Here is a 57,671-nt window from a genome sequence, read left to right on the forward strand (position 1 = left end):
CGATCAATTGTCGTGCAAGCGCCGATTTCAACGCGATCTCCGATGATCACTGTACCTAACTGCGGAATTTTAACCCAATTTCCACGATCATTAGCATAGCCAAAACCATCAGAACCGATGACAGCTCCCGACTGGATCAAACACGACTCACCAATTTCAACATTATGGTATATCGATACATTGGCCCAAAGACGGGTTCCTGCGCCAATCCGCGCATTTTTTCCAATAAAACAACCTGCACCAACGATAACATTATCACCAAGCATAACGCCGGATTCGATAACCGCATTTGCACCAACCGCCACATTTTTACCCAGTACCGCCTCAGAGGAGATAGCGGCTGATGAGTGGATATCCTGTGCAGGTTTCGGTGTCGTATCCATAATTTGCGCCATGCGTGCATAGGCAAGGTAAGGATCATTAACCACCAACGCGGCAACCTTACAGTGAGGGAGGTCTGCTTCACGTAGCACAACAGCCGCAGCCTGACAGGTAACAAGTTTGTCAGTATAACGACTGTCGGATAAAAATGTAATTTGCTCGTTATTTGCTGAATACATCGGCGCAATACCGGTGATGACGATGTCGCCATCACCGTGCAATTGCGCATTCAACTGCTGAGCAAGATCAGCCAATCGAATTGAAACCATCTACTTACTTAACCTGTTTCAGTACTTCTGCAGTGATATCTTTACCAGAGGTAGAATACACCACGGTATTCGCATCCAGAACCAGATCATAACCTTCTTTGCCTGCAACCACTTTAACTGCATCTTGAATACGGTTCAGAATCTTACCGCGTTCTTCCATATTACGACGGCGGTTGTCGTTTTCAAAACTTTGCGCTTTCTGAGCAAAGTCATCACGTTTCGCCATCACTTCTTTTTCTAATTTTTCGCGTTCACTGGCCTTCATGGTTGAGCCATCACGCTGTAATTTTTGGATTTTAGTTTGCAGCTCAGATTCCATATTCTGTAATTCGGTGGCTCGGCCTTTAAATTCGTTTTCCAGCTGTTTTGCCACCGCTTCACGGGCAGGTAGCTGTTGAAAAACTTCAGCAATGTTCACTAAAGCAATTTTATCTGCCGCCTGCGCACCCGCAGAAAACGCTAATGCGATCCCCAAGCCTGCTGCACACAATATTTTCTTCACTATAAACTCCTTTGACCTACGCTATTTTCTACCTATTAATAATAGGGCGATTTTTACCAAAAATAATTAATAATTACCAAACCCCGCCAATATCGAACTGGAACTGTTCTGCTCTATCACCTGCGTACTTCTTAATTGGCTGCGCATAAGAGAAGCTCAATGGCCCTAATGGTGACATCCATTGCAGAGCAATACCGGCTGAAACGCGGATATTATTTGGCTTGCTGTAGTCTGGCATCCCAGCGTAAGTCTTATCCCAGTTGGTATCCCACACCGTTCCCGCATCTACAAATAGCGACGTTCGCAGAGAGTTGGCATATTTCGCATCCAGGAACGGTGTCGGGGTAATTAGTTCGAAACTCGCAACCGCAGTCGCATTACCACCCACCGCATCGCGGGATGGGCTATTTTTCTCTGGAGTAGGATTACCTGCTTTATCCGTCGTCAAATAAATCGCTTTCGGACCAACAGTATTCGAGCGGAAACCACGAACATTTTTGGAACCACCGGCATAGAAGTTTTCATAGAATGGCATTTCCTTGCCACCAAAACCGCCGCCATATCCCAGACGTGTACGTCCCATCAGTACCCATGAACGATCATCATCCAGAGGGTAATAACCCGATAAGTTCCAAGTGACTTTATAGAACTGGTTATCTGAGCCAGGAGTTGTCACTTTCGTATCCAGAGAGGATTTCAAGCCAGATGTTGGGAAGAAACCACGGTCAAGGTTGTTGTAAACCCATCCTATGGTGACGGTAAAGTCATTGGAATCAAACTTCGCCTTATCTTCAAAATTTGGATGTTTACCCATTTTATTCCAATAACGCCACATCGCGCTCTGTGGTCGCATATTAGACAGAGAGTTATGGATATAACCCAGTCTAAACGACAAGCCATTATTTTCATTCAATGGGAAGCCGAGCGTTCCCTCAGTACCGTATGCTTTATTGGTATAATTTGACAGATCAGCATCATCGGCGCGGAAATCGTTATAGAACACACGCCCACCCAAACTGACACCATCGACAGTGAAATAAGGGTTAGTCATCGATAAATCGGCGGATGTTGAATAGTCATTTTTACTGGCGTTGATGCTCACGGAGTTCCCTGTTCCCAGCCAGTTGGCCTGTTGAAGACCAACCTGGAAACCCATGCCACTTTCTGTGCCGAAACTCACACCAAAGTTCATAGAACCTGTATTGCGCTCTTTGACTTTGTAAACCACATCAACCTGATCTGGACTACCTGGTACACGTTCCGTTTCTACATCAACAGAGTCAAAATAGCCTAATCGATTGAGGCGTTCTTTCCCCTGCTCAACCAAATCACTCCCCAACCAAGCGCCTTCCATCTGACGCATTTCACGACGTAATACAGAATCTTTACTCACGTCGTTGCCTGAAAAATAGATTTTACGCACGTAGAAGCGATTGCCAGCATCAACATTCACATGCAGTTTAACCGTCTTATCGGCGTCGTTGATTTCAGGTTGTGTCATGACGCGAGGATAAGCATAACCGTGACGACCAAGCAGATTTTTGATGGCGGTTTCCATCTTGGTCACTTCCGCACCGTTATACAGCGAGCCGGGTTCGATTTTGGTCAATTCTTCGATTTGGGACTGGTAACCCGCTAAATTACCATTCAAATCAACACCTGAGATTTTATACTGATCGCCTTCGGTGATATTGACAGTGACATAAATACCTTTCTTATCTGGCGTCAGGTTAACTTGAGTCGAGTCAATATTGAAACGCGCATAGCCTCGATCAAGATAGAAACTGCGCAAGGTTTCAAGGTCACCTGCCAATTTTTGTTTCTGGTATTTCTGGTCAGCCGTCAAGTTCCACCAGGGAACATCATCCCTCAGTTGGAACTGATTAAGCAGCTCATTGGTTGAGAAGGCTTTATTACCAACAATATTAATTTGTTGGATCTTGGCAGAAACCCCTTCAGAGAAAACGAGCTTCAAATCAACACGGTTGCGGGGCAGGGGCGTGACAACGGCTTTTACTGTCGCGTTGTATTTACCCACACTGTAATAGAAATCTTCCAGCCCCTTCTCAATATTGGACAGCATAGTGCGGTCAAGGGCTTCACCAACACGAACGCGAGATGCCTCCAGGTTTTGCCTGAGCATGTCATCCTTCACCGATTTATTACCGGTGAAAGTAATGCTAGCGATGGTTGGCCGTTCTTTTACCTGAACAACAAGTGAATTGCCATCACGTAAGACACGAACATCTTCAAAGTTTCCAGTTGCGAACAATGAATGAATTGTGCGGCTAATATCCTCATCACTAACCGTATCACCCACTCGAACTGGCATGTTCAGTAATGCTGCACCAACGGTGACGCGTTGAAGACCCTCAAAGTGAATGTCCCGAACCACGAATCCGTCTGAACTGTATGCAGTGGCGCTGCCGAACAGCAGCGACGCTATGAGCAACTTTTTCATCGCCATCGTTGTTATGCGTTTTCCTAACCGGTCTCCCACCTTAAAAGCGGGAGAAATCATTGAAAAGTGCAAGCCCCATTAATAACACCAGTAATATAGCACCAATGCGATAACTGAAGTCTTGTACACGCTCGGAGACTGGCCCCCCCTTGATCTTTTCGATAACAAGGAAAAGCAAGTGTCCACCATCTAGTACAGGTAATGGGAACAAATTAATGATCCCAAGATTGACGCTAATCAGCGCCAAAAACATTAAATAATACACCAAGCCAGAATCAGCCGATACTCCGGCACCTTTGGCAATGGAAATCGGGCCACTCAGGTTATTCAATTTCAAGTCACCCACAATCAATTTGCCGATCATATTGACGGTCAGCTTCATTAATTGCCAAGTCTTGTCTCCTGCCTCATAAATGGCAGAAAAAGGTCCATATTGCTGAATAACCTTGTATTCATCCGCCAATGGAATAATTTTCAGTTCGGTGCCAGCGAAGCCCTCCTCACGGCCGTTGGATAATTTTCTGACTTCAGGAGTCAAGGACAAGGAGATCATTCTCCCTGCTCTCGCAACGTCCAATTTTAGAGGAACATTAGGATTCTTCCTGACAAAAGATGAAAAAGTGTGCCATACATCGACATCTTGATCGTTGACTTTAACGATCCTGTCCCCACTTTGTAAACCCGCTTTTTCAGCGGCTGAAGCAGGATAAACTTTTTCTACTTGCGAACTCACCCGCGGTACAACAGGCATAATTCCCAAAGACAGCAAAACATCCTGTCTGGACGGCTCAAAGGTCCATTTACTCAAATCCAGTGTTTTTTGCACATTATCAAGCGCATTCAGAGGCAAAACATCCATCGTGACCGATGTCGCCCCCACGTTACCTATCATGGCAAGACGCACTGAATTCCAGTCAGGAGTTTCGATACCATTAACGGCTTTTAGTTCCATTCCAGGCAAAATATTTGCCTGTGCCGCTATCGAGTTTGGCTTAACATCCAACACTACCGGACGAACAGATGGCACGCCAATCACAAAAACCAACCAATAAGCGATCACCGCCAGAATGAAGTTTGCAATTGGCCCAGCGCTGACGACTGCCGCGCGCTGGCCAATAGTTTTATTATTGAATGCCATATGACGACGTTCAGGAGCAACTTCTCCTACCCGCTCGTCGAGCATTTTGACATATCCACCAAGGGGGATAAGAGCGATAACGTATTCGGTTCCCTGTTTATCTGTACGACGCCAAAGCACCTTGCCAAATCCGATGGAAAAGCGTTCAACATAGATACCGCATCGTCTGGCAACCCAAAAATGACCAAACTCATGCACTGTGATGAGAACACCCAAAGCAACAATAAATGCAGCCAGATTCCAGAGAATATCCATTACGTACCTTCAGAGAGTAAATCCAGAAGAAATCAACATAACCAGTCCAGCAAACACTGGAACTGCCGCAGTTAGACTATCGATCCTATCCATGACACCGCCATGCCCCGGAATCAATTGACTACTGTCTTTGATCCCAGACTCCCGCTTGAACATACTTTCAGTTAAATCACCAAAGACCGAGGCAATTACCACTACCGCAGAAATCAGCAACAAATGTTCTGGCATCGCGGGGACAGGGGCAAATTTACCGAACAACCACGAAATCAGTGCAGCCGTTAATAACCCACCAACCAACCCCTCAAGTGTTTTGCCTGGGGATACTTTTGGGGCCATTTTATGTTTACCCATTGTACGGCCAAAAATATAAGCGCCTGAATCGGCAGCCCATACCAACAGCATGACGTACAGCAACCACCATGCGCCATCATAGGGACTATTTTCATAGCTCTGGGTACGCAATACCATCATCCCACAATAAAATGGCACGATAGTCATAACTCCGAATAGCAGACGCAAGGCAACCGACGATTTCCAGATGGCAGCAGAAGCCGGATAAGTCACCACCAATAAAATGGCAGCCACCCACCAAAGCATGCCAGCCCACAACAGGTATACAATTTGTGGTTTCTCAATGAGGTGAGAAAAATCTGACAAAGAACACTGCAAGACCAATAGCCCTACCGCAAATAACACAGCCAGCGTAATACGTTTAACTTGAGTGAAAAGACCTGCAAATTGCCCCCACTCCCATGCAGCAAGTGCTGAAACAGCAATGACAACCAACCCAAACCCTGCCGGAGGGAGGAAAAACAGCGCTACAATAACAAGTGGAATCAATATCAACGTAGTTAAAAGACGGTACTTCAGCAAGTTATCCTCCTATGATCCCACTTCGGCATCGTCTGGTGTTCCGCCAAATCGGCGTTCTCGTTTGGCAAAGGCATTAATCGCACCTTCAAAAACAGTTTCATCAAAATCAGGCCAAAGTATATCGGTAAAATACAATTCTGCATAAGCGATCTGCCATAGCAGGAAATTACTGATTCGATGTTCACCTCCAGTTCTAATCACCAGATCCACTTCAGGCTGCTGACTTAAATTGATGAAGTCATTAACTGTAGCTTCGGTAATCTCTTCGGGAGATAATTCATTGGCTTTAATCTTTTCAGCAATTTGTTTAAAACTCTGAACCAGATCCCAACGACCGCCATAGTTAGCAGCAATATTAAGCTGCAATCCGGTATTACCTGCTGTTAGTTCAACAGAACGGCGGATACGCTCCTGCAACCGTGAGCTAAAACGACTGATATCACCAATCACAGACAATTTCACATTGTGTTTATGCAGGTTCTTTACTTCATTATCGAGAGCAAAAACAAACAACTCCATCAATGAACTGACTTCCTGCTGTGGGCGATTCCAGTTTTCGCTGCTAAAAGCATATAGCGTCAGTGAATTAATATTATGTTTCACTGAAAAACTCACGGCACTTCGTACGGCTTTAATTCCTGCACGGTGGCCAAAGACTCTTAATTTGCCCCGTTTTTTTGCCCAGCGACCGTTACCATCCATAATGATGGCGACATGTCTGGGTAACGTTGGCAATGAGTCATTATCACTGGGAGATATCACTCAAAATAATCCTTAAATAACTAAGCTGACTTTTTGGTAAATTCAATCACTTCCAAACATGAAAAAGCCGTGTTACGTGTCAACAATTAGCACGGATAGCACGGCTATTTCAGGCACGACTGAATGAAGCCTTTAACCTGCGCTTATCTATGATTAGAATGCAAGCATCAGATAATTGAAATGGCTATTATAGCAACTGTAATTTACCCGCGAACTATATCATTTGCCAAAACGCAAACCTATACTTATTAATAAAACTTGCTATTTGGCAAAAGTGCTTATGGCTTCTTTCGCTAAGGTCCTGGCTATGTTATCGATTTCTAAGACCTCTTCGATACTTTGAGGTTCAGATAAATTTACTTTTTCAACGACCAACCGGTTGATTGTCGCAATATCTGTGAAACGGATTCCACCTTGCAAAAAAACATCTACGGTTTCTTCATTTGCAGCATTCAATGCCGTTGTTGCCGCCTGCCCCTGGTGACAAGCTTCAATCGCCAGTTTCAAACAAGGATAACGCTGATAATCCAGGGATTCAAAAGTGAGCATGTTCAATTCGGTAAAATCCAATGGCTTTGCCCCAGATGGAATACGATTAGGATAAGCCATCGCATAAGCAATTGGGGTACACATGTCCTGTGTTCCTAATTGTGCGATGATGCTGCCATCCTGATAACGAACCATCGAATGAATGACCGATTGGGGATGCAATAATACTTCCATTTCATCTGCGGACGCATTGAACAGGTAACGCGCTTCGATATATTCCAAGCCTTTGTTCATCATGGTAGCAGAATCCACCGAAATTTTACGTCCCATTGACCAGATAGGATGAGCACACGCTTCATCAGGAGTCACGTTAGGCAAATTCTCCAAAGGCGTCTTACGGAACGGCCCGCCCGATCCTGTGAGGATAATGCTGGAAATACCGTACTCTTTTAGATTTGCCTTGCCAAGATTATGCTGAACCCCTTCCGGCAGACTTTGGAAAATAGCATTATGTTCGCTATCAATTGGCAGCAATTGCGCTTTGTATTGGACAACCGCATCCATAAACAGACGGCCACTGGTAATCAAAGATTCTTTGTTAGCCAGCAGAACTTGTTTTCCCTGGCGGATAGCGGCCAAAGTCGGCAATAAACCTGCGACGCCAACAATAGCTGACATGACTTGATCGACGTCTTCCAATGCCGCTAAATCACAAATCGCGTCTTTACCAAACAGCACTTCGGTTTGGCTTCCCTGTACTTGTAATAACTGACGCAGAGCTTTTGCTGACGGCTCATCTGCCATTGCTGCATATTGAGGGCGGAATTCCAGACATTGCTGTGCCATGACTTCAATATTTTTCCCGGCAACCAGTGCAATGACACTGAATTTATCCGGGTTATTGCGGACAACAGAAAGCGTACTTTTCCCAATCGAACCCGTTGAGCCAAGAATAGTTAACCGTTTCATTTTAATACTCTAAGTATGCTACTGATATAAAATTGCAATGGAAAATCGCAACAGAAAATTGTCATAGTTTGAGCGGTGCAGATCGCTATGTCCATCGCTTGAGAAAGAAATGTGATACGAAGTGTAATATCCAGGATAAGAACAACGCCGCAAGAGCTGCGGCGTTGTATGCATGAAACGGCAATTAGAAATCCATCAACTCAGTTTCTTTATTTGCCAGCGCTTCATCAATTTTCTTAATGAAGCTGTCAGTCAGTTTCTGAATTTCATCTTGTGAACGACGTTCTTCATCTTCACTAATTTCTTTGTCTTTCAGCAGTGTTTTGACCTTATCGTTCGCATCACGGCGAATGTTACGAATGGAGACACGGCCCTGTTCCGCTTCTCCACGAACAACTTTAATGAGATCCTTACGACGCTCTTCTGTCAGTGGTGGCAATGGAACACGAATAATGGTTCCGGCAGAAGAGGGGTTCAGTCCCAGATCAGAAGCCATAATGGCTTTTTCAACTGCCGCGGTCATAGAGCGATCAAATACCGTGATCGCCAAAGTGCGGGCATCTTCTGCAACAACGTTTGCAATCTGACGCAGTGGAGTCGCAGCGCCATAATATTCAACGCTGATGCCATCCAACAGGCTAGGAGAAGCACGGCCAGTACGAACCTTGCTAATTTGATTTTTCAGTGCTTCGACGCTTTTTTCCATGCGGTCTTGTGCGTCTTTCTTGATTTCATTAATCACGTTACAAACCCTTGGGAGATGGTTATTTTTTAGGCTACATTGCGTAAATCATAGATAAGTGAACCGAATACGCTACGACATATGTAGCCCTGTGTCATTAAATTTGGCGCATCAGGATGCTGATCATACCGTCAAATTTCACCAATGTCTCTGAGCACGAACTGTGAAAAATCAGCCGTGAGAAATCAACGTACCTTCACTTTCTCCCATCACAACACGACGAAGTGCGCCTGGTTTGTTCATATTAAAGACACGAATTGGCAGGTTATGGTCACGAGCCAGCGTAAAGGCCGCCAGATCCATCACTTTCAATTCACGCTCCAATACTTCCTGATAAGTGAGCTTATTGTAGAGAACGGCTTCAGGATCTTTTGCAGGATCAGCAGAATAAACGCCATCAACTTTGGTTGCTTTTAACACAACATCCGCTTCGATTTCAATACCACGCAGACATGCAGCGGAATCGGTTGTAAAGAACGGATTGCCAGTACCCGCAGAGAAAATAACAACACGACCGTGGCGCAGTAAGCTTATCGCTTCAGCCCAGCTATAATTATCACACACGCCATTCAGTGGGATGGCCGACATCAAACGAGCGTTCACATAGGCGCGGTGCAAGGCATCACGCATTGCCAGACCATTCATCACAGTCGCCAACATGCCCATGTGGTCACCGACTACACGGTTCATTCCTGCCTCTGCCAAACCGGCACCACGAAACAGGTTACCGCCTCCAATAACGACACCGACCTGAATACCCAGCTCAACCAGTTCTTTGATTTCCTGAGCCATACGGTCTAAGACACTGGCGTCGATACCAAAACCTTCTGCACCTTGCAGGGCTTCTCCACTGAGCTTAAGCAGGATTTTCTGATATACGGGTTTTGCATTGGTTGCCATGGTGTTCAGTCCTAAGCAGATAAGGATATTGGGGATCTATTAAGATTTACTCAACTACTACACATCCACGCGATAACGCCCAGATGTAAAAATTCATCATAAGATAAAACAGAACCGCCAATCGGCGGCTCCGTTCAAGAAAATTAAGACTGTTTGCTCATTGCAGCAACTTCTGCTGCGAAATCAGCTTCAACTTTCTCAATACCTTCACCAACTTCGAAGCGGATGAAGTTGATAACCTTAGCATTGTTTTCTTTCAGCAGATCGCCAACAGATTTGCTTGGGTCCATCACGAAGTTCTGACCAGTCAGAGAGATTTCGCCGGTGAATTTGTTCATACGGCCAGAAACCATTTTCTCTGCGATTTCGCGAGGCTTACCAGACTGCATTGCGATTTCCAACTGGATCTGGTGCTCACGCTCAACAACATCAGCAGGAACGTCAGTTGGGTTCACGTATTCTGGCTTGCTTGCCGCAACGTGCATTGCGATGTGTTTGATAAGCTCTTCGTTGGCGCCTTCCGCAGCCACCAGAACACCGATACGGGAACCGTGCAGGTAAGAACCCACCGCTTCACCTTCCAGAATAGCAACGCGACGAATGTTGATGTTTTCACCAATTTTCGCAACCAGGCCAGTACGCTGTTCTTCGAACTTCGCTTTCAGTGCATCGATGTCAGCGTTTTTGTCTGCCATAACAGAAGTGATAACTTCTTTGCCGAAAGCCAGGAAGCCAGAGTCTTTAGCAACGAAGTCAGTTTCACAGTTCAGTTCAACGATAGCTGCGAATTTAGCATCAGCCGCAACTTCAACCAGAATAACACCTTCAGCAGCAACACGGCCTGCTTTTTTAGCCGCTTTTGCCTGACCTGATTTACGCATGTTATCGATCGCCAGTTCGATATCACCATTTGCTTCAACCAGTGCTTTTTTACATTCCATCATGCCTGCGCCAGTACGCTCACGCAGTTCTTTTACCAGAGCAGCGGTAATGTCAGCCATTTGTTTTATTCCTCGATGTGTCTCGCGGGAAGATAATATTCCGCGTGGAAAGTTCTATATCAGATAATAGTTCTATATCAGATAGGTAAAGGGGGCCATAACAGGCCCCCTAACCAATATATTTCAATACCTGGTCAATAAGGGCTCAAACAAAATGAGCAGGCCTTATTATTCAGCGTCTACAAGACCTTCTTCAGCCTGAACAGCCAGATCTTGAGAACGACCTTCACGAACAGCGGTAGCAGCCGCAGTCAGGTACAGTTTAACTGCACGGATTGCGTCGTCGTTACCAGGGATGATGAAGTCAACGCCATCTGGATCAGAGTTGGTATCAACGATAGCGAATACAGGGATACCCAGGTTGTTTGCTTCTTTGATAGCAATGTGTTCGTGTTCAGCGTCGATAACAAACAGCGCATCAGGCAGGCCGCCCATGTCTTTGATACCGCCCAGGCTGTTTTCCAGTTTGCCAAGCTCACGAGAACGCATCAGCGCTTCTTTTTTAGTCAGCTTGTCAAAAGTACCGTCCTGAGACTGAACTTCCAGATCTTTCAAACGCTTGATTGACTGACGAACAGTTTTCCAGTTAGTCAGCATACCACCCAACCAGCGGTGGTTAACGAAGTATTGGTCACAGCTCAATGCTGCTTCTTTTACTGCTTCGCTGGCAGCACGCTTGGTGCCAACAAACAGAATTTTACCTTTACGGGAAGCGATTTTGTTCAGCTCTGCCAAAGCATTGTTGAACATTGGAACAGTTTTTTCCAGGTTGATGATATGAACTTTGTTACGAGCACCAAAGATGAAAGGTTTCATTTTTGGGTTCCAGTAACGAGTCTGGTGACCGAAGTGAACGCCCGCTTGCAGCATATCGCGCATGGAAACAGTTGCCATTTTAGACCTCTATAAAGTTAATTGGGGTTATGCCTCCACAGATCCCATGACACCGACTCCTTGACTGCGGGTGATTCATATCAATGAGTTAACCGCATAAGAGCACCCCGGTGTATGTGCCGATCCGTGTGTGTTATTTACACATAATGAGTTTATTTAGTATCCTCAGCAAATTGCATCACATCAGAAACAATTACACAGAATACCGGCGCGCTTTATACCATAAACCACCACCAGACTCCAACATTTGTTACAGATACGTTTGTTACAGCTATGTTTATTACGGCGACTAATGCGGGTTATATTGGCATCCATTCGGTGGGCTGATACCATTACCGACAATACTTTCCTTAATTAATATCAAGTAGTCGGTAATTTTCCGACTTAAATGGACCCATTACATGGCTATTTCTATCAAAACAGAAGAAGACATTCAGAAAATGCGGGTTGCCGGACGTCTGGCTGCCGAAGTTCTGGAAATGATTGAGCCTTATGTCAAGGCTGGCGTCACTACAGGTGAACTTGATCGTATCTGCCACCAGCACATTACCGAAAAACAACAGGCCATCTCGGCTTGTCTGGGTTACCACGGCTTTCCTAAATCCGTGTGCATCTCCGTCAATGACGTGGTTTGCCACGGCATTCCAAGCGATGATAAGACACTGAAAGAAGGTGATATCGTCAATATTGACGTGACAGTCATCAAAGATGAGTTCCACGGTGATACGTCTAAAATGTTTATTGTCGGCAAGCCCACCATTCAAGGTGAGCGCCTGTGTCGTGTAACGCAGGAAAGCTTGTACCTTGCCCTGAAAATGGTTAAACCCGGCATCCGTCTGCGTACCATCGGCAAGGCAATTCAGCAGTTTGTCGAAAGTCACGATTATTCTGTTGTCCGCGAATACTGCGGTCACGGTATCGGCAGAGGCTTCCACGAAGAACCGCATGTTCTGCATTATGATGCTGATGATGGCGGCGTGGTATTGCAAAAAGGCATGGCATTCACCATTGAGCCAATGGTCAACGCGGGTGATTTTCGTATTCGCTCCATGAAAGATGGCTGGACAGTTAAAACCAAAGATCGCGGTTGGTCTGCACAGTACGAACATACTATTGTCGTTACCGATAATGGTTGTGAAATCATGACATGGCGCCAAGAAGAAGAAGCGCATATCTCAGCGGTATTAGTGAACGCATAATTGCCAGCTAACGCAATTTATTAAACTTAATCAACAAGCTCCCTGCTAGCTTCAACTGCCGGGGAGCTTTTATCGCGGTGAATAACCCCTGTTCATCCTATTATTTTCTCAGTAATCTGGTCATCATGAGTTTTCTCACGATAGGTTTCTGCATATGCCGGTTGATATCTCTTTAGCGCAAGCCCCCGTTCCGCCTCTTTCTCCTGTGGAGTTTTCCCACGATGATCTGCAATTCCCCGCCCTTAAACAGAATATTGATGAATTCCAGCTCTGGCTTGAACACGCATTCAAGGCAGGGATCTCAGCGGATGCTCTGATTTACACCCGCAGTGACTATATTGATCAACTTTTAAAACGATTATGGCAGGAACAGGGATTTGATCAGATCGATTCTTTTTCCCTGATTGCGGTTGGTGGTTATGGCCGCCGCGAATTACATCCTCTCTCTGACATTGACCTATTGATTTTGAGCGAATCGCCATTGACTGAAGTGCAATCAACTCGCCTTGGACAGTTAATTGCCCTGCTGTGGGATATTCGTCTTGAAGTCGGCCACAGTGTCAGGACATTCGAGGAGTGCCAGCAAAAAGGGCTTTCCGATCCCACTATCGCGACTAACCTCATTGAATCCCGCTTAATTTGTGGAGATTTATCTCTCTTTCTGCGCATGCAGAAATATATTTTCAGTGATGATTTCTGGCCATCCACTCAATTTTTCGCAGCTAAAATTGCTGAACAAAAAGAACGCCACCGACGCTATCACAGCACCAGTTACAATCTGGAGCCTGACATTAAAAGCAGCCCAGGTGGCCTACGCGATATTCACACGTTACTTTGGGTCGCTCATCGCCATTTTGGTGCCACCTCCTTAGATGAAATGGTCAATTTTGGTTTCCTGACCCAAGAGGAACGCAATGAATTGAACGAATGTCAGAATTTTCTCTGGCGTATCCGTTTTGCGCTTCATTTGGTTGTTACCCGTTACGATAACCGGTTGCTGTTCGAATACCAATTTAGTGTCGCCCAGCTGCTCGGCTATGAAGGGGAAAGAAATCAGCCGGTCGAGCAAATGATGAAAGATTTCTATCGCATGACTCGCCGTGTCAGTGAGCTAAATAACATGCTGCTGCAACTGTTTAACGAAGCCATTTTGACCTTGCTGCCCAATGAAAAACCGCGCTTCCTGAACACTGAGTTTCAATTACGGGGAAACCTTATCGATCTCATTGATGAAACGCTATTTAGCCGTGATCCTACTTCAATATTGAGAATGTTTTATCACATGGCTGAACATCGTAAAATTGAGGGGATCTATTCCACAACATTGCGCCAACTGCGTTATGCCCGTAGAAATCTGACCGCTCCGTTGTGTGAACATCCCAAAGCACGAAAAATTTTCATGGATATTCTGCGCCATCCCCACGCAGTTACAGGTGCATTACTCCCAATGCACCTTCATAGCGTCTTAGGGGCTTATATGCCTTTTTGGAGCAATATTGTCGGCCAGATGCAATTTGACCTTTTTCATGCTTATACCGTTGACGAACACACCATCCGCGTACTGCAAAAACTGGAAAGTTTTGCTGATGAAAATAACCGTGTGATCCACCCTCTGTGTGTTGAACTTTACCCGCATATTCCTCAACCAGAGCTATTACGGCTGGCCGCTTTTTTCCATGATATTGCCAAAGGGCGCAATGGCGATCATTCTGAACTTGGTGCTAAAGATGCCTTCACATTCGCACGACAGCATGGTTTGACAAACCACGAAGCTGGATTAGTGGAATGGCTGGTTCGCGATCATCTGCTGATGTCAGTGACTGCACAACGTCGGGATATTCAAGATCCAGAAGTCATCCAGCAATTTGCCAGCCAGGTTAAAAACCAAAACCGTCTTAATTACTTAGTCTGCCTGACCGTTGCTGATATTTGTGCTACCAACGCTAAACTCTGGAACAGCTGGAAACAGAGCCTGATACGTGAACTTTATTTCGCCACTGAAACCCAATTGCGCCAGGGGATTCAAAATACCCCTGATTTACGGGAACGTATCCGTCACAATCGCTTACAAGCATTAGCCCTTCTGCGCCAGGAAAATATCGACGAACAGCGCTTACACAATATCTGGAGCCGTTGCCATGCGGATTATTTCCTGCGCCATACTCCCGACCAATTAGCGTGGCATGCCAGCCATTTAATCCATCACTCCCCTCTGGAACCCATGGTTTTGATCAGCACCGCCTTTTCTCACGGTGGTACAGAAATTTTTATTTGGTGCCAAGACCGGCCTTCGCTTTTTGCGGCTGTTGTTGGGGAATTGGACAAACGTAATTTAAGTGTCCATGATGCTCAAATCTTCACTAATCGTGATGAAATGGCGATGGATACCTTTGTTGTTTTAGATCCTAATGGTCATCCACTGGCGTTTGATCGTCACGAACCTATCCGCCGTGCCTTATTGAAAGTCATGAACGATCCACATCCTAAAGTCCCAAAGGCACGCAATTTGCCTGCCAAGTTACGCCATTTTAATGTCCCAACCAAAGTTAACTTTTTACCGACAAAAAATGCTCGCCGTACTTATATGGAATTAGTTGCATTGGATCAGCCTGGATTATTGGCACGGGTAGGCAATATTTTCGCCGAATTGGGTGTTTCCTTACATGGCGCTCGCATTACGACTATTGGCGAACGTGTGGAAGACTTTTTTGTATTAGCAGATAAAGATCAAAACGCATTACATAAAAAAATCAGGGATGAACTATCAGAAAGGTTGACAGAGGCTCTCAACACACGAGATAAACTATAACAAGATTCTCTTAACAAAAATTAGGAACCGCATACTTATGCAGCAATTACAAACGATTATCGAAAATGCATTTGAAGATCGCGTTAATATCACCCCAACTACCGTTGATGGCACAACCCGCGATGCCATTAATCAGGTTATTCAAATGCTGGACAGTGGCAAACTGCGTGTCGCTGAAAAAATCGACGGCGAGTGGGTCACTCATCAATGGCTGAAAAAAGCGGTATTGCTTTCCTTCCGCATTAATGACAATCAGGTGATGGAAGGTGCTGAAAGTCGCTATTTCGACAAAGTGCCGATGAAATTCGCTGACTATGATCAGGCTCGTTTCGAAAAAGAAGGATTCCGTGTCGTACCCCCTGCGGCTGTCCGTCAAGGGGCTTATATTGCTCGCAATACCGTACTGATGCCATCTTACGTCAACCTCGGTGCTTACGTGGATGAAGGCACAATGGTCGATACCTGGGCGACAGTCGGCTCCTGTGCACAGATCGGTAAAAATGTTCACTTATCCGGCGGAGTGGGCATTGGCGGTGTTCTGGAGCCATTACAGGCCAACCCAACCATCATTGAAGACAACTGCTTTATCGGTGCACGTTCTGAGATTGTAGAAGGCGTTATCGTAGAAGAAGGCTCCGTGATCTCAATGGGTGTTTACATCGGCCAAAGCACCAAAATCTATGATCGCGAAACCGGCGAAATCCATTATGGCCGCGTACCAGCGGGTTCTGTCGTTGTCTCCGGTAATCTTCCGTCAAAAGATGGCAGCTACAGCCTGTATTGTGCTGTTATTGTGAAAAAGGTTGATGCCAAAACCCGTGGCAAAGTGGGTATTAATGAACTGCTGAGAAATATTGACTAACGGTATAAACTTTCTATTTCATAAACAGTTAATAAGTTCACAGAATTACCGAGCGGCTATATATTATATAAATATATAGCCGCTTCACTATCGATCCGGAGAAAACAATTTTTCGTCTATAGAAGATAACTTATTGAAACAATTCTATTGAATAGGTAACTCGTTTTTAGAAATGATTGCCAATCTATTTTGGTAGTGTTCAGGATCTCCCCATAACCAAATTTCTTGACTGCTAACATCATTTTGGGTCAGAATTTTGTGCAACTCACCAGAAATCATGTCATAAACAACTTCTTTAGAGACATCATTAATTAAGGCTAGCTCAAAATGAGACTGACTAATCCACTCCCCCAATCGGCCGTCGACACGAACCATACGATAGCCAGGAGAAAATACTAACCCTCTTATCTGATTTGTAATATCTGTTCCGCCCATTAATGAAATATAGAGGGCATGATTATCTGAGCCTTCGTTCAAATGAGCAAAGACTGCATTAATCTTTTCAGGATCCACCAATTTTTTTGGCATGTCTTCCTCTCAGCTCTACTCATCTAAATGGACAATATATACCAATCTAACTTCAAGATGCGTGTGATTTCATATCATGTTGTAAATTGCAACTTGAAGTTTAATGCGTATAGTTACCAAATTGATAAATATCTCTTGACATGATATTAGTTTGATTAAATCTTAAGCTCAATAAGAAAACATGTTACTTTATTGTCCTCTTGTTGTTCTACTTTTCTACTGAAAACTAACCTGTTTCGATTAGTATTTCCTCAATCCCCATTAACCATTTGACTTTTAACGATTACGAAATGGATAATAAATCCACTATTTTTAGCCTTTCCATTTCATTTAGATGACTAGGTGGCGCGTTATGTACGATAACTTGAAAAGTTTGGGGATCACACATCCTGAAGATATTGATCGCTATAGCCTCCGTCAGGAAGCGAATAACGACATTCTGAAGATTTATTTCCGCAAGGACAAAGGCGAATTTTTCGCCAAAAGCGTTAAATTTAAGTATCCACGCCAGTTAAAGACCATCTCTGACGCCCACTCTAGCCAGGGTTACAAAGAAGTCAAAGAGATCAACACCAACCTACGTTATGTCATTGAAGAATTAGATCAGATCTGCAAACGTGATCAGATAGAAGTGGATTTGCAACGCAAAATCCTCGACGACTTACGCCATCTCGAACATGTCGTTGCGAATAAGATTGCAGAAATTGAAGCAGATTTGGAAAAGCTGGCCCGTAAGTAATTATGTCAGTTTGTCATACACCGCTTATCCTCCCCAATTTTCGAACCCGATAAAGGTATATACCAATCTAACTTCAATATCGTGTGATTTCTCCCCGTGAAGCAGGGGAGAAATCAGGTTTCATATCGTGTTGTCAATTGCAACTTGAAGTTTAATGCGTATAAGCGGTGTAATAGACCATTTCCTACAACAAAGTCCCCCACTCCTCAATCCAATCTTGGGCAAAGACTTCAGGTTCAACAACCTCAATTGCATCAATCAACAGTACCTCGCCGATTCGTTTGGCTTCCTGTTCCTGTAACAGTTCATCAAAAGTACGGCCACCACCACAGAAAGAGTCATAACTGCTGTCACCTAACGCAATCACGCCGTAACTCAAATCGGGCTGATAGCCCAACTTATCATTTAATTCTGTATAGAGTGGCTGGATATTGTCAGGCAGATCACCTTGCCCTGTTGTCGAAGTGACCACTAAAACAACCTGTTGCAAATACTCTTGCCATTGTTCTAAGGTTGCATCTTCAAAAACCGTAACCTTATGCCCCTGCTGCTCAAGTATCTGCTGTGCTTCTTCTGCAACCGCTAACGCATTGCCATAAACTGTACCAACGAAAACACCAATCTTTGCCATAGATATTGATCTCTTTAATCAGTTTGATACTGCGTTCATTCATGAATAGTCAAACATTCCAGATCAGGTACAATACCCTGCCAGCCAAATTGCTCAATCAAATGCTGCCATGATTGCTCCCAACGCGCAGTGAGGAGAAGGCGCTCTCCTGTCACGGGATGTTTGAGTTGAAGGCAGCTGGCATGTAGCATTAACCTGCCAGTCTGATAATATTTAGCAACTCCTCGATTTTGTCGCAAATCGCCGTGCGTAGTGTCCCCAATGATCGGATGTCGAATATGTGCCATATGCCGCCGCAATTGATGCTTACGACCCGTTTTTGGCATCAGCTCCAACAGACTAAAGCGAGATGTTGGATAACGCCCTATCTCAACCGGACACTCTACTTTTGCCAACGAACGATAATAAGTAACGGCGGGTTGTGCTGCTCTATCTGTATCAGCAAATTTATCCGCAATTTTATCCAACTGTTCCATTAGGGCATAGTCGATAATATCATCACCTTCAACATAACCCCGCACAACTGCGTGATATGTTTTTTGTATATCGTGGCATTCAAATTGTTGTGCAAGTGTCCTGGCTACTTCACTTGAAAGCGCCATCAATAGAACACCTGATGTTGGCCTATCCAGACGATGGACAGGGAAAACATGCTGTCCAATTTGATCACGCAATGTCTGCATCACAAAAACAGTTTCATGGCGCGCCAGCCAACTTCGGTGAACCAACCATCCGGCAGGCTTATTAACTGCAACAATATGTTTATCCTGATAAATAATCTCCAGCATATCAGGCATCCTGCGTAAACAGATTGTCCAATGCCCGTAAGAGCTCAAGTAAAGGAAAAAAACGCTCTACTTCTTCTTTATACACTTCTTCAAAATACGGGGCGATGGTAAATGCCGTCGGCAAACTGGCTTCTTGTTCTATCAAGGCGCGCATCCTTGGAATTAATACCCACTGGAGCCACTCCCCTGCTGACATGGTATCAATGGAAAAAGGTTCGATACTTTCGAAGGCTTCTGGTTTAGGCGGATAACTTTGCCATATCCCCACCGTTTTCATAGTAGCTTCAATTAATTGCAGTTTATGTAGAATTTGTTTCTCGATACTCATGATGTTTCGTCTGATGCTTGTCTGTTGCTCAGATGACAAAAACTGTCACCGTGTCATTGGGAGGTAAGAGTATCATTGATACGATTTCAGCGGAAAAGTTACGGCAGGAAAAATGGCGGTAATAGTTAAAGCAAGTAGTTAAGGCAATACAAGTGAAGTAAGAGGAGAGATATTCTCTCTCCTCTTGAGTGGCTGTCATAGCAATCCTGCTACATGGGGGGCTTCCTGCTAATTTCCCTGACAAAATACATCCCTGTCAGTTATCCTTTATGCAATCATTATACTGATAGTTTTTAGCGTTCCTGCCTGTACCTAGTCATCCTTGTACCATCTTCCCGATGGATTTATCCCTGGTTATTGTTTTGCAGTGGTTCCTTCCGGAACAATGAAAGGATCTACGATCCAGACTCTTGAAACAAGCCACTAAATCAAAATCGTAAGCAATATGAAAAATTCACATTGAGATAAAATTACACATGTTATTGATATAGAATAAAAATAATTTCAATGAATAATATTCACGTCATGATTAGAAGAAATATCTCACGTAAAATGTGAGATATCTCTTACAAAAAAGCCAATCAATATCTGCAATCAATCGCACACAACGGGATTGATAACCGAAAGGAAACTTGCCAAATCTGCGGATAGAACTTTCCGCTCATGGCTGCCAAACTGTTCAAGCATCACTTGCCCTGTCAAATTACACACAGAAATCAATCCCATATCGGAATCAGTCGTCCCAATAAAGGCGGTAGGTGAAAGCTTTAACCGCTTCTGTGTCACAAGATGACCAATCAGATTTTCCTGCAAGCGAATAAAATCATCTTCACTCCATACCTGAATCAGGCTGAAATTTTGTCCGGCAAAACTGGCTGTCATATCACCTGCAAACTGCATCACATAGTAATCATGGATAGCGTCCTGCAAACGGATCTCCAGTGCAGTTTCTACCTTGCTAAGTTTTTCTTGGGCAGAAAACGATCGTGGCAACCAATACACCACACCATCTCCCGTGCGCTCGATACAGGGTGAAGGTATGCCATACAACTCACTGCTGGCTGGCGGAAACCCTGTTTTCTCTTGCCATAATTCAACATAACGTCGGGTAAAGTCAGAGAGCGCCTCTGTCACATTAAAGGTCATATGATTATATCATCCCTATTTTCAAGCTTATACGCGTTACTTTTCAAGTTGCTCATTATAAGACAACAATGTGCATCTTGAAGTGAGATAGGTATATAAGCGTGATGTTACCATCTTCATGAAAAAACGTTGATATAGCCTAATTCTTTTTAAATAGGTTTTCATAATACTGAGAGTATCAGATGTTGGAGTTCCTTACCCCGCGCGCCGCGCGGGGTAAGGAATACTCCTATATTTTGAAACGCTATTTAAAAGGCTTAAATATATTCCAATCAATTATTGGATACATCATAGTTTTATATTCTATAACAAATAATATCCACCTAAAAATACAAACCATAAAACATTAAATATCAGATATATTTTCACATTCACTGATACATAATAGCAACCAGCTATTCAAATGATAATTTCTTCAAAAAAATTTAATAACTAGTAGATTGACCGTTGAATTTATATTCAAACATCATCTCCTAGAAACTGAAAAATAAGGAAATAGAATATGTCATCCAAAGAATCAATTAAACAAGAAGATATTGACTTACAAAAACAGATAATTAATGAAATAGAATTTAACTTATCCAACTTTCCCAAAGATGTAACCTGGAAAACCATTAACTTTAAGAATTGGTCTGGAGAAATTAGTGCCAATAATATGCCATGCTGTGTACCAAAAACGGTTGAAGAAGTCATTTCCGTTGCCAATTGGGCATGGAAAGAAAATTATAAATTAAGACCTATTGGGCAATCACATAATTGGTCTCCACTTATATTGGGATCAGAGAAAAATCCCAAAGATAATATTATGTTAATGGATCTTTCTACTCATTTAACCCATGTTAATATCGAGCATCGTGCCCAATTTTCTATAGTGACTGCACAACCTGGCGTATTGATGGAAACATTAATGACCCAAATGGAAGAACAGGGCCTGGGCTTTACTGCTACACCTGCTCCTGGTGATTTAACACTCGGCGCGGTTCTCGCAATAAACGGGCATGGAACTGCCATTAAAGCCGTTGACGAAATCCCACTTCCTGGACACACATTTGGTTCTCTGAGTAACACGATATTGTCCTTGTCTGTTGTTGTATGGGATAAAGAAAGTCAGCAATATACGGTTAAACGTTTTGAACGCAATGAACCTGATTGTGCACCGCTACTCACGCATATTGGCTGCGCCCTAATTTTAGAAGTGCAATTTCAGGCGGGTAAAAATCAACGCCTTCGGTGTCAAAGTTTTACCGATATCCCTGCGGATGAGTTATTTTCCCTGCCAGAAAACGCGAAAGAAAAGCGGACGTTTAGTTATTTTCTGGATCAAAGTGGTCGAGCTGAAATCATTTTATTTCCCTTTACAAAGAAGCCATGGCTAAAAGTCTGGAGTGTGGCACCAACCAAACCAGCCACCAGCATCGAGGTAACAACGCCTTATAACTATCCATTTTCCGACAATATTTCATTAAATTTATCAGATATCGTGGAGGATGCGGTTATTATATTCCCGCTTATAACGCCTTTAATGAGTCAAATACAATATCAGCATGTGCATGATTCTTTGCAAAATAAGGGAAAAGATATCTGGGGTTGGAGTAAGAACCTGCTGTTATATGTCAAGCCAACCACATTGCGTGTTACAGCAAATGGTTATGCGATATTGACACAACGTACTCACATCCAGCTTGTAATGAACAAATTTTATACCCAATGGGGGGCACTCATACAACAATATGAAGAACAACTAAGATATCCCATCAATAGTCCTCTTGAAGTGAGGGTAACGGGATTAGATGATCCTGCTGAAGTCATGGTAACAGGAGCAACGGTTCCCAGTTTATCCGCCATTCGTCCCCGTTTAGATCATCCAGAATGGGATGTGGCTGTTTGGATTGACGTTTTGACTTTTCCAAAAACCCCTGATGCTATTGAATTTTTTCGCCAATTTGAACAATGGCTATTCAACGAATTTGACGGTTCTTATGCCTCTGCTCGTGTTGAATGGAGTAAAGGCTGGGCTTATGGTTCTAAGACTGCATGGGAAGATGAAGAGATATTAACCAAAACAATCCCAACTTCATTAACTGACGGCTTGCCTGCTGATAACAACTGGGCTTCAGCAGTTTCAGCATTACAAAAGTACGATCCGCATCACATATTTAGGTCGCCATTATTGGATAGGTTGTTCCCTGATTAACAAAACCCTAAGTAACGGAACAGTGCAGGCTTTCTATCTTATAACGAGCCTGCATCATAAATAGTGTCTATCTATGTATATGAACGATTGGCTGCGATATGTATTTCATAGCTTTCACACTCTTGATCTATACTATTGCCCCTTTTGTAACACATAAAAAACACAATGGAACGCTTTCTCGAAAATACAATGTACGCCTCCCGCTGGCTACTTGCACCGGTTTATTTCGGTTTATCATTGGCATTATTTGCTCTTGCGGTTAAGTTCTTTCTGGAAATCATGCACATCCTGCCGGATATTCTCTACATTACGGAATCCAACCTAATCCTGACGTTGCTTTCCCTGATTGATATGGCGCTGGTTGGCGGGTTGCTGGTCATGGTGATGTTTTCTGGCTATGAAAACTTTGTTTCAAGCCTGGATATCCACGAAAGCAAAGAGAAATTAAGCTGGTTGGGTAAAATGGATGCGACCTCACTCAAAAATAAAGTTGCCGCTTCAATTGTCGCCATTTCCTCCATTCATTTGCTGCGCGTCTTTATGGACGCCAGAAATGTGCCGGACAATAAACTTATGTGGTATGTCATTATTCACCTCACCTTTGTTTTGTCCGCATTTGTGATGGGATATCTGGATAAACTTACGCGCCACAATCATTAGACGATCAAACAGTAGAAAACAAGCAAACCAACAATTATCGCCCTGATGCCAGTTGAACCCAACCGGCTGGCATTACGGAATTCGCCTCTTCGATGAACTTCCTTTCACGGATTCTTTGAGCAGTTTTTCAATAAACCTATCCACGACCATTTCAACGACATCACTTCTGGTTGTCTCCAGACGATTAGCCAAACTATCAATTTTTCTGATAACAGACATTCTTAAGGAAAGAGAAACCGGCTTTTTTTTCTCTTTATCAAGAAAAACATGGCTGGTGGCTTCTTCAGATTTGCAACTGAGATGTTGAGCAAGGAGTTCTTCAATCCTTCTCACATCTTTTCTGGTCAGGCTTCCTTTATCAACTAACTGATAAGTATTACCCATTTTGCTAAACCGGATATTCGCACAGTAAAGATCCCTCAGTTCCCGCAATGCACGTGTTAACGTTGGCTCCGAACAATTCAATTCCCTAATGATCCTAACCTTACTAACCGGTTTACCATGTGAAAGTAATACCGTTAATTTGAAATTTCTAAATTGTTTGGGACTAAGTAGCATTTTTTATTACCAAGTCAGGGATAAAAAACCCCCAAGCTCTATACTGTTAACTACAAAATAACTTTCAGCATAGCCACTATCACAGGTAAATCAATATCAAAACGAATTAAAAGCCTTAGCTATACGCATTAAACTTCAAGTTGCAATTTACGACACGATATGAAACCTGATTTCTTCCCACTTCGCGGGGAGAAATCACACGCATCTTGAAGTTAGATTGGTATATATTTTCGACCGTTTAAGATCCTATGCTACCTTGGGTTCTATACCATAATGTGCTGCCCGCTCAAGAATATTCACTGCCCAGCGTTGATGGGTGGCCGGTTCACACATCACTCCCTGCGATTTGAAAACGGCTTTATTGGCCTTGAGAATAGTCAGCGCCTCAGCATGATCATGAGCATTAACCATGAGCGCTCGTTGGATGCATTTAATTTGCCTTGGGTGTATGGCCGTTTTTCCCACCAGACCGTGAGCAATATCCAATTCCAGCTCTTTCTCCAGTAATCTCAAATCATCAATATGCTCACAAACCGGTGCAGTCAGGGCAAATCCCCGCGCAACAAAAACGGCAACCAACATTTTAATGACATATCCCATCGGCCCATCATACAGGGTGAAATTACGGGAGCGCCGCAGGGACATGACATTCATCAGATCATTACCACCAATACGCAAGGCAATAATACGATCCTTGCAAGGGTGTTGTTTGAGAATGTCCGCAAGCTGATTCATTTTCTGAACATCAAACACCTCTGCACTCTCCAGTGTTGGCATAATGCACAGATGAGTTGAATCAATAACATTCCACCAGCCTGACAACGAGGCATGGGTAAATTTAGGCAAAACCAATCCATCAATAACACTGAGATTGACATTGGCAACCAGATACTCCGCCATCCTTTCATCACGCGGACGGATAAACATCAGGGGACGATGATGGTTGATATTGGAAGAAGAGTTATCCACTTCTGCCAATGTTTGCATAACCTCTCGGAGATTTTCGAGAGCAACGGGAATATCCTGCTCACTGACAGCATCTTCCAGACAAATAACCAGCGAGCGCAGATCAGGGATCTTATTCTGTAACACAATTTCTGTAATATCCTGGCGGGTAGCTGGCATATACAGAGTGGCGCCGAGTCGATGCGGAGAAGGGGTTGGTTTCATCACACTACCTTCTTAATAATAGTTACGGCACGGTATTGACCAATGAGATCATCGACTTCCGTAATAACAACATTTTTCTGACGTGCCAAATGAACCAATAAGCCAACATCAGGATCACTCTGGGAACGCACGAGCACATGGTCTGGCACTCGTCGTAATACTGCACGAGTTGCTTCTGCAATGCCAGGTTTAATACGGTTAATACTGTCAATCTGGTATTTTTCAGCAAGACTGGAAATCACCGTTTTGCTTAATTGCCGCAACGCGGTTTTTTCCTGCGGCAACCAAACTGCTTCAGGGATAGCAACCCCATCTAATTGATTACGACAATCAGCGACAGTGTCTACTAATAAACGGCTGCACTCAAACTTGATCAGGTGATCACACTGCACACAACCGTGCAACCCTTCTTCATGCCAGATCGAACGCGATATCAATCCCGATACCGGCGCTCCCATAATACCGAAAGGAATCAACCAATCATCATCGCTGGCTGCCAGCCACGAGCAGCCACAAGGATCAGCCAATACCACCAGACGTGGAATACCTGCATAACCAACCCGCCCCGCCAAAGATCGCGACAGTTCTGTGGTAATCGCGCCTTTGCCCGTCCAGCCATCAACAAATACCACGCCATCCGTTCCATGTTTCTGCTCAATATACGATAGCGCTGTATGATCAATACCACGATCCCGAATAATGCTGATGCCATAATGATAAGAGCGTTTGCCCATTTCCCTGAGCGTTTGATGCAACATCACCCCCAAAGGAACGCCAGCCCTGACCAAACTGACCAATATAATCGGCGTATCACCAAAACGGGATACCAGAGCTTTGGCGAGCATCACAACTTCCGTCGCCAACCGAACAGCCCCTTGTCCAAGTGCTTTATCAAACAGTTCAAGGTGATAAGACGTAGGCTCTGGCTCCTGACTTAACATATCCGAATAGTGACGAGCGCCAGATTGGATCAACTGCTCCTTAATATCCACAGGTGTCATCTCAATTTGAACTGGCTTTAGCAGAAATTGAACATCATCAGAAGCATAACTCCCAGAGAAAGGGGGAAAGCTATTCATTATTTACAGCTCCAAATAAGGCAGCCATTAATGTGTCAGCAAACTGGCTTTGCTGAGGCATACCAAACCAATCACACAGTTGCATAAAACGGTGATCGCTCAGACTGTCTCCCAGGCCGATAACTGGGAAAATACCTCGCTCCGCACGAAGCCTTTGCAAAAGGTGATGAGTTGCCAGTCCCTTATCAACACACTTTGGCAGCACAGTGAGATTGTTATTGTTTTGATGGAAATAAAAGTTTTGATGAAAATGACTTTCTTGGGCCAAAGCTTCAGCCAGTATATTAAGCTGGTTCAACCTATCGTGATCGCGGTGTTTGATGATCAGGAAAACAGGTACATCCTCGTACTCATAGTCAATACGTACCCAGGCATCGATACCATAAGATGCCACCAAACGCTGGCTCAGACGTTCCAATTCACATAATTTATCCCGATATAACAACAGTTCTGGCAATAGGCACGATTGCCAAAGCTCATCAACAGCACCTTCTGGTGTGAGGATCACCGCACCGTGCGAAACAATACGCCAGGAACGGAAAGGGATCTGTACACGGCTTAACTGTTCTGTATTTCTGGCGGTGACTGGAATAACCTCGGCATGAGCCAGCAACCAATCCACTAACATAGACTGTTTTTCAGTCATATAACTGTGGGGAAAACATTTTCGATCCAACGCACCCACGCGAAAAGATATTTCTTTCAGCTTACGGCGAGATTGAAATAGCGTGTCATCCAGATCAGTCAAAAATACAGGCTTAGTCATATCCAACGATCTCGACAACCGGAGAAACACAGGCAAGCTGTGCCATTAACGCCGGATCAACGGACATTTTGGGCGTTTCAAGGCAGAGTAATACCCGATCAAATTTCTGGTGCGCAACATTGTAGAGAAAATTGGGGATGCCAAGTCCGTAATTATCCGTAAAAGCCATCACAGATTGGATAGCATGACCGCAAGAAATGGGAGAACGAGTTGTCGAACCAAATACCACTGATGCCCCTTCCTGCTCAAGCCGTTCAGCCAGCAGGAACGGCTGCCAGACAAATTCACCGGAACCTAATACCAGCACGTTTTCGCCTGCTTTGACATTGATTGCTGCGCCAATGTCACATTGGATCTCATCCAACCCCAACCGTCCCCAGCTCTGTTGACCGATGATATTGATTTTTCCCTTGGCCGTAACATTGACTTGAGGCATCACCGGTGCTGGAGCAAAGATATCTGCTTCCCACTGCCAATTACCCTCGATCAGGGAAACCTCAGAAACGGGTAATGGGCTGCGTTTCACAACCGATTTGCCACTCCAATCCGTCAATGTCACGGTGACAATATGTTCAATATGCTCAAGCCCTGCATGGCGCAGTGCCTCCAGCAAATTAAGGAACGTGTTACCCGTCGTTGCTTCATCATCAATCAGAACCAGAGTTCGGGCATTTGTCACCCGTTGACGCAATCGGCTCTCTGTTGGCCAATAAATCAGATGATCTGTCGCATGACTGTGATTTTCCTTAAACTCACACAATAAATCGCCATCAACCGGATGGCGTGTCGAAGTCAGAAATACCGGCTTATTGGCTTTGTGTTTCGTTTCCTGGAATACCCCCGCCGCTAGCCCGACAGCGGTTTCTGCCATGCCAATATAGAGAACCGGACCAGAAAGATGAGCAGGGAACCGTGCAGATAATTGCTGATATACCGAACGCATGATCGATGGCTTAACCGGAATATGGCGCCCCAAGACTTTACTGACAAACAGGAATGCTCTTTTGGGATTACGGCGTTCAGCAATATCAAACAGGGTGTTCAGACATGCTGTGCCACGCGATGCCGTCACCGTCAATGTCCCGCTGTTTAATTTTTTTTGGTAAACCTGCTCCTGGAAAACAGGTTTTTCATCAGCTGGTTTTTTATAAACATCGGTATCGCTCAACACTGTCATGGAGATGCCTTTTCAAAAAAACTCAGCCGAAACCAATAAGGTCACTTTCAGCATTTGTTCTTAATTCGGTGAAATATACATCGCAGTCTAGAATTTCAAACCAGCATGTGTCAATCATATTATGATTATTTAGGCTAAAATTTGTTTGACTTTTCTGCATGGAAAAGAAATCATACCAATCGAAACCAGGCTGTTGTCTATCATACAGTTAACAGCCAGATATACCTGTTTACGGGAGTCATAATATGACAGATTTAAGCTATCTATTTGTCATATTATGATTTTTTAATACGTGAAATTACCGTAATTCACCGACAAACAAAATAGAGGTGTCATTAATGGTTTCGTTAAGCAAAAATCAGTCAGTTTCGCTCGCCAAACAGAGCGCATCACTGGCTAAAATGGATTTTGGTCTGGGATGGGATCCTGTGACCAAAAAGAAAGGCTTTTTGGCGAGCTTATTCGGCGGTGGCAGTGATGAAATCGATCTGGATGCAAGCTGCATTCTGCTGGATAAATCTGGCAATGCCATCGATACAGTATGGTTCGGCCAACTGAAATCAAAATGTGGTTCTATACAACACACTGGCGATAACCTGACTGGTGAAGGTGATGGGGATGATGAAATTATCCGTGTCAATCTCATCAAACTTCCCGCCAATGTCGAATACCTTGCATTTACCGTTAACAGTTTCCGTGGTCAAACCTTTAATGACGTTGAAAATGCCTTCTGCCGCGTCGTTGACCAAAACGGCAAAGAACTGGCTCGCTACCAGTTGAATGAGCAAGGCGCTCACACTGGCATTATCATCTCTTCCCTGCGCCGTAATGGTGGTCAGTGGGATTTCACGGCACACGGCGTCCCTTGTCTTGGACGTACTATTGACGCGATGTATCCACAGATCGTTGAGACGGTGGTGCGCTAATGAATCTGACACCTGGGGGCAACGCCTCTGTTCCCAATCAAACGCTGACTGTGCGGGTTATATCGGGTTCAGCCGTTGATGTTTCTGCTTTTCGTTTGTATGCCGATGGCAAAGTGAAAGGCGATCCAGATATGGTGTTCTACGGTCAACCGATCAATGATGACAACACCATCCGCCTGACTGGTGGCAACATCAATACCTCATTCAGTGTCAATTTGCCTGCCTTGGGCCAGGATGTCCAAAAAGTTGCGTTCACCGCGACTTGCGACGGTAACCAAACGATTTCCAATCTACGCAACCTTTCCATTCAGGTTGAACTGAACAGCAGCGTGATTTTACAGGGGAATGTTGAAGTACAAGGCCGTCCAGAGGCAGCCTTGATCCTCGGCGAACTGTATTGCCGCAACGGTGAATGGAAATTCCGTTTTATTGCCCAAGGTTTTAATGGCGGTCTCAAGCCACTGGCTGAACATTTTGGTGTAGATATTATTGATGATGAGCCAGCACCAAATCCCGTTAGTTTGAGTAAGGTTTCTCTGACCAAAGAAAAACCGACTATCAGCCTTAACAAACGTGACAACTACGGTGAAATTCGCATCAATCTGAACTGGAGTCAAAACGCCTCTTCCTCCTCAAGAGGTCTATTGCAAGGCATGTTCGGTGCAAACAAAAACGTGGATTTGGATCTCGGTGCATTCGTTCGACTGCAAGATGGAGAGAAAGACGTTGTACAAGCACTGGGGAATCGCTTTGGCAATTACCGTTATGAACCGTATGTAGAATTACAAGGGGATGATCGCACCGGTCAAGTTCGTGATGGTGAATGGCTCCACGTCAATGGGTTTGAATGGAAAAACATCCGTGAAGTTTTGATCTACGCCTTTATCTACGAGGGCGTGCCTAGCTGGGACAAAACCGACGGTATAGTCACAATTTATGTCCCTGATCAGCCCCCGATTGAAACGCGGATGACAGAAGGCTACAACCACAAAGGCATGTGTGCCATTGCCCGCCTTGTCAATGAAAACGGCGCTATCAAAGCAGAACGAATCAATCAATACTTTAGCGGGCATAAAGAGATGGACAGGGCGTTTGGCTGGGGTTTTAGCTGGACAGCCGGCAAGAAATAACTCTCTATTTTACCAATAAGCGGAGGGACTAATGTCCTTTTTAAACAAAATCAAATCAGCGTTCAACGCAGGCCGCGAAGAACTCACCACCCAAGTTAGTCGTTTCAAGAACAGAAAGTTCATGGAAGGTACGGTAGCCGTATGTGCACACGTTGCCATGGCAAGTGACGGCGTCAGCTCAGAAGAAAAACAGAAAATGATCGGGTTCATCAAAAACTCTCCTGAACTGAAAGTGTTCGATACCTCTGAGATTATCGAATTCTTTAACAAACTGGTTAGCAGCTACGAGTTTGATGCTGACATTGGCAAAGGTGAGGCTATGAAATTCATTATGGCTCTGAAACAGCAGCCGGAAGCGGCACAACTTGCTTTGCGCGTCGGAATTGCCGTCGCCAAGAGTGATGGTGACTTTGATAACAACGAAAAACAGGCTGCCCGTGAAATTTGCTTAGCCCTTGGCTTTGCACCGGCTGATTTCGAACTGTAATCGCAGATATTTAAGAGGCTTACTTCATGGTATCCACGCACATTGGTTTTCCGATGGAAACCGTTGCTGTATTTATTATTCTGTCGGTTGGTGCGCTCTTTATCGACCTCTTTATGCATCGTCATGATAAGCCGATTTCGCTGCGCAGTGCCGCTCTTTGGTCTATTTTCTGGATCGCAATTGCCTTTGTTTTCGCAGGCTTCCTGTATGTCCATCACGGCGCAGAAGCAGCGAGTCTGTTTGTCACAGGCTATGCGCTGGAAAAAGTTCTTTCCGTCGATAACCTGTTTGTCATCATGGCGATTTTCTCCTGGTTCGCTGTTCCAGATCGCTATCGCCACCGAGTTCTGTATTGGGGAATTATCGGCGCGATTGTCTTCCGTGGTATTTTCGTTGCCATTGGGACAAGCCTGCTGGCACTTGGGCCGTGGGTTGAAATCATATTTGCGGTTATCGTTGGCTGGACAGCGGTCATGATGCTGAAAAGTGGTGATGATGACGATGAAATCGAAGACTATTCACAGCACCTTGCCTACCGTCTGGTGAAGCGTTTCTTCCCAATTTGGCCGAAACTGCGTGGCCATGCTTTTGTACTGAACCAAAAAGAAGTGGATCAGGAATTGGCTAAACCAGAAAACGCCGATGTGAAAGTCGGTCGGGCGGGCAAAGCTGCACTTTATGCTACGCCACTGATGCTGTGCCTGGCAGTAGTCGAACTGTCTGACGTGATGTTTGCCTTTGACTCTGTACCCGCGGTGATTGCAGTCAGTCGGGAACCATTAATTGTGTACAGCGCCATGATGTTTGCTATCTTGGGTCTGCGCACGCTCTACTTTGTGCTTGAAGCATTGAAAAAGTATCTAGTGCATTTGGAAAAGGCAGTGATCGTTTTGCTGTTCTTTATTGCCATCAAACTGGGTTTAAATGCTTCCGAGCATATATTCCACCACGGTTATTCAATTTCAGCTACAAGTAGCTTATTTGTGGTGATTGGCGTACTGGCAGCCGGTATTCTTGCCAGCCTGCTGTTCCCACAAAAAGAAAATGCACGCTAAATCCGTAAAATCTAAGTAACTAATACGACGTAATAAGTGAGGAAATAACAATGGGTGTATCTCTTTCTAAAGGCGGTAACGTTTCTCTGAGCAAAGAAGCGCCAAGCATGAAAAACGTTCTGATCGGTCTCGGCTGGGACGCTCGTGCTACTGACGGACAAGACTTTGACCTGGATGCCTCAGCTTTCTTGCTGGCCGCAAACGGCAAAGTACGTGGTGATGCAGATTTCATTTTCTACAACAATCTGAAATCGGCTGACGGCTCCATCATGCACACTGGCGACAACCGTACCGGTGAAGGGGATGGCGATGACGAATCACTGAAAATCAAACTGGATCAAGTTCCTGCTGACGTAGAAAAAGTGGTGTTTGTAGTAACTATCCATGATGCACAAGCTCGTCGCCAGAGCTTCGGTCAAGTTTCCGGTGCCTTCATCCGTCTGGTTAACGATGACACACAAGTTGAAGTGGCGCGCTACGACCTGACTGAAGATGCGTCTACCGAAACCGCTATGCTATTTGGTGAACTGTATCGCCACAATGCAGAATGGAAATTCCGCGCAGTAGGCCAGGGTTATGCTGGTGGTTTGGCTTCTGTTTGTGCCCAGTATGGTATTAATGCTGCTTAATTTGGATATGATCCAATTAAGCATTTCAGTGTACATGCACTGAAACTAAAAGCCCTGCTGATATTATCAAGCAGGGCTTTTTTGTTGCCTTATCTATTTGTTTATCATCCATTACTCACAAATTGATCGCTGGAAATCTGGAGTTATCATGGGGATATCTCAGCCATTTTAATTCGAAAAAATTTTGGAATATGTTTTATTTTAATATTTCTATTTATACGCATTAAACTTCAAGTTGCCATTTACAACACGATATGAAACGTGATTTCTCCCCGCTTCGTGGGGAGAAATCACACGCATCTTGAAGTTAGATTGGTATAAGATTATTGAGCATTTTTACAACATATAATATCAATATTTATAAATAGGCATAGGATAAAAAATATAATCTATCAAAGAAACCACAGGCTAAAATATTTTATTCATGCCTTTGATAACCCAGAAAATAACATAATTACTTGCAAAGTAATTTTTTGCTCTAACATTAGAGATGCATTTCAAAATGGATAAATATCCAGTTATTTTTTGCGAGTTGCTTCGCAAAGAGCGACATTACCAATGGCATATTAGCCAACTAACCGTTAGGGTAGATATTGATTATCAACAATGAATACTATTTAGATGAAAAAAACGTATGAATTAGCGGTGCAATGCGGACAAAGTGCTGATAGAGTATCGCAATATATCCATAACACAAGGAATGTCCAAATGAGCCTTCATGTTTCATTTCGCTATTCTGACATTGGCTTTCCTGAATTAATACTGAACGGCAGTGCACTCAGCGATGCTGGATTTACCGCAAATGAATTATTTCATATCTCACAGTTTTCCAATGGCGTTATTATTTCTCTTGTTGATCCTCACACAGATTTAGCCAATTTAATTAACGAAGTGGAAAATAACCCATACCAGGGAATTGATAATATTCGTGAAAATGGGGAACTTTACATTGCGGGGGACTGGCTAACCATCAGCAATTTAGTGGAACAACCTATTAACATTGAAATACAACCTGATAAAATTATTCTAAAACCGAAACTGATGGAAATATTAGCATAAAATCATGTGTCACGATAAAAATAGCTTTCCATTAATTAGCCGGAAAGAAATATTAAGAAGAATTCCGGCTTTTATATTATCTGATATTAAATACCATCTGATTTAAACGGCACTTTGGGCTCTATAAACTATTTTCCACCAGCCAAATCAATAAAATTGCCTGTAACATACGACGATTCATCAGACAGCAGCCATGCAATGGCCTGAGCAACTTCTTCCGGTTGTCCACCCCGTTTCATAGGCAAAGAATCTTTGATCCTTTCAACGCGTTCAGGCTCTCCAGCATCGGCATGCATTTCGGTATAGATGAATCCAGGGCGCACAGCATTTACCCTGATCCCCTGCGCAGCTACCTCTTGCGCCAACCCAATTGTCAGTGTATCAATGGCCCCTTTTGATGCCGCATAATCAACGTATTCATGGGGAGAACCTAATCGAGCGGCAGCGGATGAAACATTGACGATGACACCACCTTGTCCACCGTGACGCAAAGCCATTCTTTTAACCGCTTCACGCGCACAGAGAAAGGCGCCAGTGACATTAGTGGCAAAAATTTCATTTAGCCTCTCTGCCGTCAACTGTTCAATGGTGGCTTGAGGCTTTAAGATCCCAGCATTATTCACTAGCCCAGAAATATACCCCAACTCTTTTTCCGCTCTTTGGAACAGTGCTATCACTTGCTTTTCATCCGCAATATCCACCTGAACCGCAATTGCTGACTGCCCAAGAGCACGGATCATATCCACCACTTCATAAGCACTGTCTCTGCGGTTACGATAGCCAATGCAGATATGGTGCCCCTGTTTCGCCAAGCAAATTGCTGTGGCCTTACCGATGCCACGGGAACCACCAGTAATGATCGTTACTTTTTTCACAATGCCATCCCATATTCGATTTGCGTTATTTTTTAACTCGTTATGTAAAATTTGCAATCATAACATTCAAAACTATACTCCAACCTGCAAGAGTCAATTTCGAGTTTCAGTACTCTAATCAGAGGAACTATATGATGAAAAGCTTGAAGTTATCAGTTGCAGCATTACTGGTGTTGTTTTCAAGTGCCACACTTGCAGCGCCAGCGGTATCAACCTCAGCCGAAGCCGCCTCAAAAACAGCAACGGCAGTAGAACAAAATGTTAAATCAGCCAAAAACAAAGCTAATTCATTAGAGAAGAAAGTAACCAAAAAAGTAAAAAATCAAAAAGTATCAAAGAAGAAAAATAGAAATAGCTCAGCCAAAAAAGGCGCTAATACAGCTCTTTGTAAAGATGGTAGCTATAGCAAGAGTAAATCCCGTAGAGGAGCCTGCTCTCGCCACGGTGGTGTCGCTAAATGGCTGTAAAGTTTGATTGATTTTTCATCATGCACAATTAGGGAGCCAAGGCTCCCTAATTTTTTGAATATTTTCCATTAAATTATTCAATTATCATGCGAAAAATAAGAGAAAATTGATTCCCCAATCAGAAATAATTTCACTATTATGGTGTTAATGGTCATATTTTCTTGAACAAGAAAACATTGCCTTTTATATTTTATAAACTTCAACTTCTCATACTAAAATTCAGATAAAAAACTCAAAATCAGCCAGAAAAATAGATAAAAAAAACATAAACAATAAAATAATTTACAGTAACTCCAACAAAGCAAAAATTCACATACTAACGAGAGTCAAATGAAAATTGAAAATATTTAATTAATAACGTATAGTTAAATAAAGACAATTCATCAAATCAAGTTACATAAACAGGCAATATAACATCATAAAATATGACATAGATAACCCTGTTTACCCGATAAAATCATAATAATCATTACATTAATTTACCATACAAAGTAAAAAGTATAGATATTTGTCAGTAGGGTGCTAATATTCATTACAGAAATGAAACTTATGAATGACGAATAACAGTAGCCATATATTGTTTGCTCTGCTAATATTCGTTTAATTTTTATCCAGAGTAATAAAAAGAGGAGAAGCAATGCCCTCTCTAATGATGAGGACAAATGCGGTCTTCGCTTTCTTTATCTCATTAATCTTTATCGGTCTGAGCCATGCCTCGACCAGTACCTCAAAAGTGCAAGAGTATTCTCACAATGGCATACAGATAAGTTTGCCTGATTTGCGACAATACCCTTCAGGTACACCTCGGAAGAAAGCGTTTTTAAATATTATTGTCCCTGTAATTGTTCAACATAATCAAAAGATTATGCAAGACCGCAAATGGCTCCTGTCACACCAAAAGAATCATCATTGGTCTGTACAGGATAGTTACCGATTGAAAAAGATCTGCATGGATTACAAAATGACCTGCAATTCGCCAAGACAGGTTAATTGGAACAAGTTATTAAGTCGGGTTGATATTATTCCCACCCATTTTGTTGCCACTCAAGCAGCGGCTGAATCGGGTTGGGGAACGTCAGAACTTGCCAAAAAAAATAATAATCTGTTTGGAATGCGCTGTAGCGCTTGCAACAATACGAAAGGAAAAGTCAAAGGTTATTCAGTTTACCCTACTGTTAATGCTTCCGTCGTTGCTTATATGAAAAACCTGAATACACACCGTGCTTATGAGTCACTGCGTTCTTCACGTGCAACGCAGAGAACAACTCAGGAGCCGCTGAATATCAGTAAGCTGATTGATAATCTTAATGGTTATTCTGAGCTGGGATCTGCCTATAATCGCTATTTACATCGGGTATTTAATCGCAACAAGGATCTGATCTCACAAGCGCAAGAATTGGCTATCCAATAACACTTCCCTCAACAATCCACATTGTATTAATTACAATGTGGACTCTTTTTTAGAATCTGTCTTTGTATTATCTACTGTAAATATCGACAAATTCCATACTATAATGCACTTCAGAATTACATTCTTTCTCCCAACGATAAATGCTTAACCAGAGCCTAATATGAATTTCTTCTCTTTTGAGTTCCTTGGATCGTTTGTTATTCTGCTGGTTGTCTATTGGCTTTTACAAAAAACGCCCAGACTACAGAATGGCGTGTTAATTTTAGCGAGTTATTTATTTGTATTCTCTTTTGCCGCGAAGTTCGCCTACATTTTATTCGCCTATACCCTGTTTATTTACTTTTTGGCAAATGTTCTTAGTCGTTATTTATCTAATAAGATGATATTTACACTACTGACATTCGGGATCTTTGGCTGTTTCACTGTTTTCAAATATTACTCTTTCTTTCAAGAGTCGATTCAACACGTATTGGCTAATGCTGGGATCAACGTGGAACTCCCCGTCCTTGAATTGCTGATACCACTGGGATTGTCATTTTATGCGTTCCATTCGGTCAGCTATGTTGTATCGGTATGCAAGAAAGAGCTGCCTGCCGCACCACTGTATGATGTCATATTGTATCTTTGCTTTTTTCCCAGCATTGTCGCCGGACCGATTAATCGAGCCAAAGATTTTCTGCCACAGATTCAGGCAACGTCGAGAATGGTACTGGAACCATTGAAGGCGCTATTGTTGATTGCTATCGCCATCGTAAAACTCTTTTTACTCAGCGCTACGCTCTCTGAGTATCTCGTGAATCCCGTTTTTGAAGATCCGATTAGCCATCATGCAGGGCAAGTCCTTGTGGCAATTTATGCTTATGCCTGGAATATCTACTTTAACTTTTCCGGCTATACCGACCTTGTCACAGGTATCGCTCTGCTATTAGGTTACCGAGTGCCACGCAATTTTGATGCCCCTTATTTGGCTGAAAACTTACAGGTATTTTGGCGTCGCTGGCATATCAGCCTGTCAACATTCATCCGTGATTATGTCTACATTCCATTAGGTGGTAACAAAAAAGGCGTATTCCGCAAGAACCTGAATATGTTCACCGCTATGGTAATTTCTGGCCTATGGCATGGTGCAGGTCTTAGTTTTATTATCTGGGGCGCTATTCATGGATTAGGGTTAATTCTGCAAAATATTAAAAATGCCCTGCTCCCTGTGGCAAAGAAACAGAGGGAACCACAAGCCAGAAGTCCACTTGCATTATTTTTATCTCGTGTTGTGACGTTCCATTTTGTTTGCTTTGCATGGATCTTTTTCCGTAGCCCAACGTTTAATGATGCGCTGGCGGTATTAAATCAACTGTTCTCTGGCGACACATTTTCATCCCTGTTATCCAGCAGTTCGCTATTAATGGTTTTCTGGGGTTCCTTTATTATCTACCCTTGGTTGGTGAATTTCAGACACAAAATTGAAAAAAACTATAACCTGATTTCCTGGGTTTATTACCCAATTCCCTTAGCCCTGATCCTCACTTTGGTATTTATTTTGTCACCTTCAGGAATGCCAGGATTTATCTATGCCAACTTCTGAATTTACCTCTAACCTTAAAAAAGTCGGACAAGTGATTTGTGCCGTGGCATTAACCAGCTTAATGTTAATTTGGCTTAATCAAGGTTCGTTAGATAATTTCTGGCAACAGAAATATCACCGCAACAGTCCCTGGACATCTCTCAAGGGGGAACCATGGTGGGATCTGGGGAATAATGTGCAGCAAGGCTCCATTGCTGCCAGTAAAACTTTTATGGCATATGCGCAGGGTAAATATCAGGTCACTCCGTCATCAGCCATGAATATTGATAACCGGCAAACAGTATTTCCTCCTGATTTTCAGGTTGGCTTGCGTTTTCTTGAAGGTTACGTGTATCCCATCGAAAACCTCTCTTTCACCTTTCCTGAACTACTGAACAAAAATATTAAACTCGTTCAGTCTTCTTTACCGCCAAATAGTTCAGTAGAAAATCCGCTTGTTGAAATTGTCCAGAAAACCCATGCGAATTTGGGCGTAAAAGATAAGGTGTTATTTGCCGGTGATTCAATGATGCAGGGCGTAGCCCCACATTTAAAACGTCGACTGTTTCAGCAATATGGCATATCCAGTATTAACTTGAGTAAACAAAGTACAGGGTTGTCTTATCCTGGCTTCTTTGATTGGCCAAAAACGATTAACGATGCATTGAGGACTCACCCTGACATTAAGTTGGTAATGATATTTTTAGGTCCAAATGATCCATGGGATATTCCTTCAGGACACGGAGGCCCTTATTTGAAATTCGCCAGTGAAAACTGGGAGGATCTTTATCGCCAACGAATTGAATCCATCTTAAATGACGCTCGCCAACATCAGGCTGATGTTATTTGGGTTGGACCACCGAATATGCGCCAGAAAAAACTTTCCAACAGGATGTCTTACCTTAATAAATTGTACCAAACTGAGGTAGAAAAAAAGGGAGAAATCTATGTTGCGGTTAATGATATGTTCAAATATCAGTCAGATAATTATTCAGACTATATTGGCGATGGCAGCAGCACCATCAAACTCCGCAGCGGAGACGGTATCCATTTCAGTTTGAAAGGGCAACAAACTATTGCGGATTATCTATTTTCATTGATCACATTTACTCAGGAGCCAGTTAAAGAAAATGCAACCATTTAACATGTTCCGCAGATTTTATCGGATAGTGGGTGCAAGTCTGGCTATCGCGCTCTCAATAAGCTTGTTATCGTGCAAGGGGGAAAAATCGCAGCCTGCATCGGAGCTCCAAGCAACACATATATATCGTCAACAACAATTGACGAATTTTGGTGATCCCAATTTCACGCTATTAACAGATAAATTACGTCACAGCGATACTCGCCAACTCCATTTTGTACAATTGGGTGATTCACACACGGCTGCCGATTTCTTTACCGGTAAGTTACGCAGTTTATTACAGAATCATTATGGTGACGCAGGGCCAGGTTTTATTCCTCCAATGAGCATTCCTGGTCAGCGTAACGCCTTAATACAATTCTCTGAGGATAAAACCGGTTGGTGGCTTTCCAGCAGCCGCAAGGAAAATCGGGCTGATTATCCATTGGGTGGGTTTATCGCCATTCCCGAAAGTACCAGGAGTGCGATACAAATCAAGTCTTCCTCTGCTCGTGGCGAATACTGGTTGAGTGCACTCTATCAATCCCATACAGCGACTCAAATCAAAATGCCATTTACCACCATAGAGTTACCCGCAACACAAAGTGAATGGCATTTCTCACCAGAACAGAGCGTCAATTTCCCCATCAATCTCTATCCACAGGATACACAATTGAAAATCGGCGGCTGGCTGATAAAGCGTCAAACCCCTGGCATTATGTTATCTGCATTGGGGATTAATGGCGCCACTATTAATATGCTGGATAAATGGCAACCGCAATGGATTAATACGCTGGCACAGATAAAACCGGATATGGTTTTTCTCGCCTATGGGACCAATGAAGCCTTTAACGATTCATTGGATTTGGTTGCTTATCAGAAGGATTTGACAGCTAAAATACAAGAGATCCGCAGAGCCATACCGCAAGCCGTTATCCTGCTGATTGGGCCGAATGATTCGCTAAAAAATAAAACTGCGGCAAGCTGTGAAGAGCAGCAACCTGCCTTACTTGATCATGTGATTCAGATCCAACAAACCGTTGCCAAACAACAGCACACCCTGTTTTGGGATTGGCGGGAATATATGGGGGGGCCATGTTCGATCAGAGGATGGGAACAACAAAACCTCGCTCGTCCTGATTACATTCACCTTTCCGCAGACGGTTATGAACGCAGTGCCGAAGCGCTTTATACGCAGTTTATGGCATTGATTGAATAGTGCCCTATGTAAGTCGTAACAGTTTTTAAATAAAGCGGTTATACCAATCTCCCTGCATAGCAGGAGATATAAAACGCATCTTGAAAAGCGATTGGTATATTAGTGATTGCGGTTGGTAAGCGAGCAGGAAATAAGATTTATTTAGCAGCTAATGAACGTGGATAACACGGGGAATCGTGTAAAACAGCACCTTATGATGGATAAGGTGCCATGAAAAATCGCTTAAAAAGGCTTTAACATACCACCATTGCGATTAATACTGATATGCAACAGCTTAATTCGTACCGGAAAGTGCTGGCAATACATGTTCAGGATCACGTTCAATAGCGCGCAAAAGTGCTTTTGCAGGACCTGTAGGCTGGCGGCGTCCTTGTTCCCAATTTCTCAATGTATCAACATTCACTGAAATCAGTTTTGCAAATCCAGTTTGGGACAATCCCGTCGATTGTCGAATCTTCTTGACTTGCACAGCTACCACATGTGTTTCACGCGAAGGTTCACGAGTACCATCAATAATTTCATTCATTTGCGTCATACTTTCAGTTAGACGCTCAAACAATTTTGCATCCATTTACCACCTCTCATTGAGATCGCGTAATATCTTTTTCTCTTGTTCTGTTAGATTAACTTTAATCCCTTTTCTATAGAAACAACAAAACCTATGTCGAGAAGTTAGGAGAATTAATAAAAAAGCACCTTAATTTATATCATAAGGTGCCATGAAAAATCGCTTAAAAAGGCTTCATCACAACATAGCGAAATAGATCATACCAACCATCGCACCGGTTGTGCCGAGAATGGTTTCCATTACCGTCCAAGTTTTTAGGGTTTGTGCTTCTGTCGCACCAGTAAATTTACCGAACAGCCAGAAACCAGAATCGTTCACATGGCTAAGAACCAAAGAGCCACCGGCAATACATACTGACAACGCGGCCATTTGCGCACCGGAATAACCTAACTCGCCAATCACTGGCAGAACCAATCCTACCGTGGTCAAACATGCGACAGTTGCCGAACCTTGAATCACACGCACGGCTCCCGACAAAATAAAACACGCCAGCGCGATTGGAAGGCCGGCACCGACCAACGCATTACCCAATGCTGGCCCAACACCTGAATCCACCAGCACTTGTTTGAATACACCACCTGCACCTGTCACCAGCAGAATAATTCCTGCAGGTTGAATCGCTGCAGAGCAGACCTCCATGACTTTCTCTTTGCTCATACCACGACGGATCGCCAACCCGTAAATTGCCACCAGACAAGCAAGCAAAATTGCAATGAAAGGATGACCAAGAAATTCCAGCCAATGATATAGCGTTGATTGCTGATCAACAAAACGTGCACCAATGGTTTTCAAGCCCACCAATATCAATGGGAATAATACCAATGCCAAGCTGAAGGCAAAGGAAGGCATCTGACTTTTGCCAATACTTGGTGTCCCCAGATCTTTGGGTAAATCCAGTGTCACATATTTGCTGATAAAATTACCGTATATCGGGCCAGCCAATAACATGCCGGGAATGGCGGCACTCAGGCCAATCAATATCATCCAGCCAAAATCGGCTCCCATCTGGGAAGCCAGCATCATTGGCACTGGCCCCGGAACCAAAAATGCGGCCGCCGCCGCAACACCTGCGAACAATGGAATCGCCAGTTTCACGACATTGCCATTGGTACGACGCGCAACGGCAAATACCACGCCAATCAATAACACAACCGCCACATCAAAAAACAGTGGTAATGCACAGACAAGCCCGGCAACACCTAATGCATAGTTAGCCCGCTTTTCACCAAAGCTACCCAATAGTTTCACGGCAATCTGGTCAAGGACTCCCGTTTCATGCAAGATCTTGCCAAACATTGCGCCAAGAGCCACAACAATGGCAAGAAAACCCAAAGTGCCCGCCATGCCGTCCTGCATTGTCTGGGTGATTTTCTCCAGTGGCATACCAGAAAAAATTCCTGCCCCCACGGAAACTATCATCAAGGCAATAAATGCCTGTAACCTGGCTTTCATCACCAAAAACAATAATAAGAGAACAGAACCGACAGCTGTCAGAACCAGAGTTACGGTGCTCATGAACATCCCTCACTAATACGGTTAATGGATTGAATATGGTCAATAGCTTTAATCGCATTTTTGATGACTTCATCAAGATCAGGTTTGATATCAATGTGATGGACATCTTTTTCATCACTGGTCGGCTCTTCCAGTGTCTCAAATTGTGAGATGAGCATTTGTGGTTTAAAGAAATGCCCTTTGCGTGCTTTCAGGCGGCCTTCGATTAAATCAAAATCCCCTTTCATATAGAGAAACGACAGGTTTTGATTGCCATCACGCAACATATCCCGATAATTTTTTTTCAAGGCAGAACACACGAGCAGGGAGATAGAATTGGTGCGCTGCATGGCAAAAATGGCGTCATTGAGTGCCTTCAACCATGGCCTGCGATCATCATCATTCAAGGCGTGGCCCAGTGCCATTTTTGTAATATTGGCACGGGGATGAAGGAAGTCTCCATCCAGAAACGCAGCCCCTAGTTTACGGGCAACACCACTGGCAACCGCTGATTTACCGCTGCCGGATACCCCCATCAATACAAAAACATGGTTTGGTTGTTGGGTATCACCCATATCAAACTCCTTTACACAGATCTGACGGCTTATATATCCATTTGATTGACACTAAAAAATTAGCAGGGAATATTATTCATGGAATGTTATCGGTAACATTAGCAGCAGAGCTGGATGGTGGGCAATCAATCAGGGCCATCAAAAAAGGAAAATGTGAGGCTTATCGCAATTGAAAATGGGAAAGCATCATTTTGAGCTACAAAAATTAAACACTTTCACCCAATGAAAGGGTAAACCCAACATCGATCAGAGTTTGTTCCAGCTTTTCCCCTCTCAAACGAGCAAGCAAAGATTCCGCAGCCTTGCGTCCCATTAAGTCACGAGGCGTCAGCACACTGGCAAGCTTGGGAGTCATTACCTGGCCGACATCATGACCATGAAAGCCAGCTATCGCAATCTCTTCCGGTACTTTAATCCCCTGTCGCTGGCACTCGAAAATTGCCCCGATGGCGATATCATCATTCGTACAAAACAAACCATCAATTTCGGGATATTTCTGACAAGATTCCTGCAAAAGCTGCGCGCCTAACGAATAGGAAGAGCTGACTGGTGTCATCATTTTTCTCGGTTGAAGCCCAGCATTAAACATCGCCATTTCAAACCCTTGCAAACGGATCATCGTTCGCTCATCCTGTCGTGCACCGAGATAAATAATGTTTTTGCAACCGCGTTCGATCATTGCCATCGTCATCTGACGAGCTGCTGCAAAATTATCGATTCCTACTGCAATATCAAGGCAAGGCGATACACTGTCCATCAATTCGACTACGGGTATACCTACTGTTTGCAACACCTTTAACGTTTTGGGGGTATGCGTACGTTCAGCCAGAATCAGGCCATCAATATTGTAAGCAAGCAAGGAGAGCAAACGTTCTTCTTCTTTCTGGGCAGAATAACCATAGTGGGCGAGCATGGTTTGATATCCATTGCGATCAGTCACATGCTCAATGCCACGAATAACTTCAGCGAAAACCTGATTGGTCAAGGAAGGGAGTAAAACACCTATTGCACGGCTGGTGGAATTAGAAAGAATATCGGGTACACGGTTGGGGATATAGCCGAGTTGCTCCACCGCTTCCGCTATTCGTTTTCCCAACGCTTCAGAAACCTGATCGGGATTGCGTAAAAAACGGCTGACCGTCATTTTTGTGACCCCAACGAGGTCGGCAACATCTTGTAAAGCTGGGCGTTTTTTCTTCATTTTCAATGTAATACAATCAGTTATTGATAGGTGCAGAGGAATAACTTGCGGTTTTAACATATTTATACATCATTACAACACGCTTTCTGGTGAAAAATGCCAATATACTCGCATCTTGTTTAGCAGTAATTACTGAAATTGTGATGACTTACACGCGTTTGAGTGAATATTCCAATCTGTTGCTACCCCCCACCGCACAACACAATAGTTTTCATAACTCTTACTCTCTTTGTTGTTGAGTTAAGGCCAACAAGTTCTTTTGCGATTTCTGCAATAGGAATCTCATAAGTTGGTAAAGAAGAGTTAATAATATGAATTAAATGCGATCTACATTACAGATGGTAAATCAGGAAAATGAACGGGAAAATTTGGCTAACTTTATAGGCCAAAAAATGGTAGAATTTTTCGGCCCTAAAAAGATTTTATAAAACAAATAGATAAAATTAGGGTGTTCCCCGTAAGTACGGGGATAAACCGGTAGTCAACCTCGGATGACAATTTACTTCTATGTGTTCCCCGTGAATACGGGGATAAACACTTACTTGGATAACAAAATCATACACTTTAGAGACTTGAAAATATAATTGACCCCAAAAGTCACTAAAAGCACTACTGGCTTCAAATCCGGTTAAAACTATAAACAAACTTCAACAAGAAATTAGATACCTGAAACGAAAAGTAACCTATCAAGATAAGACATTATCAGATAAGTCCACTCAGAAATTATTACAGGATAACCATAAAGAGAATCATCAAAATTTAGCTCATTATGATGCTATAGGATTTCCATCACTAACGGTTCACATAATCCTGAATGTGATCAATATTCCATATAAGATAAAATGTTAGTGATAACATGATATAAAATAGGTTAAATTCTCCAAATCCGTTGTTAACGTAGTGGATTTAACTAATTTTTTAAGTAGCTCGCTATTTTAAAAAATATAATCACCCAGGAAAACACTTTGAACGCTAATAATGCAACAGAAATAACTTACTGGAATCGTATGGTACCAGAACTTACCGTGACCAACTTTGCGGCTTCACTTGAGTTCTATCAAAAAATATTAGGGTTCGAAATATTAATTCGTCGAGAAAATCCCGATTTTGTTTATTTAGGATTAGGTGAAGCACAATTAATGCTGGAAGTATTTCATGACGATGGTTGGAATACTGGAGAACTTAATAGACCATTAGGGCGCGGTATTAATTTTCAAATTGAAGTCGATGACATTATGTCAATCCTGGAAAACCTGAAAATTAACGAAATCGAACTTTATCGACCACTGGAAGATAATTATTACTGCATAGGTGACACCACAATCTGTCAGAGGGAATTTCTCGTTCAAGATCCAGATGGTTATTTACTTCGATTTAGCCAATATAGAGAAAACACAGAAGATTAATGACACACCATTAATATAGGAAAGTTATAACTTTATTTACTCATGAAAGCGTATGACTAATTTAATAAATAACTTTAATTACCTCACACGATATTGGGGAAAAGCCAAAAAGAATCCCTATTCTAACGAAAATTATCATCTCCTGGCCTATCACTGCTTAGATGTCGCCGCAGTAGGTCAATTATTATTGGCACCACATAAGAAATTAACGCAAGATCTCGCAAATTTTTTGGGATTATCACCAGAATCATTACAAAACCTATTTTCTTTTCTTCTGGTACTGCACGATATCGGCAAATTTGCTTCTGCATTTCAGCAATTATATTCCCAAGAAGATACTGATCTAATTAAACCGGAGCAATACTCCCCCTATGACTCCAAACATTTCAGGCATGATCGGTTAGGGCTATTTTTCTGGAAAAACATTCAGGATGACGTACTGTTAGCTTTAATCGGAGATGATGGCCTGCAATTCAGTGAAGATAAACAAAAGAAACAAGCCCTGAAAACGTTAATGGTTTTGATGCAGTGTATGCTTGGTCATCATGGTAAACCCATTGATGATAGTTGGAACACAATTACCGATTTTACCGAGCCCCAAAATGTTATTGATGCAACGGCATTCACTCATGATCTTCTGACACTTTTTCAACCTCATCTACCATTGGCAAAACTACTTTCAAAAGAGTGGCGGCGCAAACTACAACAAGTGAGTTGGCAACTTGCCGGTATTGTCGTGCTGGCGGACTGGATAGGCTCTGACTGTTATCATTTTCGTTATCAAACCAAAGCCCTTCCGCTGGCGGAATATTGGCAGCTTACGCAAAAACAAGCTCAAATCGCCTTAGATGGTATTGATATCCATAACACTCCCGTGATAGCGCCTTATACTTCTATCCAGGAGTACTACCAATTTTCACCAACCCCATTACAAAAATGGGCGGAAGAAGTCCCGATTGATGACTCCCCACAACTTTTTATTCTGGAAGACGTTACGGGCGCAGGCAAAACAGAAGCCGCCCTCGCTCTGACTCACCGCTTAATGCAAACCGGTGCTGCGGACGGTTTCTATTTTGGTCTGCCAACAATGGCGACCTCCAACGCCATGTTTGGCCGAATCGCCAAACACTATCACCATATGTTTGATACAGAAAACGGCAAACTACCTAGTCTCGTTCTCGCGCACGGTGCACGTGAAATGAATGATAATTTCCGTGACATCATCCTGACGTCTGAACATAACGACAGTGATTACACCAGAGACGATAGCACTGCGACAGCACAGTGCCACCGATGGTTAGCTGATTCTAATAAAAAAGCTCTATTGGCATCGGTGGGGGTAGGTACTATCGATCAGGCATTACTTGCCGTTTTACCGAGAAAATACCAGTCACTTCGATTGATTGGATTAAATCGCAAGGTATTGATCTTTGATGAAGTACACGCCGCCGATGAATACATGTTTGCATTGCTGGAAAGTGTATTAAGTCTGCACCTGCACCAGGGTGGTTCCGTGGTATTACTGACTGCTACACTTTCCTTGAAACAGCGCGAACGGCTGGTGAATATCTGGTTATCTGCCAGCAGCATACCACCACAGAAATTGCAAAAAACGGCCTTTCCACTGGCAACCCATGTCACGTTAAATCCAGAAGCTCCATTGGTTGAAACGCCCCTGCACAGTCGTCCAGATGTCAGCCGTACTGTCACCGTAAAAACGGTGAATCATCTGGATGAATGTGTACAAATCGCCCTCAACGCCGCTCAAAATGGGCAATGTGTGGTTTGGGTGCGCAATTCAGTGGATGATGCACTCCATGCTTTCCGGCTTATTCAGGCACAAATGGCTCAACCGGAAAATTGCCTGTTGTTCCACAGTCGCTTTATTTTGCATGACCGAAAAAAGATCGAAAATCGTGTGCTGGAAATCTTTGGTAAAGAAAGCAAGCAGGAGGATAGGCAAGGCAAAATCCTGATTACCACGCAAGTCTTTCAGGAGAGCCTTGATGCAGATACGGATGTCATGATCTCTGATATCTGCCCGATTGATGACTTGATTCAGCGGGTTGGTCGTTTGCACCGCCATACTCGTAACGCAAATGGCGAATACGAGCAAGGTATTACCGATAGCCGCTCTGCGCCTGAATTATATCTCCACGCCCCAGAATGGGATGATCAACCCAAAGTGGATTGGCTGAGCAAAGATTTTCGCAATACCCAATATGTTTATCGTTCAGCCGGACGTTTATGGCTTGGCTTACGCGAACTCCTGCGCTTGGGAGCGATTCGTATGCCTGCTGAGGCGCGAACCTTGATCGAAGCCGTTTACGGTGAAGATGCCGATAACCAAATCCCTGATGCACTCAAACCCAAGGATAATAAAGAAATCGGAGAAGGGCGGAGCAAAGATGCCGCAGCACGATCACAAGCCCTGCAATGGCAGCACTATGAATATAGCAAACGCAGTGCCCGTGGTTGGTATGACGATGACTGTGATATCAGCACCCGATTTAGCGATATCGAAACGGTGAGCGTGCTGCTTGTCAAACTAACTGAAAACGGGGAACTAATGCCGTGGGTAGAGGATGAAAAATTTCCTGTCCAATTAAGTATTGTCAAAATACCAAAAAACAAATTTGCCGATAAGCTGCAACCCATACCAGAGTCTCTTTCTCAAACCGTGGAGCGGTTACAGGATAAATTCAAGTCCGTCAAATACCTGCAAATCTGGCTGCCAGAGAGTGACCCACATTTTACTTATGATCCCAACATTGGTTTTTATCCTAAGCAGGAGGCGTAATGAACCTCGTTAAAGACGCATGGCTGACTTTTAGAATGAAAGATGGCAGTGAGAAAAAGCGACCTCTGACGGCAATCTGCGATCCTACCGTTGTCGATTTTGTACTGCCACGGGCTGATTTTCAGGGCGCCGCTTACCAACTGGCGATTGGTTTGCTGCAAACCGCTTTTGCTCCTGAAGATGAAGACGAATGGTATGAGTTTTATCAACAAGCCCCTACCCAAGCGGACCTACAAACTGCATTTAATCGAGTAGAACATGCTTTTAATCTGACAGGGCATGGTCCTCTGTTTATGCAGGATCTTGATTCGTTAGCAGAAAGGAAACCCACCAGCATTTCAGGATTGTTAATTGAATCGCCTGGTGAAAAAACATTGAAGGATAATACTGATCATTTTATTAAACGCAGCCAATGTGAAGTCATTTCCCCCGAAATGGCCGCCATTGCCCTATTCACACTACAGATTAACGCGCCTGCCGGCGGTGTTGGACATCGTGTCGGGTTACGGGGAGGGGGTCCACTCACGACCTTGATTCAGCCACAAGAACCGGATGCTTCGCTATGGCAAAAACTTTGGCTGAATGTCATTAATCGGGAACATTGGCCTTACCCCGATCCTGATCTCAATAGCCCAGACGTTTTTCCTTGGTTGGGTAAAACTCATATCAGCCAAAAAGCAGGGACAGAAATTTACGCACATAATGTCCATGAACTGCATATGTATTGGGCCATGCCACGACGGATCCGGCTGGAGATAGAGGATAAGCCCGCCATCTGCCAATTAACGGGGCAAACAACTCACCCATCTGTTTCGGGTTATCGTACCCAAAACTATGGCAACAATTATTCTGGTACCTGGCAACATCCTCTAACCCCCTATCGGTGGAATCCGAAAAAACCGGATGAAGAGCACCTTTCTATCAAAGGGCAACCCGGAGGTGTGACCTATAAGATCTGGGATAGCCTGACTTTTTCCGATGATAAACAGGGTCAACAGGCAGCCCAGGTTGTCGACCATTTTAGCCAGATCAATGATTATTTTGCCGATGAACAAAGTTCCACGCCTCGGTTATGGGTTTTTGGCTATGATATGGACAACATGAAAGCCCGCGGTTGGTATTCCACCACCTTGCCTCTGTTTTCCATGCCGATTGAAAAGAAAGATGCCGTTTTCCGGCGCGTCAAAACACTACAAAACCTCTCTGCCAATGCATTGACACAGTGTCGTACCCAGATCAAAAACGCGTGGTTCCGTCGCCCGAATGAAATAAAAGGCGATATGTCATTTATTGATGCGACTTTCTATCAACGCACCCAGACTGCCTTTTTTAAGGCTGTTCAACAGATTGTCAGCAGCCAGCATAAAGCATCTTCCCTCTCCACCGAAGACGCTAAAACCTGGCTCTACCAACTTAGAAATACCTGCTTTGAGCTCTTTGATGAGTTCGTGCTGTCAGAAGATACCGATCCCGAAAAACTCATCGAAAAGATCGCGGCGCGACAAATTCTTACCAAGTGGCTGATGGGTTCTAAAGATATCAAGTCATTTATGGCAGAGCACAATATAGAAATCCAATCATCCAAGAACAAAAAGAAGGAGGAAGTTATCAATGAATAACCTAAGTGAAGGTCGTTTACTGCGCTGGTGGGAAAGCATGTTTTTATCCTCCGAAGAATTGAAGAAAAAAGAGATCCCCCCTGCACCAACGCTCTTTAAAGCTGAATTAAAGCGTTGCCAAGATATTGAGGCAGCAACGCTAACCGAAGGTTTTTGCGCATTATGGTTCAGCTTGCCTGAAGATATTATCAAAGAAGCTCAGCAACAGACTGTTATGCGATGGGCAATGATTGCTGTCACGCTGGTGTATGTCAAAACCAACACCACCACTAATCTGGCAACTGCCGCGGGCACCAAAACCGAAAATGACAAGCCGATTGTCAGTACACATCGCTTTGCCCAATTGCAGTCAGCCAAGACACCCGATGAATTTATTATGCGTTTGCGGCGCATCCTACAACAACTGAAAGGCCAAGTTTCCGTGTTATCCCTCGCCAAAGATATTGAACAATGGTTGAGAGAGTACCACCAGCCAAAAGCATATCGAGCCAATAAACGCCTCTGTGTGCAATGGGCGATGGATTACTACAAGGCCGCTAAATAACGCCAATAATTAACCACTTTTAATCTAATAAGGAATTTTAAATGAGCCAATTTATTCAGCTACATCTGTTAACTTCCTACCCTCCTGCCAACCTGAACCGCGACGATCTCGGACGCCCTAAAACCGCCAGAATGGGCGGAGCGGAGAGATTAAGAATTAGTTCTCAAAGTTTGAAACGTCACTGGCGGATCTCTGACCTGTTTCAGGATGCCCTCGCAGAGCACCTTGGTTTTCGTACCAAACGCTTTGGATTTCAGGTTTATCAACGCTTGCTTACTGGAGGCATCAAAGAGAAGCAAGCAACTGAATGGGCTTCTGCCATTGCGGAAGTGTTTGGCAAAAATAAAAAAGATGAACCCCTGGAAATTGAACAACTGGCACATATCAGCCCAGCAGAAAAAGAGGCTACCTTTGCATTAGCCGATAAACTTATTGCCGAAAATCGCGCACCAACCAAGGAAGAGCTGAATCTGCTGAGCAGAGAAAAAACAGCCGTAGATATTGCATTGTTTGGCCGTATGCTGGCATCCAGCCCTGCCTATAATGTGGAAGCAGCCTGCCAGGTTGCCCACGCTATCAGCGTTCACAGTGTTGCGGTGGAAGATGACTATTTTACCGCTGTTGACGATCTCAATGCGGGCAAAAGCGATTCCGGTTCGGCTCATATTGGCGAAACTGGCTTTGCGGCTGCTCTGTTTTACAGCTATATCTGTATCAACAAATCTCTATTAATCGAAAATCTGTCAGGTAATGAAACCCTAGCGAATCAAGCCATCGCTGCCCTGACAGAAGCCGCTATTAAAATCGCCCCATCCGGCAAACAAAACAGTTTCGGCTCCCGCGCCTATGCCAGCTATGTGTTGGCGGAAAAGGGAGAATATCAGCCTCGCTCCCTATCTGTTGCATTCTTAAAACCCATTGATAGCGAAGATCAAGCAACCGATGCCATCAAAGCGTTAGAAAATCAGAGAGAAAACTTCGATAACGTTTATGGTGCTTGTGCTGACACGCGCTATAGCATCAATGCCGTCGCGGGTAAAGGCTGTTTTGCTGAGCTACTTCAATTCGTTACTGAATAAAAGAGGCCAATATGAAGACTTACCTGGTCTTTCGTTTATATGGGGCACTAGCCAGTTGGGGAGTAGAAGCGGTCGGTGAAAACCGGCCAACCGGCATTTATCCAACCCGTTCGGCTATTTTGGGGTTATTAGGTGCAGCACTGGGCATCCGGCGCGATGATGAAACACAACTTATGGCATTGCAGCAGAGTGTCAAAATCGCCATCAAACAGATCGTTTCCGGTTTATTGATGCGGGATTACCATACCTCCCAGGTTCCTTCGCAAGAAAAAAAATTGTCTCACCCAACCCGTAAAAGTGAGTTACGTGATAAATCCAAATTAAACACCGTACTGTCTTCACGCGATTATCTTGCTGATGGCGTGTGGATTATCGCGATTTCCTTGACCGAACAGGCCAGCTTCACCCTTTCTGCCTTGCGTGATGCGCTGCTAAAACCCGTTTTTACGCTGAGTCTTGGGCGAAAATCCTGCCCTCTTGCACTTCCGATGATGCCGCAACTGACAGAATCTCCGTCATTAAAAGCCGCCCTTGATACGCCTTTTCCTCTCTTGCCTTATCAATCAGAAAAGGCCAATCACTATTATTGGCAGCGTAATCATGATGTTGTGAGTTATTTCTGGGAAGGAGATAAAGACGAGATCACGATCCCTGATACGACAATACTGACGCATCAACTGTGGGATGAACCACTATCACGTAGCCGCTGGCAGTTTACGCAACGCACGATGCACCAATTATCGTTCCAGTTATCAGTCGTGGAGGGAACACATGTATCTGTCTAAAGTCGCCTTGCACCCTTCTGCTTACTCTATGCAAACACCGTCACGTAAACAGACGAAAAATGATGTCTATGCTTACCACCAACTCTTGTGGCAATTGTTTACGGAGCAGGAAGAACGCAATTTCCTTTTCAGGCAAGAGATGAGCTTAAGTGGCAGACCTGAATTTCTTGTGTTGTCCACGACCACACCGATAGCCAATTCCCCACGGTTCCAGATTCAGACCAAGTCTTTTGCCCCTCAATTACATAATGGACAAAAACTGGCGTTCAAACTCCGCGCGAATCCCACTGTCTGCCTCACAAATAAAAATTCAGGCAAACAGCTGCGCCATGATGTGTTGATGCACGCCAAGCGTCAGGCAAGACATGCTGGTAGCTCAGGAGACCTTGAATCAGCAATGATGCAGGCCGCCCAAACCTGGATACAAGATGAAAAACGGCTGGCTAATTGGGGGATTCGCTTTGATTTTGCTCCGGATATTGAACGCTATACCCAACACCGCAGTTTTAAAGCCTCTGGCCAGAAGGTGGCATTTTCCAGCGTAGATTTTCAGGGAGTGCTCACTTTGTCAGATAGCGAACTTTTCCTTGAGCAATACCAGAAGGGATTTGGCAGGGCAAAATCCTTTGGTTGTGGGTTAATGCTGATAAGGGCACTGTAATGGCATTTATTCCATTAAAACCCATTCCCATCAAGGACAGGAATTCAATGATCTTTATTGGTATGGGACGTATTGATGTCAAGGATAATGCGTTTGTTGTGATTGATGAAGTCAACGGCGAACGTATGCATATTCCCGTCGGCTCCCTTGCTTGCATTATGCTGGAGCCAGGCACCCGCATTAGCCATGCTGCGGTAAAATTGGCATCTACCACCGGAACATTGCTTATTTGGGTGGGAGAAGCCGGTGTCAGACTCTATTCCGTAGGACAGCCAGGCGGTGCGCGTTCAGACCGGCTGCTTTATCAGGCTAAGTTGGCACTGGATGAGGATTTAAGGCTCAAGGTTGTCCGCAAAATGTTTGAATTACGTTTTGGTGAACCCGCACCCCAAAAACGCAATGTCGAACAGCTTCGGGGCATTGAAGGTGCCCGCGTCAGGAAAACCTATCAAATATTGGCAAAACAATATGGCGTAAAATGGCACGGGCGCAATTACGATCATACTGATTGGGATAAGGGTGATCTCATCAACCGCTGTATTAGTGCAGCAACCTCATGCCTATATGGAGTGACCGAAGCCGCTATTCTGGCGGCGGGTTATGCACCTGCTATTGGTTTTCTGCATACTGGCAAGCCTTTGTCATTTGTCTATGATATTGCAGATATCTTAAAGTTTGATACCGTCGTGCCTATTGCATTTAAAGTTGCTGCCACCAATAGCATTGCTCCTGACAGGCAAGTCAGAATTGCTTGTCGTGAAAAATTCAGGACAGACAAAATTCTGAAACGCCTTATTCCCTTAATTGAAGAAGTGCTTGCGGCGGGCGAGATTTCCCCACCGCTCCCTCCTGCTGATGCACAACCCCCCGCGATTCCCGAACCAATTTCTATCGGTGACATTGGACACAGGAGTCAATAGAGATGAGTATGACGGTGGTCGTAACAGAAGCTGTTCCTCCTCGATTACGGGGGCGGCTGGCTATTTGGTTACTGGAAATACGGGCAGGGGTTTATGTGGGTAATATATCCCATAAAATCAGGGAAATGATTTGGCAACAAATCACGGAGCTGACCGAAGATGGAAATGCAGTTATGGCATGGCAGACCAACACCGAATCTGGATTTGATTTTCAGACCTTTGGTGAAAACCGAAGGGAACCGATAGATTTTGATGGCCTGCGTTTAGTGAAATTTAAACCACTTTCTGAGGATTAGTTTGGGTGTTCCCTGTAGGTACGGGGATAAACCGCAAACGCTGATTATAGAACGAGACAAAAACGAATATTCCCCATAGGCTCAATGAATAATTCCAATATGAAAACATAAAAAAAATTAACATTAATTAAATGAGATAATAGAAAACCAAAGATAAGATTATCAATTGTCGTTTAACAATGGCTTATACCCATCTCACTTCAAGATGCACATTGTTTCTCCCCGCTTCGCGGGGAGAAATCGGATTTCATAGCGTGTTGTAAATTGCAACTTGAAGTTTAATGCGTATAAATAAAATTAAAACCGTTATAGACTATCTTCTTATTTTAAGTAACCAAAATAAAAATCAATATAAGAAATAATTTCAATATAAATTAATTATTTTTATTAACATCTGGAGAGATAAAACTCGCTCTATTTGACGATAAAACAAACGAATATTCCAAATCGTGCGATATTCCGCCTACAAACATAAATCGTTGATGATTGACCAAAATAGCTATGATAATCTACGCGCCTTTCCGTCTTAATGTGTTCATTTTATAGACAATTAAATATCAAAAATTAGGAAGCGAATTCACTTATGAACTTAACTAATACCAACAAATTGTTAGCTGCCACTTTGTGTCTTGCGGCCTCATACAGCTATGCAGATAGTGAGCGCCCACTTTTTTCATTAACCGTATCCGAATCTGGCGTTCAGCAAACAAATAATGATGGTAGCTTATCCCAGTCGACTAAATCGGGATCTCGTATTCTGCCAATTTGGGGTGATGCCGCACGCGCAAAAGGCTACGACCTGCCTGAACCGTTTGGTGTTAGTTATGGTTATATGAATCTGCGCCAGAATGTTATTGTGGATAAAATCGGTTTTATTATGCCTAAAAATCCTTCTACTGCTGAAGGCTTAAAAATACAGGCAGGAAAGACCCGTGAGCGAAATGAATCACATCTACTTAAATTAGATAGTTGGATACTACCATTTTTAAATGTTTATGGCGTATATGGAAAAACAAAAGGTACTTCTGCAACTAATATTGAAAACGTAGAATTAGGTTTTTTTAAGTTTAACAACATACCTTTTGAACTAGACTTTAAAGGGAAAACTTTTGGTGGTGGTCTGACATTAGCTGGTGGCTATAACCACTTTTTTGCAACACTAGATGCAAACTACACTCGAACCAATCTAGATATTTTAGACGGTGACATCTCAGCTTATGTTGTAACCCCCAGAATTGGCTATGAATTCACTTTTGAGCCATTATTTGCGGGACAGGGTAACACCAAAGTCCAAATTTGGACTGGTGCAATGTATCAAAATATTACTCAACGTTTTAAAGGTAACATTAGTAGCCTAAATTTACCTGGAGTTTTCGGTGTCCTCGTTCAAGCCTTAGATGACCCAGATATGAAATTCGACGTTGAACAACACCTAGCCCATAAGTGGAACAATACCGTTGGTGCACGCTTCGAAATCACTCGTAATTTCAATATCCTGTCAGAAGTCGGTTTTGGCAACAGAAACAGTTTCTTTATTTCCGGTGAGTTCCGTTTTTAATGTTTGGCTTTGCAACACTCAAAAGGCTGGTCATTGCCAGCCTGCTTCTCTTTACCATTTCATCAGCCCACGCTGATATCCTGCCTAACCGGCAAAAAATTGATGGTTGGTTAAACGAATTAGGTGGTAGCAATCATTTTGATGACCGCAAAAAAATTGACTGGGGCGTATTACCTGGTCCTTTCTACACCCCTGAAATGGGGATGGGGATTGGTGTTGCCGTCGTTGGCCTGTACCGTCCTGACCATTTAGATCACATAAGCCAGACTTCTTCATTAGGACTCAGTGGATTTGCTTCATCTACTGGCGCGTTTGGCCTGAACTTTACCAATTACAATTTTCTTGCCAGTGACCAATGGCGGTTATTCGTTTCCGGTACACTGAATAACACCCCAACTTACTATTGGGGTAAAGGTTATCGTGCCGGTAAAAATGACAGTCACAAAGAGGAATACCGTTCACAGGAATTTGCTATTCATCCGCGACTTCTCTACCGTGTCGCTAATACCACCTATATGGGATTAGGTTGGAATTTCTCATCCGTCAATGCCAGTGATCCGGATAGCGGAGCAAAACGGTATTTTTCCCAGTCTGTCGGTGGCCGTTCTGTGATGAGTTCCGGTGTAAGTGCCCACTTGAGTTATGATACACGGGACTTTTTACCCAATGCACGACACGGACAGGCATTTGAGATCGTTTATACCTATTTTTCCCCAGAATTAGGTAGCGATCACCGTTTCCATACCACACAGCTTCAGTTCTCGACCTATTACTCGTTATCTGAAAAGACAGTCCTGGCCTTCGATAACTATGCCCGTTTCAGCGCAGGTGATGTCCCGTGGAACCAGCTATCACTGCTTGGTAACGGCCAGCGGATGCGCGGGTATTATGAAGGGCGTTATCGTGACAACAATATCTTCACAACACAGTTAGAGTTAAGACATAAACTGGACTGGCGCCACGGTGTAGTCGGTTGGATAGGCACCGGCACGTTGGGAGATTCCCCTTCACAATTGGGAACCAGGCATTGGCTTCCTTCTGTTGGTATTGGCTATCGTTTTGAGTTTAAACCACGCATGAATGTCAGATTAGATTTTGGTGTCGGTAAAGACAGTACTGGATTCTATTTTCAGGTTGGGGAAGCGTTTTGAGATTATTCGTTACACTTTGCCTCTGTTTTTTACTGATGGCATGTCAAAACCAGCCACAATCAGTTGATCCGGTCAAACCTGTCCTTGTCAGTGATAGCCATGAGCAGTCACAGCAAGCCTGGAATGCGTTACCTCCCATTGCCCCACCAGAAGGTTTAAGGGCTTGCTGTGCTTTCGGCTATAACCTAAAAGCCCAACTATGGAATATTCCCATTCCCTTCTATGACATCGATAATATTGTAGAAGCCAAGAAATTGGGTGAACATCACTATAATGACAGTGTTGTCGGTGCCAGTGCCGCCTTGTTGGGGGTAAGCAATGAAAAAGTGGGGCTGCTCTATACCCATAAAGGAGGGTTTATTGATATCTCCCATGTCAGGGATACCGCAGACTATACGCTTTACCTGTTTAGCCAGATTTACGCTCATCTTGGTCAAGAGAGGGAGTTAACCCTGAATAATGAACTTGCCGCGCGTAAAATGCATTTTTTTGCTTTTACGCCACCGCAAGATCCGGCTGGACGCTATACGCTAAGTGCCTATTTAGCGGCTAAACTCGCTTTTCAACTTGCCGCCTGGCATGAAATAGCGCAATGGTATGGCTATCAATCAGTCCCTGGATTTTCAGAGGGCATTTCGGCTTTTTCCCCGGAAGATCTCTATTCAAACCTATTGGGTGCACGGTTGGCTCTGACATTGATTCTGGAAGGCCACGCTTCTTCTATAGCACAGTTCTCGGACGCAATGACGAAGATCTTGCCGATCGCTTTACATGAACTTGGAGATAACCCCAAATCAGGCACAAA

56 protein-coding genes (2 of these 56 running past the window's edge) are annotated in these 57,671 nt (G+C 43.7%); 29 read left to right on the forward strand and 27 right to left on the reverse strand.

What is annotated here, in order from left to right; translation table 11 throughout:
• The 11 genes from lpxD to rpsB form a co-directional block, all read right to left on the reverse strand.
• A protein-coding gene (lpxD, locus tag WDV75_RS17315; RefSeq protein ID WP_273558568.1) for a UDP-3-O-(3-hydroxymyristoyl)glucosamine N-acyltransferase crosses the window boundary here: on the reverse strand, window positions 1–650 show its 5' portion. Its footprint begins 379 nt before the window's first position; only the first 650 of its 1,029 coding nucleotides appear in the window; its start codon is at window positions 648–650; its stop codon lies beyond the left edge, outside the window.
• A 4-nt stretch (window positions 651–654) separates the two neighbouring features.
• Entirely contained in the window at window positions 655–1,152 is a 498-nt protein-coding gene (gene skp / locus WDV75_RS17320; protein WP_273558570.1) for a molecular chaperone Skp, read from the reverse strand.
• 73 nt (window positions 1,153–1,225) lie between these two features.
• Complete coding sequence (bamA, locus tag WDV75_RS17325; protein WP_273558681.1) at window positions 1,226–3,619, reverse strand: outer membrane protein assembly factor BamA; 2,394 nt, start codon at window positions 3,617–3,619, stop codon at window positions 1,226–1,228.
• A gap of 34 nt (window positions 3,620–3,653) precedes the next feature.
• Window positions 3,654–5,006, reverse strand: coding sequence for a sigma E protease regulator RseP (gene rseP / locus WDV75_RS17330; protein ID WP_189759675.1), 1,353 nt, complete (start codon window positions 5,004–5,006; stop codon window positions 3,654–3,656).
• A gap of 9 nt (window positions 5,007–5,015) precedes the next feature.
• Window positions 5,016–5,879, reverse strand: a complete 864-nt coding sequence (gene cdsA, locus WDV75_RS17335) for a phosphatidate cytidylyltransferase (protein WP_189759674.1) — start codon at window positions 5,877–5,879, stop codon at window positions 5,016–5,018.
• 9 nt (window positions 5,880–5,888) lie between these two features.
• Window positions 5,889–6,581, reverse strand: coding sequence for a polyprenyl diphosphate synthase (uppS, locus tag WDV75_RS17340; RefSeq protein WP_338805352.1), 693 nt, complete (start codon window positions 6,579–6,581; stop codon window positions 5,889–5,891).
• 321 nt (window positions 6,582–6,902) lie between these two features.
• Entirely contained in the window at window positions 6,903–8,099 is a 1,197-nt protein-coding gene (ispC, locus tag WDV75_RS17345) for a 1-deoxy-D-xylulose-5-phosphate reductoisomerase (RefSeq protein ID WP_273558579.1), read from the reverse strand.
• A 184-nt stretch (window positions 8,100–8,283) separates the two neighbouring features.
• Window positions 8,284–8,841, reverse strand: a complete 558-nt coding sequence (frr, locus tag WDV75_RS17350) for a ribosome recycling factor (protein WP_189759672.1) — start codon at window positions 8,839–8,841, stop codon at window positions 8,284–8,286.
• A 171-nt stretch (window positions 8,842–9,012) separates the two neighbouring features.
• Window positions 9,013–9,741: a UMP kinase gene (pyrH, locus tag WDV75_RS17355; RefSeq protein WP_099133484.1), complete on the reverse strand. Its 729-nt coding sequence runs from the start codon at window positions 9,739–9,741 to the stop codon at window positions 9,013–9,015.
• 143 nt (window positions 9,742–9,884) lie between these two features.
• Complete coding sequence (gene tsf, locus WDV75_RS17360) at window positions 9,885–10,742, reverse strand: translation elongation factor Ts (RefSeq protein WP_189759670.1); 858 nt, start codon at window positions 10,740–10,742, stop codon at window positions 9,885–9,887.
• Window positions 10,743–10,910: 168 nt separating this feature from the next.
• On the reverse strand, window positions 10,911–11,636 hold the full coding sequence (rpsB, locus tag WDV75_RS17365) for a 30S ribosomal protein S2 (RefSeq protein WP_189759669.1): 726 nt from the start codon (window positions 11,634–11,636) through the stop codon (window positions 10,911–10,913).
• A 401-nt stretch (window positions 11,637–12,037) separates the two neighbouring features.
• Here rpsB and map point away from each other — a divergent pair, with 401 nt between their 5' ends.
• The 3 genes from map to dapD all read left to right on the forward strand — a co-directional run bounded on the left by map (window position 12,038) and on the right by dapD (window position 16,506).
• Window positions 12,038–12,835: a type I methionyl aminopeptidase gene (gene map, locus WDV75_RS17370; RefSeq protein WP_189759668.1), complete on the forward strand. Its 798-nt coding sequence runs from the start codon at window positions 12,038–12,040 to the stop codon at window positions 12,833–12,835.
• A gap of 154 nt (window positions 12,836–12,989) precedes the next feature.
• Complete coding sequence (gene glnD, locus WDV75_RS17375) at window positions 12,990–15,644, forward strand: bifunctional uridylyltransferase/uridylyl-removing protein GlnD (RefSeq protein WP_273558582.1); 2,655 nt, start codon at window positions 12,990–12,992, stop codon at window positions 15,642–15,644.
• 37 nt (window positions 15,645–15,681) lie between these two features.
• Complete coding sequence (dapD, locus tag WDV75_RS17380; protein ID WP_273558584.1) at window positions 15,682–16,506, forward strand: 2,3,4,5-tetrahydropyridine-2,6-dicarboxylate N-succinyltransferase; 825 nt, start codon at window positions 15,682–15,684, stop codon at window positions 16,504–16,506.
• Window positions 16,507–16,650: 144 nt separating this feature from the next.
• On the opposite strand, the gene WDV75_RS17385 is transcribed toward dapD, so the two are convergent.
• Window positions 16,651–17,034 carry a hypothetical protein gene (locus tag WDV75_RS17385; protein ID WP_273558586.1) on the reverse strand — a complete coding sequence of 128 codons (384 nt, stop codon included), beginning with the start codon at window positions 17,032–17,034 and terminating at the stop codon, window positions 16,651–16,653.
• A 352-nt stretch (window positions 17,035–17,386) separates the two neighbouring features.
• On the opposite strand from WDV75_RS17385, the gene WDV75_RS17390 reads away from it, so the two are divergent.
• Entirely contained in the window at window positions 17,387–17,773 is a 387-nt protein-coding gene (locus tag WDV75_RS17390; RefSeq protein ID WP_047769036.1) for a DUF3461 family protein, read from the forward strand.
• A gap of 184 nt (window positions 17,774–17,957) precedes the next feature.
• Here the strand turns inward: WDV75_RS17390 and WDV75_RS17395 are convergent, their stop codons facing one another.
• The 5 genes from WDV75_RS17395 to syd form a co-directional block, all read right to left on the reverse strand.
• Window positions 17,958–18,404 (reverse strand): flavodoxin, encoded by a 447-nt coding sequence (locus WDV75_RS17395; RefSeq protein ID WP_273558589.1) that lies wholly within the window; start codon window positions 18,402–18,404, stop codon window positions 17,958–17,960.
• 35 nt (window positions 18,405–18,439) lie between these two features.
• Window positions 18,440–19,192: a tRNA pseudouridine(65) synthase TruC gene (gene truC / locus WDV75_RS17400; RefSeq protein ID WP_273558591.1), complete on the reverse strand. Its 753-nt coding sequence runs from the start codon at window positions 19,190–19,192 to the stop codon at window positions 18,440–18,442.
• A gap of 1 nt (window position 19,193) precedes the next feature.
• Complete coding sequence (locus tag WDV75_RS17405) at window positions 19,194–19,520, reverse strand: YqcC family protein (protein ID WP_273558593.1); 327 nt, start codon at window positions 19,518–19,520, stop codon at window positions 19,194–19,196.
• Window positions 19,521–19,548: 28 nt separating this feature from the next.
• A complete protein-coding gene (locus tag WDV75_RS17410) occupies window positions 19,549–19,719 on the reverse strand; it encodes a hypothetical protein (RefSeq protein WP_273558595.1) in 171 nt (56 codons plus the stop codon).
• Window positions 19,720–20,114: 395 nt separating this feature from the next.
• Entirely contained in the window at window positions 20,115–20,666 is a 552-nt protein-coding gene (syd, locus tag WDV75_RS17415) for a SecY-interacting protein (protein WP_273558597.1), read from the reverse strand.
• A gap of 502 nt (window positions 20,667–21,168) precedes the next feature.
• On the opposite strand from syd, the gene WDV75_RS17420 reads away from it, so the two are divergent.
• Window positions 21,169–22,860 carry a cholesterol oxidase substrate-binding domain-containing protein gene (locus WDV75_RS17420; RefSeq protein WP_273558599.1) on the forward strand — a complete coding sequence of 564 codons (1,692 nt, stop codon included), beginning with the start codon at window positions 21,169–21,171 and terminating at the stop codon, window positions 22,858–22,860.
• Window positions 22,861–23,025: 165 nt separating this feature from the next.
• A complete protein-coding gene (locus WDV75_RS17425) occupies window positions 23,026–23,520 on the forward strand; it encodes a TIGR00645 family protein (RefSeq protein ID WP_189758765.1) in 495 nt (164 codons plus the stop codon).
• Between the two features lie 72 nt (window positions 23,521–23,592).
• Here the strand turns inward: WDV75_RS17425 and WDV75_RS17430 are convergent, their stop codons facing one another.
• From WDV75_RS17430 to WDV75_RS17450, 5 genes are all read right to left on the reverse strand, one after another.
• A complete protein-coding gene (locus tag WDV75_RS17430) occupies window positions 23,593–24,078 on the reverse strand; it encodes a tellurium resistance protein TerW (RefSeq protein WP_273558602.1) in 486 nt (161 codons plus the stop codon).
• A gap of 246 nt (window positions 24,079–24,324) precedes the next feature.
• Window positions 24,325–25,248, reverse strand: a complete 924-nt coding sequence (locus WDV75_RS17435) for an HpcH/HpaI aldolase/citrate lyase family protein (protein ID WP_273558685.1) — start codon at window positions 25,246–25,248, stop codon at window positions 24,325–24,327.
• A complete protein-coding gene (locus WDV75_RS17440; RefSeq protein WP_273558604.1) occupies window positions 25,248–26,327 on the reverse strand; it encodes a cysteine protease StiP family protein in 1,080 nt (359 codons plus the stop codon). Before WDV75_RS17440 ends, WDV75_RS17435 begins: the two co-directional genes overlap by 1 nt.
• Complete coding sequence (locus tag WDV75_RS17445) at window positions 26,320–27,093, reverse strand: hypothetical protein (RefSeq protein ID WP_273558606.1); 774 nt, start codon at window positions 27,091–27,093, stop codon at window positions 26,320–26,322. Before WDV75_RS17445 ends, WDV75_RS17440 begins: the two co-directional genes overlap by 8 nt.
• Window positions 27,086–28,270 (reverse strand): phosphoribosyltransferase domain-containing protein, encoded by a 1,185-nt coding sequence (locus WDV75_RS17450; protein WP_273558608.1) that lies wholly within the window; start codon window positions 28,268–28,270, stop codon window positions 27,086–27,088. The genes WDV75_RS17445 and WDV75_RS17450 overlap by 8 nt, the downstream gene beginning before the upstream one ends.
• A gap of 338 nt (window positions 28,271–28,608) precedes the next feature.
• On the opposite strand from WDV75_RS17450, the gene WDV75_RS17455 reads away from it, so the two are divergent.
• The 6 genes from WDV75_RS17455 to WDV75_RS17480 all read left to right on the forward strand — a co-directional run bounded on the left by WDV75_RS17455 (window position 28,609) and on the right by WDV75_RS17480 (window position 33,556).
• Window positions 28,609–29,196, forward strand: a complete 588-nt coding sequence (locus WDV75_RS17455; protein ID WP_189758770.1) for a TerD family protein — start codon at window positions 28,609–28,611, stop codon at window positions 29,194–29,196.
• Window positions 29,196–30,326, forward strand: a complete 1,131-nt coding sequence (locus tag WDV75_RS17460; RefSeq protein ID WP_273558611.1) for a TerD family protein — start codon at window positions 29,196–29,198, stop codon at window positions 30,324–30,326. Before WDV75_RS17455 ends, WDV75_RS17460 begins: the two co-directional genes overlap by 1 nt.
• A gap of 31 nt (window positions 30,327–30,357) precedes the next feature.
• Window positions 30,358–30,813 (forward strand): tellurite resistance TerB family protein, encoded by a 456-nt coding sequence (locus WDV75_RS17465; protein WP_273558613.1) that lies wholly within the window; start codon window positions 30,358–30,360, stop codon window positions 30,811–30,813.
• Window positions 30,814–30,839: 26 nt separating this feature from the next.
• On the forward strand, window positions 30,840–31,868 hold the full coding sequence (locus WDV75_RS17470; RefSeq protein ID WP_273558615.1) for a TerC/Alx family metal homeostasis membrane protein: 1,029 nt from the start codon (window positions 30,840–30,842) through the stop codon (window positions 31,866–31,868).
• Window positions 31,869–31,918: 50 nt separating this feature from the next.
• The gene (locus WDV75_RS17475; RefSeq protein ID WP_273558617.1) at window positions 31,919–32,497 is read left to right on the forward strand and encodes a TerD family protein; all 579 of its coding nucleotides are present in this window, start codon (window positions 31,919–31,921) and stop codon (window positions 32,495–32,497) included.
• A 708-nt stretch (window positions 32,498–33,205) separates the two neighbouring features.
• Window positions 33,206–33,556, forward strand: a complete 351-nt coding sequence (locus WDV75_RS17480) for a SymE family type I addiction module toxin (protein WP_273558619.1) — start codon at window positions 33,206–33,208, stop codon at window positions 33,554–33,556.
• A 128-nt stretch (window positions 33,557–33,684) separates the two neighbouring features.
• Here WDV75_RS17480 and WDV75_RS17485 read toward each other — a convergent pair whose 3' ends face one another.
• Window positions 33,685–34,431, reverse strand: coding sequence for an SDR family oxidoreductase (locus WDV75_RS17485; protein WP_273558621.1), 747 nt, complete (start codon window positions 34,429–34,431; stop codon window positions 33,685–33,687).
• A gap of 131 nt (window positions 34,432–34,562) precedes the next feature.
• Here WDV75_RS17485 and WDV75_RS17490 point away from each other — a divergent pair, with 131 nt between their 5' ends.
• The 5 genes from WDV75_RS17490 (at window position 34,563) to WDV75_RS17510 (ending at window position 40,209) form a co-directional block, all read left to right on the forward strand.
• A complete protein-coding gene (locus WDV75_RS17490) occupies window positions 34,563–34,898 on the forward strand; it encodes a DUF3761 domain-containing protein (protein ID WP_223281617.1) in 336 nt (111 codons plus the stop codon).
• A 637-nt stretch (window positions 34,899–35,535) separates the two neighbouring features.
• Window positions 35,536–36,309, forward strand: a complete 774-nt coding sequence (locus tag WDV75_RS17495; protein ID WP_273558623.1) for a protein bax — start codon at window positions 35,536–35,538, stop codon at window positions 36,307–36,309.
• Between the two features lie 160 nt (window positions 36,310–36,469).
• Window positions 36,470–37,891 carry an MBOAT family O-acyltransferase gene (locus WDV75_RS17500; protein ID WP_273558625.1) on the forward strand — a complete coding sequence of 474 codons (1,422 nt, stop codon included), beginning with the start codon at window positions 36,470–36,472 and terminating at the stop codon, window positions 37,889–37,891.
• Window positions 37,878–39,014, forward strand: coding sequence for a DUF459 domain-containing protein (locus WDV75_RS17505; RefSeq protein ID WP_273558627.1), 1,137 nt, complete (start codon window positions 37,878–37,880; stop codon window positions 39,012–39,014). Before WDV75_RS17500 ends, WDV75_RS17505 begins: the two co-directional genes overlap by 14 nt.
• Before the next feature lies 1 nt (window position 39,015).
• Window positions 39,016–40,209 (forward strand): SGNH/GDSL hydrolase family protein, encoded by a 1,194-nt coding sequence (locus tag WDV75_RS17510; RefSeq protein WP_338860228.1) that lies wholly within the window; start codon window positions 39,016–39,018, stop codon window positions 40,207–40,209.
• Window positions 40,210–40,483: 274 nt separating this feature from the next.
• Here the strand turns inward: WDV75_RS17510 and nadS are convergent, their stop codons facing one another.
• The 4 genes from nadS to gntR form a co-directional block, all read right to left on the reverse strand.
• A complete protein-coding gene (nadS, locus tag WDV75_RS17515) occupies window positions 40,484–40,780 on the reverse strand; it encodes a NadS family protein (protein WP_189758784.1) in 297 nt (98 codons plus the stop codon).
• A 174-nt stretch (window positions 40,781–40,954) separates the two neighbouring features.
• Complete coding sequence (gene gntU / locus WDV75_RS17520) at window positions 40,955–42,292, reverse strand: gluconate transporter (protein ID WP_273558631.1); 1,338 nt, start codon at window positions 42,290–42,292, stop codon at window positions 40,955–40,957.
• The gene (gntK, locus tag WDV75_RS17525) at window positions 42,289–42,846 is read right to left on the reverse strand and encodes a gluconokinase (RefSeq protein WP_273558632.1); all 558 of its coding nucleotides are present in this window, start codon (window positions 42,844–42,846) and stop codon (window positions 42,289–42,291) included. Before gntK ends, gntU begins: the two co-directional genes overlap by 4 nt.
• A gap of 205 nt (window positions 42,847–43,051) precedes the next feature.
• Window positions 43,052–44,047, reverse strand: a complete 996-nt coding sequence (gntR, locus tag WDV75_RS17530; RefSeq protein WP_273558687.1) for a gluconate operon transcriptional repressor GntR — start codon at window positions 44,045–44,047, stop codon at window positions 43,052–43,054.
• A gap of 1,007 nt (window positions 44,048–45,054) precedes the next feature.
• Between gntR and WDV75_RS17535 the strand changes: the two genes are divergently transcribed.
• The 12 genes from WDV75_RS17535 to WDV75_RS17590 form a co-directional block, all read left to right on the forward strand.
• A complete protein-coding gene (locus WDV75_RS17535) occupies window positions 45,055–45,453 on the forward strand; it encodes a bleomycin resistance protein (RefSeq protein WP_273558689.1) in 399 nt (132 codons plus the stop codon).
• A 52-nt stretch (window positions 45,454–45,505) separates the two neighbouring features.
• Complete coding sequence (gene cas3, locus WDV75_RS17540) at window positions 45,506–48,253, forward strand: CRISPR-associated helicase Cas3' (protein WP_273558633.1); 2,748 nt, start codon at window positions 45,506–45,508, stop codon at window positions 48,251–48,253.
• Window positions 48,253–49,872: a type I-E CRISPR-associated protein Cse1/CasA gene (gene casA, locus WDV75_RS17545; RefSeq protein ID WP_273558634.1), complete on the forward strand. Its 1,620-nt coding sequence runs from the start codon at window positions 48,253–48,255 to the stop codon at window positions 49,870–49,872. Before cas3 ends, casA begins: the two co-directional genes overlap by 1 nt.
• Window positions 49,865–50,416: a type I-E CRISPR-associated protein Cse2/CasB gene (gene casB, locus WDV75_RS17550; protein WP_273558637.1), complete on the forward strand. Its 552-nt coding sequence runs from the start codon at window positions 49,865–49,867 to the stop codon at window positions 50,414–50,416. Before casA ends, casB begins: the two co-directional genes overlap by 8 nt.
• Window positions 50,417–50,457: 41 nt before the next feature.
• Window positions 50,458–51,495 carry a type I-E CRISPR-associated protein Cas7/Cse4/CasC gene (gene cas7e / locus WDV75_RS17555; RefSeq protein ID WP_273558639.1) on the forward strand — a complete coding sequence of 346 codons (1,038 nt, stop codon included), beginning with the start codon at window positions 50,458–50,460 and terminating at the stop codon, window positions 51,493–51,495.
• An 11-nt stretch (window positions 51,496–51,506) separates the two neighbouring features.
• Complete coding sequence (gene cas5e, locus WDV75_RS17560) at window positions 51,507–52,280, forward strand: type I-E CRISPR-associated protein Cas5/CasD (RefSeq protein ID WP_273558641.1); 774 nt, start codon at window positions 51,507–51,509, stop codon at window positions 52,278–52,280.
• On the forward strand, window positions 52,267–52,941 hold the full coding sequence (gene cas6e / locus WDV75_RS17565) for a type I-E CRISPR-associated protein Cas6/Cse3/CasE (protein WP_273558643.1): 675 nt from the start codon (window positions 52,267–52,269) through the stop codon (window positions 52,939–52,941). The genes cas5e and cas6e overlap by 14 nt, the downstream gene beginning before the upstream one ends.
• Window positions 52,941–53,861 (forward strand): type I-E CRISPR-associated endonuclease Cas1e, encoded by a 921-nt coding sequence (cas1e, locus tag WDV75_RS17570; protein ID WP_189758794.1) that lies wholly within the window; start codon window positions 52,941–52,943, stop codon window positions 53,859–53,861. Before cas6e ends, cas1e begins: the two co-directional genes overlap by 1 nt.
• A gap of 2 nt (window positions 53,862–53,863) precedes the next feature.
• Window positions 53,864–54,157 (forward strand): type I-E CRISPR-associated endoribonuclease Cas2e, encoded by a 294-nt coding sequence (cas2e, locus tag WDV75_RS17575; RefSeq protein ID WP_189758795.1) that lies wholly within the window; start codon window positions 53,864–53,866, stop codon window positions 54,155–54,157.
• A gap of 583 nt (window positions 54,158–54,740) precedes the next feature.
• Window positions 54,741–55,715, forward strand: a complete 975-nt coding sequence (locus WDV75_RS17580) for a hypothetical protein (protein WP_273558648.1) — start codon at window positions 54,741–54,743, stop codon at window positions 55,713–55,715.
• On the forward strand, window positions 55,715–56,866 hold the full coding sequence (locus WDV75_RS17585; protein ID WP_273558650.1) for a BamA/TamA family outer membrane protein: 1,152 nt from the start codon (window positions 55,715–55,717) through the stop codon (window positions 56,864–56,866). Before WDV75_RS17580 ends, WDV75_RS17585 begins: the two co-directional genes overlap by 1 nt.
• A gap of 35 nt (window positions 56,867–56,901) precedes the next feature.
• On the forward strand, window positions 56,902–57,671 hold the 5' portion of the coding sequence (locus tag WDV75_RS17590; RefSeq protein ID WP_273558691.1) for a DUF4056 domain-containing protein. The gene runs 325 nt beyond the window's last position; only the first 770 of its 1,095 coding nucleotides appear in the window; its start codon is at window positions 56,902–56,904; the stop codon falls past the right edge of the window.

The organism is Xenorhabdus griffiniae (assembly GCF_037265215.1).
Lineage (GTDB): Bacteria > Pseudomonadota > Gammaproteobacteria > Enterobacterales > Enterobacteriaceae > Xenorhabdus > Xenorhabdus griffiniae.

Coding starts and splice junctions, on each gene's coding strand:
- WDV75_RS17580 (WP_273558648.1), top strand. CDS start 54,741: ATGAACTTAACTAATACCAACAAATTGTTAGCTGCCACTTTGTGTCTT.
- WDV75_RS17420 (WP_273558599.1), top strand. CDS start 21,169: ATGTCATCCAAAGAATCAATTAAACAAGAAGATATTGACTTACAAAAA.
- WDV75_RS17395 (WP_273558589.1), bottom strand. CDS start 18,404: ATGGCAAAGATTGGTGTTTTCGTTGGTACAGTTTATGGCAATGCGTTA.
- WDV75_RS17505 (WP_273558627.1), top strand. CDS start 37,878: ATGCCAACTTCTGAATTTACCTCTAACCTTAAAAAAGTCGGACAAGTG.
- WDV75_RS17460 (WP_273558611.1), top strand. CDS start 29,196: ATGAATCTGACACCTGGGGGCAACGCCTCTGTTCCCAATCAAACGCTG.
- glnD (WP_273558582.1), top strand. CDS start 12,990: ATGCCGGTTGATATCTCTTTAGCGCAAGCCCCCGTTCCGCCTCTTTCT.
- casA (WP_273558634.1), top strand. CDS start 48,253: ATGAACCTCGTTAAAGACGCATGGCTGACTTTTAGAATGAAAGATGGC.
- cas7e (WP_273558639.1), top strand. CDS start 50,458: ATGAGCCAATTTATTCAGCTACATCTGTTAACTTCCTACCCTCCTGCC.
- cas5e (WP_273558641.1), top strand. CDS start 51,507: ATGAAGACTTACCTGGTCTTTCGTTTATATGGGGCACTAGCCAGTTGG.
- WDV75_RS17410 (WP_273558595.1), bottom strand. CDS start 19,719: ATGACAGCCACTCAAGAGGAGAGAGAATATCTCTCCTCTTACTTCACT.
- rpsB (WP_189759669.1), bottom strand. CDS start 11,636: ATGGCAACTGTTTCCATGCGCGATATGCTGCAAGCGGGCGTTCACTTC.
- WDV75_RS17455 (WP_189758770.1), top strand. CDS start 28,609: ATGGTTTCGTTAAGCAAAAATCAGTCAGTTTCGCTCGCCAAACAGAGC.
- bamA (WP_273558681.1), bottom strand. CDS start 3,619: ATGGCGATGAAAAAGTTGCTCATAGCGTCGCTGCTGTTCGGCAGCGCC.
- uppS (WP_338805352.1), bottom strand. CDS start 6,581: ATGGATGGTAACGGTCGCTGGGCAAAAAAACGGGGCAAATTAAGAGTC.
- casB (WP_273558637.1), top strand. CDS start 49,865: ATGAATAACCTAAGTGAAGGTCGTTTACTGCGCTGGTGGGAAAGCATG.
- dapD (WP_273558584.1), top strand. CDS start 15,682: ATGCAGCAATTACAAACGATTATCGAAAATGCATTTGAAGATCGCGTT.
- WDV75_RS17405 (WP_273558593.1), bottom strand. CDS start 19,520: ATGAGTATCGAGAAACAAATTCTACATAAACTGCAATTAATTGAAGCT.
- WDV75_RS17585 (WP_273558650.1), top strand. CDS start 55,715: ATGTTTGGCTTTGCAACACTCAAAAGGCTGGTCATTGCCAGCCTGCTT.
- nadS (WP_189758784.1), bottom strand. CDS start 40,780: ATGGATGCAAAATTGTTTGAGCGTCTAACTGAAAGTATGACGCAAATG.
- WDV75_RS17495 (WP_273558623.1), top strand. CDS start 35,536: ATGCCCTCTCTAATGATGAGGACAAATGCGGTCTTCGCTTTCTTTATC.
- WDV75_RS17385 (WP_273558586.1), bottom strand. CDS start 17,034: ATGCCAAAAAAATTGGTGGATCCTGAAAAGATTAATGCAGTCTTTGCT.
- ispC (WP_273558579.1), bottom strand. CDS start 8,099: ATGAAACGGTTAACTATTCTTGGCTCAACGGGTTCGATTGGGAAAAGT.
- WDV75_RS17445 (WP_273558606.1), bottom strand. CDS start 27,093: ATGACTAAGCCTGTATTTTTGACTGATCTGGATGACACGCTATTTCAA.
- cas6e (WP_273558643.1), top strand. CDS start 52,267: ATGTATCTGTCTAAAGTCGCCTTGCACCCTTCTGCTTACTCTATGCAA.
- WDV75_RS17490 (WP_223281617.1), top strand. CDS start 34,563: ATGATGAAAAGCTTGAAGTTATCAGTTGCAGCATTACTGGTGTTGTTT.
- pyrH (WP_099133484.1), bottom strand. CDS start 9,741: ATGGCAACCAATGCAAAACCCGTATATCAGAAAATCCTGCTTAAGCTC.
- WDV75_RS17435 (WP_273558685.1), bottom strand. CDS start 25,248: ATGAAACCAACCCCTTCTCCGCATCGACTCGGCGCCACTCTGTATATG.
- WDV75_RS17390 (WP_047769036.1), top strand. CDS start 17,387: ATGTACGATAACTTGAAAAGTTTGGGGATCACACATCCTGAAGATATT.
- WDV75_RS17500 (WP_273558625.1), top strand. CDS start 36,470: ATGAATTTCTTCTCTTTTGAGTTCCTTGGATCGTTTGTTATTCTGCTG.
- WDV75_RS17480 (WP_273558619.1), top strand. CDS start 33,206: ATGAGCCTTCATGTTTCATTTCGCTATTCTGACATTGGCTTTCCTGAA.
- WDV75_RS17425 (WP_189758765.1), top strand. CDS start 23,026: ATGGAACGCTTTCTCGAAAATACAATGTACGCCTCCCGCTGGCTACTT.
- WDV75_RS17440 (WP_273558604.1), bottom strand. CDS start 26,327: ATGAATAGCTTTCCCCCTTTCTCTGGGAGTTATGCTTCTGATGATGTT.
- WDV75_RS17475 (WP_273558617.1), top strand. CDS start 31,919: ATGGGTGTATCTCTTTCTAAAGGCGGTAACGTTTCTCTGAGCAAAGAA.
- cas2e (WP_189758795.1), top strand. CDS start 53,864: ATGAGTATGACGGTGGTCGTAACAGAAGCTGTTCCTCCTCGATTACGG.
- syd (WP_273558597.1), bottom strand. CDS start 20,666: ATGACCTTTAATGTGACAGAGGCGCTCTCTGACTTTACCCGACGTTAT.
- gntU (WP_273558631.1), bottom strand. CDS start 42,292: ATGAGCACCGTAACTCTGGTTCTGACAGCTGTCGGTTCTGTTCTCTTA.
- WDV75_RS17510 (WP_338860228.1), top strand. CDS start 39,016: ATGTTCCGCAGATTTTATCGGATAGTGGGTGCAAGTCTGGCTATCGCG.
- WDV75_RS17465 (WP_273558613.1), top strand. CDS start 30,358: ATGTCCTTTTTAAACAAAATCAAATCAGCGTTCAACGCAGGCCGCGAA.
- WDV75_RS17470 (WP_273558615.1), top strand. CDS start 30,840: ATGGTATCCACGCACATTGGTTTTCCGATGGAAACCGTTGCTGTATTT.
- WDV75_RS17430 (WP_273558602.1), bottom strand. CDS start 24,078: ATGCTACTTAGTCCCAAACAATTTAGAAATTTCAAATTAACGGTATTA.
- truC (WP_273558591.1), bottom strand. CDS start 19,192: ATGCTGGAGATTATTTATCAGGATAAACATATTGTTGCAGTTAATAAG.
- tsf (WP_189759670.1), bottom strand. CDS start 10,742: ATGGCTGACATTACCGCTGCTCTGGTAAAAGAACTGCGTGAGCGTACT.
- cas3 (WP_273558633.1), top strand. CDS start 45,506: ATGACTAATTTAATAAATAACTTTAATTACCTCACACGATATTGGGGA.
- gntR (WP_273558687.1), bottom strand. CDS start 44,047: ATGAAGAAAAAACGCCCAGCTTTACAAGATGTTGCCGACCTCGTTGGG.
- gntK (WP_273558632.1), bottom strand. CDS start 42,846: ATGGGTGATACCCAACAACCAAACCATGTTTTTGTATTGATGGGGGTA.
- rseP (WP_189759675.1), bottom strand. CDS start 5,006: ATGGATATTCTCTGGAATCTGGCTGCATTTATTGTTGCTTTGGGTGTT.
- cas1e (WP_189758794.1), top strand. CDS start 52,941: ATGGCATTTATTCCATTAAAACCCATTCCCATCAAGGACAGGAATTCA.
- WDV75_RS17450 (WP_273558608.1), bottom strand. CDS start 28,270: ATGACAGTGTTGAGCGATACCGATGTTTATAAAAAACCAGCTGATGAA.
- map (WP_189759668.1), top strand. CDS start 12,038: ATGGCTATTTCTATCAAAACAGAAGAAGACATTCAGAAAATGCGGGTT.
- WDV75_RS17535 (WP_273558689.1), top strand. CDS start 45,055: ATGGTACCAGAACTTACCGTGACCAACTTTGCGGCTTCACTTGAGTTC.